44 protein-coding genes and 2 pseudogenes (1 of these 46 running past the window's edge) are annotated in these 57,671 nt (G+C 54.6%); 30 read left to right on the top strand and 16 right to left on the bottom strand.

Annotation, left to right across the window (positions count from 1 at the left end; translation table 11 throughout):
- Positions 1-1,345, top strand: partial view of an AMP-binding protein gene (locus ACR0J4_RS11060; protein WP_170642546.1) — the 3' portion only. Its footprint begins 77 nt before the window's first position; 1,345 of the gene's 1,422 nt are visible here — the last part of the coding sequence; its start codon lies beyond the left edge, outside the window; the stop codon is at positions 1,343-1,345.
- A gap of 666 nt (positions 1,346-2,011) precedes the next feature.
- On the opposite strand, the gene ACR0J4_RS11055 is transcribed toward ACR0J4_RS11060, so the two are convergent.
- Positions 2,012-5,155, bottom strand: coding sequence for an efflux RND transporter permease subunit (locus ACR0J4_RS11055; RefSeq protein ID WP_170642545.1), 3,144 nt, complete (start codon positions 5,153-5,155; stop codon positions 2,012-2,014).
- A 12-nt stretch (positions 5,156-5,167) separates the two neighbouring features.
- Complete coding sequence (locus ACR0J4_RS11050; RefSeq protein WP_170552008.1) at positions 5,168-6,244, bottom strand: efflux RND transporter periplasmic adaptor subunit; 1,077 nt, start codon at positions 6,242-6,244, stop codon at positions 5,168-5,170.
- Positions 6,245-6,415: 171 nt separating this feature from the next.
- Here ACR0J4_RS11050 and ACR0J4_RS11045 point away from each other — a divergent pair, with 171 nt between their 5' ends.
- Complete coding sequence (locus tag ACR0J4_RS11045) at positions 6,416-7,057, top strand: TetR/AcrR family transcriptional regulator (RefSeq protein WP_170552005.1); 642 nt, start codon at positions 6,416-6,418, stop codon at positions 7,055-7,057.
- A gap of 495 nt (positions 7,058-7,552) precedes the next feature.
- Here ACR0J4_RS11045 and ACR0J4_RS11040 read toward each other — a convergent pair whose 3' ends face one another.
- Positions 7,553-8,332: an MOSC domain-containing protein gene (locus tag ACR0J4_RS11040; RefSeq protein ID WP_170747266.1), complete on the bottom strand. Its 780-nt coding sequence runs from the start codon at positions 8,330-8,332 to the stop codon at positions 7,553-7,555.
- 397 nt (positions 8,333-8,729) lie between these two features.
- On the opposite strand from ACR0J4_RS11040, the gene ACR0J4_RS11035 reads away from it, so the two are divergent.
- The 10 genes from ACR0J4_RS11035 to ACR0J4_RS10990 all read left to right on the top strand — a co-directional run bounded on the left by ACR0J4_RS11035 (position 8,730) and on the right by ACR0J4_RS10990 (position 19,218).
- Positions 8,730-10,049 (top strand): ABC transporter substrate-binding protein, encoded by a 1,320-nt coding sequence (locus ACR0J4_RS11035; protein ID WP_170375848.1) that lies wholly within the window; start codon positions 8,730-8,732, stop codon positions 10,047-10,049.
- A 79-nt stretch (positions 10,050-10,128) separates the two neighbouring features.
- Entirely contained in the window at positions 10,129-11,076 is a 948-nt protein-coding gene (locus ACR0J4_RS11030; RefSeq protein WP_170332156.1) for a carbohydrate ABC transporter permease, read from the top strand.
- Positions 11,073-12,011 (top strand): carbohydrate ABC transporter permease, encoded by a 939-nt coding sequence (locus tag ACR0J4_RS11025; RefSeq protein ID WP_010442361.1) that lies wholly within the window; start codon positions 11,073-11,075, stop codon positions 12,009-12,011. The genes ACR0J4_RS11030 and ACR0J4_RS11025 overlap by 4 nt, the downstream gene beginning before the upstream one ends.
- The gene (locus ACR0J4_RS11020) at positions 12,008-12,196 is read left to right on the top strand and encodes a hypothetical protein (protein WP_170642543.1); all 189 of its coding nucleotides are present in this window, start codon (positions 12,008-12,010) and stop codon (positions 12,194-12,196) included. Before ACR0J4_RS11025 ends, ACR0J4_RS11020 begins: the two co-directional genes overlap by 4 nt.
- Positions 12,197-12,198: 2 nt before the next feature.
- On the top strand, positions 12,199-13,296 hold the full coding sequence (locus ACR0J4_RS11015; RefSeq protein ID WP_170642542.1) for an ABC transporter ATP-binding protein: 1,098 nt from the start codon (positions 12,199-12,201) through the stop codon (positions 13,294-13,296).
- Complete coding sequence (locus ACR0J4_RS11010; RefSeq protein ID WP_170642541.1) at positions 13,289-14,281, top strand: ABC transporter ATP-binding protein; 993 nt, start codon at positions 13,289-13,291, stop codon at positions 14,279-14,281. Before ACR0J4_RS11015 ends, ACR0J4_RS11010 begins: the two co-directional genes overlap by 8 nt.
- A gap of 11 nt (positions 14,282-14,292) precedes the next feature.
- Positions 14,293-15,915 (top strand): dihydroxyacetone kinase subunit DhaK, encoded by a 1,623-nt coding sequence (locus ACR0J4_RS11005; protein ID WP_170642540.1) that lies wholly within the window; start codon positions 14,293-14,295, stop codon positions 15,913-15,915.
- Positions 15,842-16,981 (top strand): LacI family DNA-binding transcriptional regulator, encoded by a 1,140-nt coding sequence (locus ACR0J4_RS11000; protein ID WP_480668547.1) that lies wholly within the window; start codon positions 15,842-15,844, stop codon positions 16,979-16,981. The genes ACR0J4_RS11005 and ACR0J4_RS11000 overlap by 74 nt, the downstream gene beginning before the upstream one ends.
- A gap of 27 nt (positions 16,982-17,008) precedes the next feature.
- The gene (locus ACR0J4_RS10995) at positions 17,009-18,064 is read left to right on the top strand and encodes a sugar phosphate isomerase/epimerase family protein (protein ID WP_170642539.1); all 1,056 of its coding nucleotides are present in this window, start codon (positions 17,009-17,011) and stop codon (positions 18,062-18,064) included.
- Positions 18,064-19,218 (top strand): Gfo/Idh/MocA family protein, encoded by a 1,155-nt coding sequence (locus ACR0J4_RS10990; RefSeq protein ID WP_170551987.1) that lies wholly within the window; start codon positions 18,064-18,066, stop codon positions 19,216-19,218. Before ACR0J4_RS10995 ends, ACR0J4_RS10990 begins: the two co-directional genes overlap by 1 nt.
- Before the next feature lie 1,077 nt (positions 19,219-20,295).
- Here the strand turns inward: ACR0J4_RS10990 and ACR0J4_RS10985 are convergent.
- From ACR0J4_RS10985 to ACR0J4_RS10970, 4 genes are all read right to left on the bottom strand, one after another.
- Positions 20,296-21,405, bottom strand: a complete 1,110-nt coding sequence (locus tag ACR0J4_RS10985; RefSeq protein WP_170642538.1) for an HlyD family secretion protein — start codon at positions 21,403-21,405, stop codon at positions 20,296-20,298.
- Between the two features lie 90 nt (positions 21,406-21,495).
- Positions 21,496-22,476: a CobW family GTP-binding protein gene (locus ACR0J4_RS10980; protein ID WP_170642537.1), complete on the bottom strand. Its 981-nt coding sequence runs from the start codon at positions 22,474-22,476 to the stop codon at positions 21,496-21,498.
- Between the two features lie 4 nt (positions 22,477-22,480).
- Positions 22,481-23,953, bottom strand: a complete 1,473-nt coding sequence (gene gntH / locus ACR0J4_RS10975; RefSeq protein WP_170642536.1) for a guanitoxin biosynthesis MBL fold metallo-hydrolase GntH — start codon at positions 23,951-23,953, stop codon at positions 22,481-22,483.
- Positions 23,954-23,963: 10 nt separating this feature from the next.
- Positions 23,964-24,191, bottom strand: coding sequence for a hypothetical protein (locus tag ACR0J4_RS10970; RefSeq protein ID WP_480668543.1), 228 nt, complete (start codon positions 24,189-24,191; stop codon positions 23,964-23,966).
- A gap of 105 nt (positions 24,192-24,296) precedes the next feature.
- Here ACR0J4_RS10970 and ACR0J4_RS10965 point away from each other — a divergent pair, with 105 nt between their 5' ends.
- Positions 24,297-25,631, top strand: a complete 1,335-nt coding sequence (locus tag ACR0J4_RS10965; protein WP_170642534.1) for a tetratricopeptide repeat protein — start codon at positions 24,297-24,299, stop codon at positions 25,629-25,631.
- A gap of 417 nt (positions 25,632-26,048) precedes the next feature.
- Here the strand turns inward: ACR0J4_RS10965 and ACR0J4_RS10960 are convergent, their stop codons facing one another.
- Together ACR0J4_RS10960 and ACR0J4_RS10955 are read right to left on the bottom strand one after the other, a co-directional pair.
- Positions 26,049-26,726, bottom strand: a complete 678-nt coding sequence (locus ACR0J4_RS10960) for a LysR substrate-binding domain-containing protein (RefSeq protein ID WP_480668630.1) — start codon at positions 26,724-26,726, stop codon at positions 26,049-26,051.
- A gap of 42 nt (positions 26,727-26,768) precedes the next feature.
- Positions 26,769-26,975 (bottom strand): annotated as a pseudogene (locus ACR0J4_RS10955) (helix-turn-helix domain-containing protein); the annotation flags it as partial.
- A gap of 334 nt (positions 26,976-27,309) precedes the next feature.
- Here ACR0J4_RS10955 and ACR0J4_RS10950 point away from each other — a divergent pair.
- Positions 27,310-28,989 (top strand): BCCT family transporter, encoded by a 1,680-nt coding sequence (locus ACR0J4_RS10950; protein ID WP_170642532.1) that lies wholly within the window; start codon positions 27,310-27,312, stop codon positions 28,987-28,989.
- Between the two features lie 403 nt (positions 28,990-29,392).
- On the opposite strand, the gene ACR0J4_RS10945 is transcribed toward ACR0J4_RS10950, so the two are convergent.
- From ACR0J4_RS10945 to ACR0J4_RS10935, 3 genes are all read right to left on the bottom strand, one after another.
- On the bottom strand, positions 29,393-30,409 hold the full coding sequence (locus tag ACR0J4_RS10945; protein ID WP_170551963.1) for a GlxA family transcriptional regulator: 1,017 nt from the start codon (positions 30,407-30,409) through the stop codon (positions 29,393-29,395).
- Between the two features lie 72 nt (positions 30,410-30,481).
- Positions 30,482-31,954, bottom strand: a complete 1,473-nt coding sequence (gene nhaC / locus ACR0J4_RS10940) for a Na+/H+ antiporter NhaC (protein WP_170642531.1) — start codon at positions 31,952-31,954, stop codon at positions 30,482-30,484.
- A gap of 503 nt (positions 31,955-32,457) precedes the next feature.
- Positions 32,458-33,105, bottom strand: a complete 648-nt coding sequence (locus ACR0J4_RS10935) for a class I SAM-dependent methyltransferase (RefSeq protein WP_170551957.1) — start codon at positions 33,103-33,105, stop codon at positions 32,458-32,460.
- A gap of 96 nt (positions 33,106-33,201) precedes the next feature.
- Here ACR0J4_RS10935 and ACR0J4_RS10930 point away from each other — a divergent pair, with 96 nt between their 5' ends.
- The 4 genes from ACR0J4_RS10930 to ACR0J4_RS10915 all read left to right on the top strand — a co-directional run bounded on the left by ACR0J4_RS10930 (position 33,202) and on the right by ACR0J4_RS10915 (position 36,075).
- On the top strand, positions 33,202-34,101 hold the full coding sequence (locus ACR0J4_RS10930) for a LysR family transcriptional regulator (RefSeq protein WP_170642530.1): 900 nt from the start codon (positions 33,202-33,204) through the stop codon (positions 34,099-34,101).
- 154 nt (positions 34,102-34,255) lie between these two features.
- A complete protein-coding gene (locus tag ACR0J4_RS10925) occupies positions 34,256-34,708 on the top strand; it encodes a hypothetical protein (protein WP_170642529.1) in 453 nt (150 codons plus the stop codon).
- A 301-nt stretch (positions 34,709-35,009) separates the two neighbouring features.
- A complete protein-coding gene (locus ACR0J4_RS10920; RefSeq protein WP_170551948.1) occupies positions 35,010-35,429 on the top strand; it encodes a hypothetical protein in 420 nt (139 codons plus the stop codon).
- A 199-nt stretch (positions 35,430-35,628) separates the two neighbouring features.
- Positions 35,629-36,075, top strand: a complete 447-nt coding sequence (locus ACR0J4_RS10915) for a hypothetical protein (RefSeq protein ID WP_170551945.1) — start codon at positions 35,629-35,631, stop codon at positions 36,073-36,075.
- 145 nt (positions 36,076-36,220) lie between these two features.
- Here ACR0J4_RS10915 and ACR0J4_RS10910 read toward each other — a convergent pair whose 3' ends face one another.
- Positions 36,221-36,406 carry a hypothetical protein gene (locus ACR0J4_RS10910; RefSeq protein WP_170642528.1) on the bottom strand — a complete coding sequence of 62 codons (186 nt, stop codon included), beginning with the start codon at positions 36,404-36,406 and terminating at the stop codon, positions 36,221-36,223.
- A 662-nt stretch (positions 36,407-37,068) separates the two neighbouring features.
- Between ACR0J4_RS10910 and ACR0J4_RS10905 the strand changes: the two genes are divergently transcribed.
- On the top strand, positions 37,069-37,995 hold the full coding sequence (locus ACR0J4_RS10905) for a DMT family transporter (RefSeq protein ID WP_170551939.1): 927 nt from the start codon (positions 37,069-37,071) through the stop codon (positions 37,993-37,995).
- Positions 37,996-38,133: 138 nt separating this feature from the next.
- Here the strand turns inward: ACR0J4_RS10905 and ACR0J4_RS10900 are convergent, their stop codons facing one another.
- A complete protein-coding gene (locus tag ACR0J4_RS10900) occupies positions 38,134-40,266 on the bottom strand; it encodes an adenylate/guanylate cyclase domain-containing protein (protein WP_170642527.1) in 2,133 nt (710 codons plus the stop codon).
- A gap of 105 nt (positions 40,267-40,371) precedes the next feature.
- Here ACR0J4_RS10900 and ACR0J4_RS10895 point away from each other — a divergent pair, with 105 nt between their 5' ends.
- Both ACR0J4_RS10895 and ACR0J4_RS10890 read left to right on the top strand, forming a co-directional pair.
- On the top strand, positions 40,372-40,869 hold the full coding sequence (locus tag ACR0J4_RS10895) for a hypothetical protein (protein ID WP_170551932.1): 498 nt from the start codon (positions 40,372-40,374) through the stop codon (positions 40,867-40,869).
- A 1,062-nt stretch (positions 40,870-41,931) separates the two neighbouring features.
- Positions 41,932-42,543: an SOS response-associated peptidase gene (locus ACR0J4_RS10890; RefSeq protein WP_480668537.1), complete on the top strand. Its 612-nt coding sequence runs from the start codon at positions 41,932-41,934 to the stop codon at positions 42,541-42,543.
- A 202-nt stretch (positions 42,544-42,745) separates the two neighbouring features.
- On the opposite strand, the gene ACR0J4_RS10885 is transcribed toward ACR0J4_RS10890, so the two are convergent.
- Positions 42,746-43,594, bottom strand: a complete 849-nt coding sequence (locus ACR0J4_RS10885; RefSeq protein WP_170644431.1) for a TauD/TfdA family dioxygenase — start codon at positions 43,592-43,594, stop codon at positions 42,746-42,748.
- Positions 43,595-43,738: 144 nt separating this feature from the next.
- Here ACR0J4_RS10885 and ACR0J4_RS10880 point away from each other — a divergent pair, with 144 nt between their 5' ends.
- Both ACR0J4_RS10880 and ACR0J4_RS10875 read left to right on the top strand, forming a co-directional pair.
- On the top strand, positions 43,739-44,626 hold the full coding sequence (locus ACR0J4_RS10880; RefSeq protein WP_170644434.1) for a LysR family transcriptional regulator: 888 nt from the start codon (positions 43,739-43,741) through the stop codon (positions 44,624-44,626).
- Between the two features lie 720 nt (positions 44,627-45,346).
- A pseudogene (locus ACR0J4_RS10875) lies at positions 45,347-45,808 on the top strand (GFA family protein); the annotation flags it as partial.
- Positions 45,809-46,378: 570 nt separating this feature from the next.
- Here the strand turns inward: ACR0J4_RS10875 and ACR0J4_RS10870 are convergent.
- Positions 46,379-47,245: a LysR substrate-binding domain-containing protein gene (locus ACR0J4_RS10870; protein WP_170644436.1), complete on the bottom strand. Its 867-nt coding sequence runs from the start codon at positions 47,243-47,245 to the stop codon at positions 46,379-46,381.
- Positions 47,246-47,352: 107 nt separating this feature from the next.
- On the opposite strand from ACR0J4_RS10870, the gene ACR0J4_RS10865 reads away from it, so the two are divergent.
- The 7 genes from ACR0J4_RS10865 to ACR0J4_RS10835 all read left to right on the top strand — a co-directional run bounded on the left by ACR0J4_RS10865 (position 47,353) and on the right by ACR0J4_RS10835 (position 57,574).
- A complete protein-coding gene (locus tag ACR0J4_RS10865; protein ID WP_170644438.1) occupies positions 47,353-48,897 on the top strand; it encodes a trimethylamine methyltransferase family protein in 1,545 nt (514 codons plus the stop codon).
- Entirely contained in the window at positions 48,894-50,183 is a 1,290-nt protein-coding gene (locus ACR0J4_RS10860) for an aminotransferase class III-fold pyridoxal phosphate-dependent enzyme (RefSeq protein WP_170747300.1), read from the top strand. Before ACR0J4_RS10865 ends, ACR0J4_RS10860 begins: the two co-directional genes overlap by 4 nt.
- On the top strand, positions 50,180-52,576 hold the full coding sequence (locus tag ACR0J4_RS10855; protein ID WP_170556701.1) for a GcvT family protein: 2,397 nt from the start codon (positions 50,180-50,182) through the stop codon (positions 52,574-52,576). Before ACR0J4_RS10860 ends, ACR0J4_RS10855 begins: the two co-directional genes overlap by 4 nt.
- Positions 52,576-54,987: an FAD-dependent oxidoreductase gene (locus ACR0J4_RS10850; protein ID WP_170644440.1), complete on the top strand. Its 2,412-nt coding sequence runs from the start codon at positions 52,576-52,578 to the stop codon at positions 54,985-54,987. The genes ACR0J4_RS10855 and ACR0J4_RS10850 overlap by 1 nt, the downstream gene beginning before the upstream one ends.
- 40 nt (positions 54,988-55,027) lie before the next feature.
- Entirely contained in the window at positions 55,028-56,698 is a 1,671-nt protein-coding gene (locus ACR0J4_RS10845) for a thiamine pyrophosphate-binding protein (RefSeq protein ID WP_170556703.1), read from the top strand.
- 4 nt (positions 56,699-56,702) lie between these two features.
- Positions 56,703-56,906 carry an FAD-binding protein gene (locus tag ACR0J4_RS10840; RefSeq protein ID WP_480668533.1) on the top strand — a complete coding sequence of 68 codons (204 nt, stop codon included), beginning with the start codon at positions 56,703-56,705 and terminating at the stop codon, positions 56,904-56,906.
- Between the two features lie 62 nt (positions 56,907-56,968).
- Positions 56,969-57,574 (top strand): FAD-binding protein, encoded by a 606-nt coding sequence (locus ACR0J4_RS10835; RefSeq protein WP_480668531.1) that lies wholly within the window; start codon positions 56,969-56,971, stop codon positions 57,572-57,574.
- The last annotated feature ends 97 nt before the right edge of the window (positions 57,575-57,671 follow it).

Below are 57,671 nucleotides of genomic sequence, written 5' to 3'. Positions count from 1 at the left end.
GTGCCAGGTCAGTTTTCAGGACCTACACAAACGCGTTCAGCAATTGGCGGGTCGGTGGCAGGGTAAGGGCATCCAACCGGGGGATCGTGTGCTGTTGGCAATGCCGGTCAACGCGGACCTATATGCCAGTCTGGCCGCCCTGTGGTCCCTTGGTGCCACCGTTGTCTTGCCGGAACCAGCCATGGGGTTGGCCGGTCTGCGCCATGCCATTCGGACCACCAACCCAAAAGCATTCTGCGCGGCGGGCGGGTATTCTTTGCTGAAGTTTCTGGTTCCCAGCCTTTGGCCCCGTCCCCTCCTCACGCCCGGAGAAGGCCACATCACCCCGACAGTGCACAAGGTGCAACCTGATGATATCGCCCTGATCTCCTTTACCTCCGGCACGACCGGCCAGCCCAAAGCCATTCCCCGCTCGCACGCGTTTCTGATGGCACAGCACGATGCCATCGCACCCCTCCTCCACAGCAACAAGGCCGAGCGTGATCTGGTCGCCTTTCCGGTGTTCACCCTGATCAATCTGGCGGCCGGGCGCACGAGTGTTTTGCCAAACTGGAGGCTCAGCAAGCTGGACCGCCTGTCGCCCACGCAGTTGGAACGGTGGATTCAGGCGCAGAAAGTAACCCGGGCTCTGATCCCGCCATCGCTGTGCGAAAAGCTAGTTCGATCCGAGGACACGGGGCCGTTGCATACTGTGTTCACCGGCGGTGGCCCGGTGTTTCCAAACATGGTGGAGACATTGAGAAGCCGGCACAGGCTGTCGGTTGTGTGCGTCTACGGCTCGACAGAGGCTGAACCGATCGCGCATCTCGATGCCACCGACATCTCGGAGGAGGATCACCGCGACATGGCTTCTGGGATGGGGCTGCTCGTCGGCGACCCAGTGCCTGAAATCACGCTCCGCATTCGCGACAACGAGATTCAGGTCGCCGGCGCACTTGTGAATGAAGGGTATTTGGACCCGAGGCACTCACAACAAAACAAAATCAAGGAAGGTGACATTGTTTGGCACCGGACTGGTGACGCGGGCACACTGGATGATAACGGACGTTTGTGGCTTTGGGGGCGTATCGGATCCGAAATTGAAGTCGCTTCAGGTACGCTTTTCCCTTTTGCGATCGAAGTCGCTGTACAGCAATGGCCGGGCGTGGATCGGTGCGCTTTTGTCACAACGAAAGTAGGCCCCACACTCTGCGTCCAAGGAACACAAAAGTACCTCGAGGATTGGAAGCGTTCTGCGCTTGGGTTTGGCGTTCCCAATGTGGTTTCGATTGAGAGCATCCCTATGGACAAGCGCCATGCCTCCAAAGTCGATCGCGCGAAACTGGAAAGTAGCCAATTAATTTAGGCATAATACGGCTCAACAATCCCTGCGTGCTTCACCTTTCAACCCTTCCTGCGAATGGTTGAAATACCCATCAACCACATACAAAACAAACAGGCGACAAGCCGTCCGATGGGCAAAGAGCTACCATCGAACAAGCGCGAATTGAAGCGTCCACAAACATTTGCCAACCCTTGCAAATGAGCTGAACAAGCCAACTTGAGGCAGGTTGGTGTCGGCGACCGATCTGTTCTAGCAGTCCGAGCTTTTGTCGGGAAAAGTACACAAATTCCGCCAACCGAATAGCTTTATGCTCTACAAGGTCGCCAAGGTTGATATGCGACTCGAATTGCGAGATTTACAACCATTGGGTTTTTGTTGGCGTCATATCGAACCGTGAAGATCGCTTAGGCCGGTTATAGTTGACAGGATCTCTGGTTGAGTGGTCAAACGGCCTGTGTCTCCAACACAATTTCACTTGGTTCTGTCTTGCATCAGGCGTTCACCGTACTTGCAGAGAACGGCCGCCGTGAGCGCAAGACGGCTATTGCTGGGATAGCCAAGTACGGCAGCTTAGCGCAAAAGCAGATTTTGCAAAAGCCAACTAAGCGCCGATAGCAGCCCTTTTCCTACTTCACACAATAACGGCTTTGAAGCATGATAATTCTTCTTAAGAAGTGGTCTAGATCCTCATTCCGCCACAAGCGCGACGACGGCTTCGTGGGGCTGGGAATGAGGGTGATTGGCCAAACGTCGTTTGTTGAATGATCCACGATACATCAACGCGAACACGGGCGGCGTAAAATAGAAGGATACGACGGTCGACAAAAGTACCCCTCCGGCGATGGCCACGGCGAATGGTGGCCAAAATGCTCCACCGCCTATGATTAAGGGTAGGAACCCGCCAAAGGTTGTGACCGTTGTCGAGATGATGTGCCGACTTGAACCAGTCACAACGCGCGCCATGGCTGCTCGGTCGCCTTGGCTTGCGTCAACGTCTTGTTGCAACCCGGTCAGAATTATTATCGCCGCGTTGATCGAAACCCCGATCGAGCCGATGACTCCGATGATCGCAGTAATTCCGAACGGGAATTGCAAAACCGCCAGCGACAGCATTGAAAGGCCTGCAGACAACACGCACACGACCAAGGTCACGAGCGTCAGTCGGAACGAGTTAAAGGTCAGAACGATGGTCGCGATGGAGAGTGTGACAATCAAACCGACAGAGGCAAGCAGATTGCCCACGGTGTTGGATCGGGCATCACTGTCGCCGCCTAAGGACATCGAATAGCCTTGCGGTAACACAAATCCGGACGCTTCAAGCGCTTCTAAAACGTCCTGCAACGCCTCTTCGGGTAAAACACCGGGGACGATAAACGCCTGTATGGTGTTTTCGCGCACGCCGTCCGTTCGGGTTATTACGCTCTCCGCAGGTTCGATCACCGGTCTGGCGAGTTCCGACAACGGCACAGCAGGGAAAACACTAGTGGCGGATATGGCGGAAGCATTGGGCAGCAGGATGGGCATACTGACAATGGCGCTTAGGTCTGATCGCACCTCGTTACCCAGACGAACACGCACCGGCAACTGTTCAGTCCCTTCGATCAGTGATCCACCAGTGACGCCAACAAGCGCCGTGTCCAGCTGACCAGCTATATCCGCCACGTCCAGTCCCAGCAGACGGGCTTTGACCTCATCAATCTCGAACCGGATTTGAGGATTGCCGCCGTTCACGCTGGCGCGCGCCTGCGTCACCAGATCGAGATTGGCCATAACTGAACGCACCTCGTCGCCAAGATCGCGCAAAACCGTGATGTCCTGCCCTTGAATCTTGACTTCAACTGGTGCGTCGACCGGAGGGCCCTGCACGAGACCACGAACGATGATCTGCGCGTCAGGAAAGTCGGTATCCAAACGACCCTGCAGGGCTCCGACAAGGCGGACTGCGTCGTCGGCCGTGTCGGTCGTGATCATGGCCTGTGCAAAACCGGGCTCGCGTGAACGGTTGCCAACGATGTTGTAGTAGAATGCAGGGCCGGATTCTCCGACTGTCCAGTAGACACTTTTGACCCCATCATCTGCCAGCAGCATCTCATCGATCTGGCGGGCGGTTGCTTCGGTGGTGGCAATTGATGTTCCACCCGGCATGTCGACCTCGATATAGAATTGGTTGCGGTCGACGCCCGGGAAGAATTGCGCGGTCAGCGTTGGAAAGGCCGCAAAGCCAAGCACGGGCAAGACCAGTGCCAACGCGATGGATCGCACCGGATTAGTGACTGACAATCGAATTGAGGCCTCGAACATTCGGGCAAGCGGCGGGATGCTGATACCGCGGCTCAGCATTCCTGCGTCGGGGCGGTCGGACAGTACCCAGCCCGCAATCGCCGGGGTCACCGTCAAAGCGACAACCAGTGACCAGACAAGCATAAGCACCACGGCGATAGCGATAGCACCAACAAAGTCGCCGGCGGGGCCAGGCAGCAAGATCATCGGCGTGAAGGCGAGCGCTGTTGTGACAGTCGACGCCAGCAAAGGTGCGGCCAAACGGCGAACAGCATCTCGCACGGCTGCAAGTCGCTCCATCCCATCCTGCAGACGGCGTCGAATTTCATCGGTCATCACAATGGCTGCGTCAACGAGCAGACCGAGGGCGACAATCAGGCCAGTCACGGACATCTGATGAATTGGCAAGCCCATCATGTTCATCGTCGCCAGAGTTGCCAATGAGACAACCGGCAATACCAAGGCAACAATCGCAGCTGCACGAACGCCCAACGTAACAAACAAGACTGCCACGACCAGAGCCACGCCAATGGCCATGTTGATCCCAACCTCTGACAAACGATCCGTCGTGTACTGGCTTTGATCAAACAGCAGTATTTCCTGCATGCCCAAAGGCACTGATGCGGCGCCGGCCTCAAGCTCATCCCGTAGAAAGCCTGTCCAGCGGTCGATCTGCACGCCGTCCTGCGCCAGAATCCCCACCAAGACGGAGGGCTTTCCGTTGGCAAATGCGATTGAGGACTGCGGTTCGCGTGCGCCCCGGTCTACGCTGGCAATATCTCCGAGCTGCACCACGGCACCGTCTGCGTTTTCACGCAGGACGATGCTCCGAATGCGATCCAAACTCTCAATTTCTCCACTGACGCCTATGGTCAGGTCGACATCAGATTGCAGCCGCCCAGACTGAACCTTTCCATCTGCTTCGGCGATCCGCTGAGAAATCTCGGCAGCGCCAAGCCCAAGCGCAGCGGCCTTGTCCATATCGACACTTACGAGCACCTCTTCTTCGGGCTGACCGAAATAGTCGACGGCTCGAGTCGCAGGTATCGCGCGCAATCTGTCACCTAAGGCTTCGGCATGACGAGACAGCAAAGTTAACGGGAAGTCAGGGTCCTCGGCCGCGACTGCAATGACAGCGGAATAGGCAGCAATACCCTCGGCATCAAACTCTGGCGGCAAAACTCCTGCCGGGAAGTTCTGGCGCGCATCCTCAACGGCGTCCCGAGCCTCGGCCCAAACCTGCTCAATGGTGGCTTCGTCTAGTGTTTCCAGCAATTCAACAGAAACGACCGACACGCCCGAGCGGGAGACTGAACTGATCTCATCCACCTCGGCGATCTTTCGCAGCTCTTCTTCGATTTCTGCGGTCACCAATGCTTCGACCCGTTCGGGGTCTGCGCCCGGAAACTGCGTGGTTACAGTTGCGAAGAGATTGGTGATCGTGGGGTCTTCCTGTCGCCCAAGCGATAGGAACGAAGACAGGCCTGCTGATACAAGCACCAAAATGATCAGGGCAACCAGCCGGGGATGGCGAAAGGTAAGGGTTTCCATCAGATCGCTCCGTTACTCGCCAGTGTTGAAGGCGACGCGCTGACCAACGCTGACCCGCTGCGGCCCCTGATCGATCAGGACGGTGCCTTCCGGAAACGCGCCGCGCACAAAGACGCGATCGTCTTCGGCATGCAGCACTTCGACCGTCGCCAGGCGCACAGTCTTTTGCGCGTCGGCGACGAGCAATGTCCATTGCCCGCGCGTTCCTTCTTTTAGTGATGTTGTGGGCACCCAGGTTCCCGCACTTTGGACAGGATCGAGCACATGAACACGTGCGGTTTGTCCGAAAGCAACGTCCAGCGCGTTCTTTAGATTGAACAGCGCGGTGCGGGTTCGGGTTACCGCGTCAATGTCGGGCCGTAAGGTTGCAAGATCAGCCCGATAGCTTTGACCTGCTATTTCGATCTCAACATCGGATAGCAGCGCCGGATCAACATCGAGAGGAATGCCGATCCGAACCTGCGGCGACACGACCTCGACCATTCCCAGAACCAGCTCACCCGATCGCAGAGTTTCACCTCCGTCCACATGTCGCGCGGTTATTTGACCGGCAAATGGGGCCTCGATGCTAGATTTTTCGATCCGAACGGTCACATCGCGCAATGCCGCATCCAGTTCGCCAATTCTGGATAACAATTCATCTTGCTGAGAGACGGCCTCGTCCAAACGGGCTTGACTGGTAAAGCCTTGTTCAATGAGTTTCGCGTTTCGCTCGACCGTCTTTCTTGCAAATGCAAGCTGGGCTGCAATGGCGTCACGCGATGCTGTCAGACGGTCGCGTTCGACCTCCAGCAGTGCGATGTCCAGTGTCGCAAGAAGTTGACCCTTGGCAACCTCGTCACCTTCATCCACCAGAATTTGATCGAGCGTCCCGTTGAGTTCGAAAGAGATATCTGCCGAACGCTGAGGTTCGACCTGCCCGATGAACACGCGATCGACTGTGTAGGCGCTCTCGGAGGTGATCGGCGTCACGGATACCGGGGTCACAGCGGCGGCATCCGGTGCGGGCACCGCCTCCGCTCTACGGGTGAGCTCGGATGCTCCGAAGTGAACAGCAGCCGCTGCGAAGGCGATAAAACTGACGGTCACTCCCAAACGCACAGTGCCGCGTAACACACGTACAAATAGGCTCGGTTTGTTCGCTTCAGTAGATGAATTTGCAGGATTCGGCATTTGGGGACCTCATCAAGTTAGTGTCTCTAACATATGTTAGAAGTTCTCACTTTGACAAGAGATACGTGATCTGGCACATGTTGGATCATGAGCAGCATCGAAAAAAATCATCCGACAAACAGACAAACGGCGGGTCTTTCCGTCAGCAAGAAGGCCTATCATCACGGTGATCTCCGCGCTGCACTGATCGAAGCAACCCGACAATTGGTTGAAGAAAAAGGTCCGGACAGTTTTTCCGTATCCGAGGCGTGCAGGCGCGCGGGCGTTTCAACTGCGGCACCTTACAAGCACTTCAAAGACAAGACAGAAATGCTGGTTGCCACTGTCCTTGAGGGAATGGATCGGCATCGAGACAAAATGCTTGCTGCGCTGGAAGGCGTTCCTGAAGGATCTCCCGAGCGCATTACTGCCATAGGGATGGAGTATATTGCCTTCGCGTTAAATGAGCCCGGGATTTTCAGGCTGAAGTTTGGCGGCTTCACAGACCGCATCGCGGATCCGCGGCTGGAGGAAGGCGGCCAGCAAAGTTTCGGGATTCTCTTGACGGAAGTAGCAAAATGTCTCGGTGAACCGGGAATCACAAACGAAGTTCGCCGCCGTGGTTTTTTGTTGTGGAGTTTCGTGCACGGGCTGTCCTTCATTCTGCATGACAAAGGGCTTGCCGAGAAAGGCGAAGAGTTCGATCTTCATACCCTCCTTGAGGACGTTTCGGAAAGAATGCTGAGTTAAGCGTTCTCAAGCCAAAGCGAACGCAACTGACAATTGATGGCGGACAAACAAAATCAGTACATCGCCTACGCCTATACTACTGCTTGGGTTCAAGAAAATGACACTTATAGAAAGCGCATGTCAGTTCTACCGCCAAGGTACTTTTGCAGCTGATGCCAAGCTCACAGAGTCGCTGTTCAGGACGACAACGCCAATTACAAAAATGTCCGTACGCCGGAGATTCGCATCAGATATTAACTGTCACCTTCCTGCAAATTTACGCACCACTTGAAACGCAATGCAATTGGCGGCTTACGTTGTAGATCAGTTCTAAGGTCGGCTATGCTTTGTTGCATTGCCTGAGTTTCTCTCTACCCACATCATGGGATTTTACGCTTATTACAGAACCTCCCATAGGCGAGCAAGAAAACGGCTGGCGAAAGAGTAGACACAAATCATTCGAAAGTACGCGGGACAAATCGCCTGGGACTGCCACTTTGGCGGGGGAAGTAGTGTTTAATTTAACACTTGCCCTGTTTGGCCCACGCTCAGCTTTCCGCCTTTAACCACCTCAACATAGACACCCATGTCCATATGACCCATCAACTTCCGAATTAGATAGGGTATCTTCAAGTCCCGCTCGGCCGTATCCGGGTTCACTTCAGTGGCTGCACACCTTTTCGTACGCGAGAGTATCTTCAGCTCGACGTCGCCAAATCTAAGAACTGATCCAACTGCGTTAAGCTCAGAAAACGGGCGTAGGCCGTCTATCTCAATATTCGCCCGGAAGCGTGCCGGGTGGATTTCCGCGTTCAGTTGCTCACCCAATTTCTCCACCGACGCCAGATTTAAAACGGATATCGCATTCATCATTTTAGGTGACACGACAGACACATCTGTAAACCGATGAGGAGCAGACGAAACGAAATTTGGCGGTTCGGGATCTTTTAAATCGATCTCTGAAGACAGGAAACTTGCCGCATTCATTCGATCTTCTGGTGCTTGCATATTAGAGCTGTGTGTTTTGCCGCTTGCTTTGATCTTTAGAGTTTGGGTCTCAATATCAAAATTCGTCTTAACGCCTGCTAGTGCAGCCTCATTCAACAGAACAACAAAGCGATCTTTCGGCAGTGGCTGAGGGTTCTGCGCATCGAAACCGGAGTTGTAGCGCGCAAATCCGAACAGGCGATCACCAGGAATCCCCTCTCCTGCTCGCAGCGTCACGGTTTGCATGGGTTCGGCACTCAAACCCTTAATTGGGTACCGGTTCAATCTGACGATAGAGAGCGTGTTCATACGTCTGCACCTGACCAAACGAGTTATACACGATCCTACGCGGTCCGTGCCGTTTGACGCTATCTCCAATTCTCCAAGGTATCGACCAAATAATCGGTGAGTGCTTCAAAAGCGTGTTCGCTAAACCTGCTGGACGCATCATTGCCGCGATTGTGGGATGTGCCAATTTTAGTCGATATGGCCTTATTAATCCTAACTGTCAAAAATACATGCGCATCGATGAAGGTAATTAAGTACAATAAAATCAATAACTAAAAAGCAGCGTTAACAAATTTCCCTGGCTATTTGAGGTACGAACCTCAAAAAATTCTGGACTTGAGGTGCGTACCTCAAATAGCCTTGGAAGTATGCCGCGATTCGCACATCCTCGATTGACGGCGCAAAAAGGGAGGAATGGATGACTTACACAAAACTGGCCTCGGCCAGCGCAATAGTCCTTGCCGCTACTACTCTTTCTACCAAGGCAAATGCTGAAGATCTGACGCTTTGTTGGGCTGCATGGGACCCGGCCAACGCGCTTGTTGAGCTATCGAAAGAATTCGAAGCAGAATCCGGCCACACGATGAACTTCGAGTTTGTTCCCTGGCCAAATTTCGCGGACCGGATGCTGAACGAGCTGAACTCGGGGGGGAAGCTCTGCGACCTGCTGATTGGTGACAGCCAATGGATCGGCGGTGGCGCTGAGAATGGTCATTATGTCCAGCTGAACGAGTTCTTCGATGCTGAAGGCATCAGCATGGACGATTTCGCGCCGGCCACTGTTTACGCTTACTCGACCTGGCCCAAGGGCACACCAAACTACTACGCGCTGCCTGCGATGGGCGATGCAAACGGCTGGTTCTATCGAAAGGACTGGTTCGAGAACCCCGACATCCAAGCCGCATACAAAGAAGCGACTGGTCAGGACCTGCGTGAGCCACAGTCTCAGAAAGAGCTGCTGCAGATCGCTCAGTTCTTCCAAGGTCGTGAGATCGACGGCAAGACCGTCTATGGGGCAGCAATCTTTACCGAGCGCGGCTCGGAAGGGATCACCATGGGTGTCACCGGAGCGCTGTATCCTTGGGGCTTCAAATACGAAAACACCCCGGGCTCATATGACATGGAAGGTGCGGTAAACTCACCCGAAGCGGTTGAAGCTCTGGAGTTCTACAAGGAGTTCTACGAAACGGCGACTCCTCCGGGATATACCAACTCCTACATGGGTGAGAGCTTGGACGCCTTTAAGTCCGGTCAGGTCGCCATGGCCATGAACTGGTTTGCGTTCTTCCCAGGTCTCTATGCCGACCCCAATACCGGCGGTGACAAGATCGACTTCTTCGTGAACCCACCCCAAAATCAGGCAGGTTCGACACTGGGTGGACAAGGTATCTCGGTTGTCAGTTACTCTGACAAACAGGATGCCGCACTTGAGTACATCAAGTGGTTCGCGCAACCAGAAGTGCAGGCCAAATGGTGGGAGCTAGGCGGCTACTCCGCACATAACTCCGTGCTGGAAGATCCTGGTTTCGTAGACAGCCAACCGTTTGCTGGTGACTTCCTGGAAGCAATGGGCGGTGTGCAGGATTTCTGGCAAGAGCCTGCTTACGCGGAACTTCTGCTGGCAATGCAGAAACGCATCCACGACTACGTGGTTGCTGACCAAGGTACAGCTCAGGAAGCGTTGGATCTTCTGATCGAAGATTGGACGGAAGTCTTCGAAGACGAAGGCAAGCTGTAATCCGGACACAGGCCGGAGCGGGTGCAATCCCGCTCCACCTTCACCCGTGAGTCCTAAACCAACAAGAACTGGCAAAGAGATGTCTGACAGGACCGTAGATCGCGTTGCGCAGGCAACGCCCGAGCGAGTTGCGCGAAAAATCCGGGGATTATCCGACCGCGCGATCGCCTGGATATTCATCTCCCCAACGATTTTTCTATTGCTGGCGATCAACATCTTTCCGTTGATCTGGACCATCCAACTAAGCTTTACCAACTACAAAGCCAACCGGATCGGGCGTGAAGTCAAAGATGTCGGGCTCAGGAATTACGAACGTATCCTGACGGACTCGGACACCTGGCTGAACATGCAGGCGACGGCGCATTTCCTGTTCTGGACGATCTTTTTCCAGGTCCTGATCGGGTTCACACTAGCGTGGTTGATCAACAAGAAATTCAAGGGCAACGATCTTTGGACCACGATTATCGTGTTGCCGATGATGCTGTCTCCGGCGGTTGTCGGTAACTTCTGGAAGTTCCTGTATCAACCTCAGATCGGCCTTTTTAACTACATCGTATCCTGGTTTACCGGCAAGGACCCATCGAGCTTTGAAATGCTGGGATCCGTGACGTTGGCCCCTTGGGCGATCGTGATTGTCGACACGTGGATGTGGACCCCCTTCGTGATGCTGATCTGTCTGGCCGGGCTGCGCAGTATTCCCGACTACATTTACGAGGCGGCTGAGATCGACAGGGCCAGCAAGCTGCGACAGTTTTTTACGATTACCATCCCGATGGTTCTGCCGTTCCTCATGCTCGCTGTGCTGTTTAGAGGCATCGAGAACTTCAAGATGTTCGACCTGGTGGTTCAGTTAACCGGCGGGGGGCCGGGGTCTGTTACTGAACTCACTTCGATCAACCTGAAACGCGAAGCCTTTGAGAAATGGCGTACGGGCTATGCGTCAGCCTATGCGATCATCCTTTTCGTCACCGTGTTCGGCCTTGCGTCGATCTACGTCAAAGCCCTGAACAAGGTGAAACAGAGATGAGCAGTTTTTCCGTCACAGAACCTTCGAACCGGTCCAAATGGATCGCAGGGTTCCTAGTCATTACTTATGCGCTGATCACGATGATCCCGCTGGTGTGGATCTTGCTGACCGGCTTCAAGTCCCCGGCCGACGCGATAAGCTATCCGCCCAAAGTTGTCTTTGATCCTACACTTGAAGGCTACGTCAACCTCTTCACCACGCGCACACGGCAGACGCAGGAGTTTCTGGAAGCGAACCCACCACAGAACTGGGCTGATGAGATTGTCCGCCAGTACGACATGGTGATTGTCGGGCCGTCCAAGTTCGGCGAGCGCTTTATGAATTCGGTTATCATCGGATTTGGCTCAACCTTCCTGAGTATCTTCCTTGGTACGCTGGCCGCCTATGCCTTCAGCAGGTTCAAGGTCCCGCTTAAGGATGACCTTCTATTCTTCATCCTGAGTACGAGGATGATGCCCCCGGTCGCGGTTGCTATCCCTATCTTCCTGATGTTCAGAAACCTCGGTTTAAGCGACACGCATCTCGGGATGATCCTGCTCTACACGGGCGTGAATATCTCCCTGGCGGTTTGGTTGCTGAAAGGGTTCATCGACGAAATCCCAAGAGAGTACGAAGAAGCCGCCCTCATAGATGGCTACACGAGGTTTCAGGCCTTCTACAAAGTGGTGCTGCCTCAAGCCGCGACCGGCATCGCGTCAACTGCGATCTTCTGCCTGATCTTCGCCTGGAATGAATACGCGTTTGCCGTGCTGCTGACATCCGCGAATGCGCAGACTGCACCTCCGTTCATTCCGACCATTATCGGTATTGGCGGCTTGGACTGGCCTGCTGTGGCGGCAGGTGCCACGATCTTCCTGATCCCCGTCATGATTTTCACCATCCTGATGCGCAAACACTTGCTGCGTGGGATCACATTCGGAGCCGTACGCAAATGAGCGAGTTTCTTAACGGATTACTACGGCTCCGCCGCGGCCCATGGGAGATGGTGGCAACCATCCTAATTGCACTGGGTGTCTTCATGCTGATGCAACCCTTTGTCCTTTGGGCCTTTACCTACTCTTTCATCGTCACGCTGATCGGAACCGTCATGTTCATCATCGTCAGCCATTTCCCGGAGTAGAAATGGCCCAGATCGTAGTCAAAAACGTTAAAAAGATGTTCGGCGATTTCACGGCTGTCCGCGAAAGCTCGTTCACGATTGAGGACGGTGAGTTTTTCATGCTGCTCGGGCCATCTGGCTGCGGAAAGACGACGACGCTGCGGATGATCGCAGGGTTGGAGCTTCCAACGTCGGGCGAAATCTATCTGGACGGCGAAGAGATCAGCCAGCGGCCGCCATCAGAGCGGGACATTGCCTTCGTGTTCCAGATGTTCGCGCTGTATCCCCACATGAACGTGCGCAAAAATATCAGCTATCCCCTGATATCGCAGGGCATGCCGCGTGCTGCTGTCAAAGCCAAAGTAGAGGAAGTCGCGGGAATTCTGGGGATCAACGACATACTCGATAGCCCGGTAGGTGGGTTGTCAGGCGGCGACAGACAGCGCGTGGCGCTGGGCCGCGCGATTGTTCGTGAACCCAAGGCGTTCATGATGGACGAACCTCTTGGCGCCCTGGATGCCGAGTTTCGTGAGCACATGGCCGAAGAACTACGCGCGCTTCATGATCGCATGGGCGCAACTACTGTGTACGTCACACATGATCAACTGGAGGCCATGCAAATGGGCGACAAGATCGTGGTGATGAATAATGCTGTGATTGAGCAATTCGGCACACCTCAGGAAATCTACGACAAACCAGCGACAATGTTCGTTGCGGATTTTATCGGGTCTCCCTCTATGAACTTCCTGCCTTTTCAAGGAAAGGTCGAGCCTGGCTCAGAAATGGTTCGACTGAATGGCCATGACGAAGCCGTGCCCAAACTGATGGAAGGGGCGGAAGGTGACTTGGTTTTCGGCGTACGCCCCGAGCATGTTTTTCTGTCAGACGACAGCGCTTACCGGGCCAAGGTCCTGGCGGCAGAATATCTGGGAACTACCCAGATCGTGACGCTGCAAAGCCCGAACGGAGAGCTGAAAGCTCGAATTGATGCACGCGAAACCGTTAATCCCGGCGAGACGGTGGGATTGGAGTTCCGCTCTCCCGCAGTAACGCTATTTGAAGAGTCTACCGGGCGTGCTTTGAGATCCGCTCTGAACGACGAGGTACTAAGCAATGGCTGAAGTCGTGTTGGAGAATATCTCGAAATCATTCGGCAACGTCAAAGCGGTAGATGATATCTCAATGACGATCCCCAACGGGGCCTTTGTGGTTTTGTTGGGCCCGACTGGTGCGGGGAAAACAACGACGCTGAGATTGATATCCGGGCTTGAGAAACTGGATTCAGGAACGGTGCGCATTGCCGGGCGTGACGTTGGAATTGATACACCTGCCCAGCGCGATGTGGCGATGGTCTTCCAGCAATACTCGCTGTACCCGCATATGACGGTGCGCGAGAACCTGTCTTTCCCTCTGCGGTCGCCGATCCTGAAGACGCCAGAGGATGAGATCGCGAGGAAGGTCAACGAAGTCTCAGAAATCCTCCAGATCCCGCACAAGCTGGACAACAAAGCCACCGAACTGTCAGGCGGCGAAATGCAGCGTGTGTCGATCGGACGGGCGCTGGTGCGCGATCCGCAGATCTTCCTAATGGACGAACCGCTCAGCTCTTTGGACGCCAAGCTACGGGCGGATCTGCGGGTCGAGTTGAAGAGGATTCAGGCCGATCTGGGGTCAACCTTGCTCTACGTGACCCACGATCAGGTCGAAGCCATGACAATGGCGACGCATATCGGCGTTTTGGAAAACGGCCGATTGGTTCAGTACGGAACACCCCGGGATATCTATGAAAACCCGGGCAGTGTTTACGTTGCCAGCAGGTTGGGTTTGCCACGGATCAACATCCTGCCGTCTGAGTTGTTCGGAGGCGATCACAAAGGCCCGCAGATTGGTCTTCGCCCGGAAAACATCATTGAAGGCGAAGGTAGTGAAGCGCGTGTGATACGCGCCGAGCATCTGGGCGATCAAACACGGCTGCACCTGGACCTGAATGGTCACCCGGTTGTGACCTTGATTGATGTCCATCAGGACTACCCATCTGGAAAGATTATAAAAATCCGTCCTAACAACCCGTTGTATTTTGACGCGTCCGGCGCGCGCGTGAATTAAGGAGCAAAAGCATGGCCCAGTTCCTCAACACAAAAGAAACCCTGGTGACAGAGGCCATAGACGGCCTTCTGGCCTCTTCTGGCGGTCGGCTTACTCGGCTGGACGGCTATCCGCATATCAAGGTTGTTTACCGGTCGGATTGGGACAAGTCGAAGGTCGCCCTGGTATCCGGAGGAGGGTCTGGTCATGAGCCCGCCCATGCCGGTTTCGTTGGCGCTGGTCTGTTGACGGCAGCGGTTTGCGGTGAAGTGTTCGCCTCACCCTCGGTGGAGGCGGTTTTGGCCGGCATTCTTGCGGTCACGGGTGAGGCTGGGTGCTTGCTAATTGTCAAGAATTACACGGGTGACCGGTTGAATTTTGGACTGGCGGCGGAACGCGCCCGCGCTTTGGGTCGCAAGGTCGAGATGGTCGTTGTCGACGATGACATCGCCCTGCCCGACCTTCCGCAACCACGTGGCGTTGCGGGAACGTTGTTCGTTCACAAAATCGCCGGAGCGCTTGCCGAAAGCGGTGCCGATTTGGACACCGTCACCGCCGCAGCGAGACGCATCATAGCAAAGGTTGTCAGCATCGGTATGAGCCTGGACACCTGTACCGTTCCGGGATCTCCGAAAGAAGACAGGATCGCGCCGGGGAAGGCAGAGCTTGGCTTGGGTATCCATGGTGAGCCCGGCGTACAGCAAGTCGAGTTCTCAAACGCGGTATCGGCCATGTCCACAGTGGTGGAGAAGCTGCAGCAAAGAGTGGGCGATGGGGACTGCGTGGCGTTGGTCAACAACCTCGGTTCAACTACTCCGCTCGAAATGGCTGTCCTCACCCACGCCTTGTCCGAAACCGGGATTGCCCAGCATATCATTGGCCCGGCCCCCATGATGACATCGCTAGATATGCACGGGTTTTCGGTTTCCATTCTGCCCGTGGATCAGGACGATTTGTCAGCCCTTGAAGCTCCCGTTGATCTGGCCGCGTGGCCCGGGGTCAATTCCATCGACCCGATCAAAGTAGCACCATTGCCTGATGGCCTGACCCCAATCGATCCAATTCCTTCGAACAATCCCGCAACAAAGGAAACGATCACCCGGTTGTCTAAGCTGCTGATCAACGCCGAGAAAACCCTAAACGAGCTGGATGCGAAGTCCGGAGATGGCGATACAGGAAGCACACTGGCCACTGCCGCAAGAGCATTGCAAGGTAGCCTTGACCGCATGCCGCTGGCCGATCTGACGCAGCTGTTTCCGGCGTTGGGCAACGAACTGAGCCAGACAATGGGTGGGTCATCAGGTGTGATCCTTGCGATCTTCTTCAATGCAGCCGGGGATGCCTGTGCAAGCGGAGCCTCCGTGCCGAAATCCCTGGTCGAGGGCCTGAACCGTGTCAGCCAGGTCGGAGGTGCCAAAGTCGGTGACCGGACAATGATTGACGCCTTGGCGCCGGCACTTGCCGCGCTACCATCTGGTCTGACACATGCGGCCGAGGCTGCCCGCGAAGGCGCGAACAACACCGCAAATATTCGTCGTGCGAAGGCGGGCCGGGCAGCCTATGTTCCCGAAGAAAACCTAGTTGGACATAACGATCCCGGCGCCGAGGCTGTTGCTTTGTTGTTTGAAGGCTTGGCGCGGGAGATTGAGGGCTGAAGAACACGTGGAAGACCAAAAACAAAAACTAGAATTGGTGAAAAAGCCAACCGTCAACGACCTCGCGCGCGTCGCTGGTGTCAGTCTCGCGACTGTTGACCGCGTCTTGAACAGACGCCCCGGCGTGCGGGCCGTAACCGTACAGAAAGTACAAAAGGCAATTGATGAGCTGGGCTATGTGCGCGATACGGCCGCGGCCAACCTTGCGCGAAACCGAGTTTACAACTTCCTCTTTGTTCTGCCGGACACTGACAACGAGTTTGTGGAGGCAATCAGCAGTCAGATCGCAGAACAATCCCGTGACCAATTTATCGAGCGGACCCGCATTGCGATAAAGAAGGTCGCCCCGTTCGAGCCGCAAGATATCGTCAACATTCTGGATGCTGTCGACAGTTTGGATGTAGACGGAGTCGCCGTTTTTGGGCCAGAAACGCCTTCTGTCCGCGATGCTGTCAAAAGGCTCAGGGACAAAGGCGTTCCGGTGGTTGCCTTGGTATCTGACTTGCCCAGTTCCGAGCGAGACCACTTTGTGGGAATCGATAACGTTTCGGCAGGACGAACCGCCGCTCAGCTGATGGGGCGGTTTGTCCATCGCGACGGCAAGGTCTTGGTTCTTACAGGATCCCGTTTGGCGCGTGACCACCTGGAGCGTCGCCAAGGCTTTGACATTGTCGTGGCCGAGGAATTTCCGCACCTCCAAGTCGTAGCGTCGGTTGAGGGCCGGGATGACCCTGATCTGATTTACAAGATGATGCCCGAGATCTTTGAAACCTATCCGGATCTGGTCGGAATATACTCGTCAGCAGCGGGCAATGCCGGCCTGATACAATTTCTTTCGGAGAACAGGTTCAGCAAAGATCTGGTGATCATAGCGCATGAGCTTACTCCGCTCAGTCGTGAGGCGCTTAGGCTTGGCACATTTGACGCCTTAATCTCGCAAGACACCGGGCATATTGTTCGTTCTGCCGTCCGTCTATTGCGCGCTACTAAGGACAAGGTTCCATTCAACAAAGCGCAGGAACGTATCCGTATCGACATCTATCTGAAGGATAATTTACCGCCGTAGAGGCTTAGGTTTTGGGGAGGAAATTTTATGAAGACGATCAAAGGTCCAGCTTTGTTTCTTGCGCAATTTGCGGGGGACGAAGCACCGTTCAATTCGTGGGACGCGATCACCAAATGGGCGGCTGATTGTGGATACAAAGGCGTTCAGGTCCCCAGTTGGGACGGCCGGTTGTTCGACCTTGAACAGGCCGCGTCCAGCACCGGCTATTGCGATGACTTCAAAGGCAAAGCCATGGAGAATGGCGTCGAAGTCACCGAACTCTCAACGCATCTTCAGGGCCAGCTTGTGGCCGTTCACCCAGCTTATGACAGCGCGTTTGATGGGTTTGCTGCCGAAAGCGTTCGGGGGAACCCGAAAGCCCGGCAAGAATGGGCGGTAGACCAGGTCAAAAAAGCACTGTCAGCGTCAAAAAACCTGGGTATTTCCGCACATGCAACATTCTCTGGCGCGCTGGCATGGCCCTATGTCTATCCTTGGCCGCAACGCCCTGCCGGCTTGATCGAAACGGCGTTTGATGAGCTTGCGCGTCGTTGGGTGCCAATCCTTGATCACGCCGAAGACTGCGGCGTTGATGTTTGCTATGAAATCCACCCCGGAGAGGACCTCCACGATGGTGTGACGTACGAGATGTTTCTGGAACGGACGGGAAATCACCCACGGGCCTGCATGCTATACGACCCGTCACACTACGTGCTGCAATGTCTCGACTATCTGGACAATATCGACATCTACAAAGATCGGATCAGGATGTTCCATGTTAAAGATGCCGAGTTCAACCCGACCGGGCGGCAGGGTGTTTATTCCGGATATCAAAGCTGGGTTGATCGGGCCGGGCGGTTCCGGTCGCTTGGTGATGGCCAAGTGGACTTCGGTGCGGTCTTCTCAAAAATGGCCGCGAATGACTTTGATGGCTGGGCTGTGGTCGAATGGGAATGCTGTCTCAAGCACCCCGAGGATGGCGCGCGCGAGGGCGCGCAGTTCGTGTCCGACCACATCATTCGCGTGACCGAGAAAGCCTTTGATGATTTCGCCGATAGTGGCGCTGACGAAGCCGCCAATCGCAAAATGCTGGGGATTGAGTGATGGTCACAGGACGCAATGAAGAAACGTCAGGACGTATTCGCCTTGGCATGGTTGGCGGCGGAAATGACGCCTTTATAGGGGGCGTTCATCGCATCGCCGCGCGACTGGACGACAAGTTCGAGCTGGTTGCCGGTGCTTTGTCTTCGACGCCAGAGAAATCCATTGAAAGTGGTCAAGCGCTGGGCCTCGAACGGGTCTATGAAGACTTCAAGCAAATGGCGATCCGCGAAGCCCGGCTGAAATCCGGGATCGAGGCGGTCTCAATCGTCACGCCAAATCACGTCCATTATGCAGCCGCGCGTGAGTTCCTGAAACGCGGTATTCATGTCATTTGTGACAAGCCACTCACCTCGACCCTTGCCGATGCAAAAAAGCTGGTCAAAGCAGCAAAAAGCGCGAATGCCCTATTCATTTTGACCCACAACTACACGGGCTATCCGATGGTTCGGCAGGCGCGCGAAATGGTTGCCAACGGCGAAATTGGCAAGATTCGCGTGGTTCAGGTTGAGTACCCGCAGGACTGGCTGACCGAGCAGCAGGATTTCAAACAGGCTGAGTGGCGAACTGATCCCGAACGCTCGGGCGCGGGCGGATCGACCGGTGACATCGGAACCCATGCCTACAACCTTGCCTGCTTTGTAACCGGGCTAACGGCGGAAAGCCTAGCGGCGGACTTGCAGGCCTTTGTGCCGGGGCGCAAAGTCGATGACAACGCCCACGTCTTGCTTCGCTTCGAAGGCGGAGCGCGAGGTATGCTGTGGTCGTCTCAGGTGGCTCCCGGAAATGAAAACGCACTTCGTTTGCGGGTCTACGGCGAAAAAGCTGGGCTGGAGTGGGCCCAGGAAGATCCCAATTACCTTTGGTTCACGCCATACAACGAACCCAAGCGACTGATCACTCGAAATGGAGCTGGAGCTGGTGATGCTGCCAATCGGTTGAGCAGAGTCCCTCCGGGCCATCCCGAGGGATATCTTGAAGGTTTCGCCAATATCTATGGAGAGGCTGCTGAGGCAATCCAAGCTTTCCGGAATGGTATTTCACCTGATGCGTCGGTTGTTTATCCAACGGTTCATGATGGACTCAATGGTGTTAAGTTTGTAGCCGCATGTGTGCAGAGTTCTTCAAGGAATGCGGCTTGGGTCAGCTTAACTTAAATCCTGGTTGCGGGCGTAGGGCATGTATCTTGGAAGGCATCGTGGGTATCTACCAAAAACCGAAGCGCACAACCTATTAATGAACACTCCGGAACAACGAACCGCGAGCGTCGCTGAACCGGTGTCATGTGAAGCGATCTTCGGTTGCGTGATGACCGTTCATTGGAACGAGTACAAAAGGCTACTTAGCGTGCAAAGCCGTCCTTCAATTTTCGGGCCTCGCTAACTCAGTATCCTAACGCAGATGCGGCAACCAGCCTGTTCTTATTGAAAACAACGTGTTCTCGCGCAAAGAGTAGCAGCGCGGCCTGCACCGCCGCACTTGTTTTGGATCAGCGGGATTTGGACAAGCCAAACACCCCTAGCCATCAGCGGCAAGACGCTGCCTTCCCCCTCGGGCAACCCTACTAGACAACATCGTTTCCTCGGCTGCACATGCGAGCCGTACCTTTATTGTCGAATAGCATTGCCTCGCCTCCATCCGCGTTCGCCATACGGCTCATCAGCAGGAACAGGCACCTTCGGCGTATGATCGGCAAATCAACCCTGATTTTCCAAAAGAAAGTCAGGATCAATGAAATCGGTCTAGGTGCAGGTTGAAGGAACTGACACAAGCATGGCAAGGTACTCTCGCTGGTGGTGGAACTAAGTGTCGCCTTGCAAAGAGGGAATTGGCGGACTGAGGAGCAACTGTTTTCTGCAACTATATGTTAAGCAGTGATAAAAAGTTGGACTAAAAAATACTCTACTGAATATTCCACACTAGGAATGGAAACTGGCATTTCTAAGCCAAAGTCTGGGGTTTAATGAAAGGCCCGGTAAGATATATAAAACCGTCACTTCTACAGAGTGTAACGAACACATTCTTCGAAGCGTTTCGAACTTGCTGATGACGACAATGCGGAACAAATTGCCATCGGACGCTGAGCAATCAAGGACCGTACAGATCCCAAATCGAACTTCCAAAGTTGAGCCCCGCAAGTCCCGAGGTGCGAACGGCTCAGTTAGTGAAGCTCAAAGCAAAAGTATGATTTTGCAGGTAACGACATAGGTCGTTCCTTGCGCAATTCAGTTAAATCAAAGGTAATTCAGCTTCTTGGTCACCCAGAATAGAATTTCTGCCAACACCGAAATCGCGCCTGCTTCCTCGGTGATAACCAAGCCCGTACCTGATGCACCCAGCTTGGTCACCCTTGCACTTTGATCTTCCGGAATTTCTGCAACAACGATGAAGTCCGCCGCGCCAATCAACTCACGCAGCGACGGAAGCCCACTTCTGGCATCCAACGCCCCTTCGCTGGTAGCGGGTGGTATGTCCGAAATCGTGGTATCAAACTCCGCTCCAGGCATACTACGCAGTGCAACTCGAATAGTGTCGCCAACGGATATGTTTTGCAGGCTACTCAAAGGAAGTGTCGCAACCAGAACCCTGTCGCCTGGTACAATAAAATTGATTGCCCCTTGCAGAGTCGAAACCCGGTTTCCAGGGCGCAGGGTCAAGCCTGTCACCATGCCATCTGCAGGTGCGCGCACGACTGTTTGTTCCAATGCCCAACGCGCTTGGATCAGCAAATTCTCTATCTCAGCAACGCCAACATCGACCCCATCCACTTGCGCGGCAATACGCCGTTCAAGACCCGCCTTCCGCGCGTTTGCGGCGCGCAAGCCCGCATCAAGTTGCTCAATCGTTGAAACGGCTTCCTGAAGCTGGAACTCAGTGGACGCTCCCCGTTCGGTGAGACGGATAATATCATCGCGACGCGCCACACCAAAATCCAGTTGCGCGGACAATGAGGCGATGTCAGCCTCAGCCGCCTCAAGGTCGTGACCCAGCTGATCTGCCTCAGATTGGGCGGAGGCCAACGACGCTTCAAGTCGAGCGACCTCAGCGGCGAATTCCGTATCATCTATCCGGAAAAGAACATCCCCCTTTGATACCAACTCATTGGGCTCTGCTGCGACTTCTGTCACTGGTCCAGCAACATTTGGGGCAATGCTGATCACTGCACCTTGGACCGAAACCGTCCCGCTTGGTGTCGTGTGGTTCAGCGCGCCGATAACCACCAATGCAATCACGACACCACCGCCATAGATGAAGGTCTTTGAAACCGCGTTCCAAGGCAGCAGGCGAAGTTTTGAAAACACCAGCCATGCCAGGCCAAAATACAGCGCCAGAACGATTAGCATACCAGATACTCCACTGGATTCATTGGACCAGAAACCGAAGCATCTGAGCTCACTAAAGACGCACAAGACCAGGTTCGGCCGATTTGGCTATTATACAGTCTCAAGTAGCGTATCTGAAAGAGTGTGCTCTGAAAGGGCTCCTGGCGCTCCAATTGCAACAAGCCTAGTTTCGGGTTTACGCTCACCCCACACTTCATCCCGCGCGATGTCCATGCGTTTGCCGACGACCTGGACAAGAATGCGATGATCCGGATCCTCCTCACTGAAGACAAAACCCTTGAGACGATAGACATCACCGGGAAGCGACCGAATAGCGCTTCGGAGAGAAGAGAGGCTTATCGGGCGTTCCGCTTTCATCATAGTTGTCGAAAAGCCTTCTGAATGATCAGCGTGGTGGCAGCCGCAGCCGGGGCCATGTTCATGATGGTCAGGTACTTCTGTTTCTAGTTGTTCTGAGGCAAAGCGGCCGACTGAAAGAAGTATGTCCAGAGGGACGTTCGCATTGACAGCTTCGACCAAACGATAGCGACGAAAGCGAGACCCGAGCCAATCATGCACCTTCTGAACCGTAGCCCTGTCGACAAGATCAACCTTGTTCAAAATAACCATGTCCGAGAACGCAATTTGACGAAGCTTCAGTTCCATTTGTTCAGGCGCAGAAAAGAGCTGTTCCGCATCGACGAGACACATCAGGCTGTCCAAGCGGATCATGTCCCGAAACTTCTGATCTGTGAATGTCATCGCAATTGATGACGGGTCCGACACTCCGCTTGCTTCAAGGACGATATATTCCGGTTTCTCAGGCCGGGCGAGAACGGCCTCTACCGTTTCGATCAGGTCGTCTCGGATCGAGCAGCACACGCAGCCATTCGCTAGACTCATCACATCATCTTCGAGGCCGACCACCAAGTCGGCATCGACGTTGATGGATCCAAAGTCATTCACCAGGACTGCCACTCGCAATCCGTGATTGCCGGTGAGGATGCGGTTTAGAAGCGTTGTCTTACCGGCTCCTAGAAAGCCGCTAAGGATCGTTACGGGGATTGCGGATGACGACCCAAATTCGATCATGTCGTTACTCCGCCTTCTTCTTTCGGTTCGGGATGACGTCATCGACCTTAATGACGAAATCGCTGGGCCATTCTGGATCAGGAGCCCGGAATACATCAGCTGGGTAGTATTCCTTGGGATCGATCTCCATGTCTCGGTACTTCTGATCTTGCTGTTCGGCACGTGATGACCGCGGTGCTGGCGGCTTGATTTCATCCGGCAGCGTGATCTTGCCTTCTGCTTCCATCTTGCCCAATTCGCGGAAGGGGGCGACAGATCCAGACTTTCCGGGAAGCGTCGCCTTCCGATACCAGATTGCATCCTTGGTTACGTTGACAACGGCGACATCCAAACCCCAGGCGAACAACCCATCATAGTGCGCTCGGATTCCCGCCAACATCTCAGCATCGATATCCTCGTCTTGCGTATAGTGGGTTACCATTGCAAGCCTTGGGCGCGCCTCAGCCATCATCTTACCGACCGCATAGTGCGAAGTATGGTGCGTATCGATCGTGTAGTTGAACAGCTCTTGCGGCAAACCGTATTTGTAGGTCATCAACTGACCGATATCCTGTCCGGACATTTCGGTCACAAACACATCCACGCCTTTTCCGTATTCAAGGCTCAGTTCATCAGGGCGGCCATCGCCGGTCCAAACAAAGCTCAGGCCATTCCAATCCAGCCGATACCCCACAGCTCCGTCCTTGGCGTGGCTACGAGGCCAGGACCGAACAGTCACGCCATCTTCGTCATAAACGATGCCACCTTCCTGGCGGAAATCGAATTCGTTGACCTCAATCTCATAGCCATCCCCAATCGGGAATACATCAAAGGCCTCCAGATGCCATTTGAGCATTTGCTGCATGCCTTTAACCATTCCGGCCGTGCCAAGCTCGGGTGTCCGACCTGATGGACCGTGAATGCGAAGCGGTGTGTATCCACCAGACCAAGCCCGGAACGGGTAGATGTAAGGGATGTCGGCATAATGATCGACATGCAGGTGCGTAATGAAGATGTCGTTGATCAACTGACCCGGAACCTGCATCCCGATAATATTGCGAACACAACCTGACCCGAAGTCGAAGAAGAACCTCTTTCCGTTACCCAACTCGACCATAATACAGGTGCCAGCCTGATCTTCGCGGGGCGGAAACGGGGTTGAACCACAGAACGATATCCGCATCTCGTCGGGTCCGAGATCCTCGGACAGCGGGAAGTAGTTCGCGTTCGAACCTGTCATGTATTTTGTGGGGCGGAAGTACTCCGGCAGCGTGATACCGCCCGCAGGTCTGCCGCCGTAAGGGTTCTTTAGGCTTTCGCCTAGTGGTCCATCTCCGGGGTGCGCCTGTGCAGCTCCTGTACCGTAGCTGACGGCACCGGTTGCGACCGCACCTGCTGCCAGCCCCTGCATAACGTGTCGCCGGGAAGGGTTTTCGATGCCGTCAGATTGTTGGTTCGGTTCGTTCTTAAGATCTTTGCCGTTGTCTTCTTTTGTCATGGCCATGCCCTCAATTGGAAATGCTGCGAGGATCGCGCTTCACCATCCGGCGAAGCTCGTTCACGAGTTCAGATTTTATGTGGGCCCACTCCGCGCGCTCTGAGGCTGTGATCGATACATCCTCCAGCAGCTCGGAAGCTTTCTTCAGGTCTTCGACGACCTCTTTGAGCAACGCATCCGTTTCGATACGCGCTGACACCGCATCGGACAGTTCTGGAATCTCTTCTGTCTGGTCCACTGCCACTGGATAAATCCCGGCTCCCACTATCTATTCTCACATCGAGATGAGTGCGGTTGACCGTGCAGGCCAAGTGAGTCACCGTGAGTTGGGGGTGAGTTTGCCTTGAACAAAGCTAGTGAATTGCCGATAGATCAACATGTTGAGCAGCCGTCGCCGGATCTTGTCCGGGAAGCGCTCGAGCGCGTTGTATCGAGCGATGAGTTTCAAGCTTCGCCCCGTCTGCAACAATTTCTTACATACGTAGTCGAGGAAGCTATCGCGGGTCGTGGTCCCCAGATCCGAGGCAAAGCTATTGCTGTAGAGGTCTATGGGCGACGCATTGATGGCAGTGGCGGCCAAAACCTCGTTCGCGTCGAAGCAAGGCGACTACGTCGGCTATTGCGCGAGTTTTACGAAGATCAATGGGACGGCGAAGGTGTTCGCATTTTTGTTGATCCTGGCGGATACAAGCCTCGTTTTTCATACAAGCCTACAATTGAAGACGGCGTATCAAATGCATGGAACGGTGATGAGCCCGGCGGGCGTCGGCGTTCGCTGCGGCTGCTACCAGTTGGATTGGGGGTCTTCGCAGTAGTCGTTGTGCTTGGCATCTGGACGAGCCAAAAAAACACAGAAGTACCGCCAACGGCTCAATCCATTGAACAAGCTGAACGTGCAGCACTTGGTGAGCAATCTTTGACAAGACTTCAGGCGGCCAACCTTGCAGATCAAGCCCGAGGCATGTTTTTTCCCGTTTTTGACGTCAAGCGCCAGCAAATCGCACTGGGAATGTTCCAGCATGCAGCCGAGCTCGACCCAGCACTCTCCGATGGCTATGCGGGATCGGCACAGGTTTTGGCGACTCTGGCCATGCTGTCCCCGGATGAAACGCAAAGAAACTATCTGTTAGGTCAAGCTTCCGAACTATCTGAAAAGGCCCTTGAATTGTCCCCTGCTGATGCGTGGGCAAATGGCGCAAATGGTTGGGTGTTGGCTGTCTATAACCAGCCAAACGAGGCTTTAAAATACGCCCGAATGTCCGTCGAATTGGGGCCGAAGGACGGCCATATTCTCGATCTTGTTGGTATCACTGCCATAGTTGCCAATGCCCCGGAACTTGCTGCCGAAGTCAGCAACCCGGAAAGAACCAGGTCTGGATCGGGTAGGTTTGGTGCGAGAAACATCTGGGGCGTGTCGCAACTTATGCTCGGGAATTACGAGAGTGTTGTCGAAGCCTTTCAGGGGGCGCCAGCTGCCGGAGCGCCGGTTAGTGCCCCTTCGCTCTTATTCCAAGCCGTCGCGCAAGATCAGTTGGGAAACACGGAAGACGCACAACGGCTCATTGCAGAAATGCGCAAAACGTGGCCCAAGTTTCCGTCTGAGTTTCTCGCTTACAGGATATTCAACAACGACAACGCTACGCGGAATTTGATACTGGAAACACTTAGCAAGTTTTGACAAACGGCCGATTAAAACGACAATGATGTGCGTCTAAAAGCTGACGTTTAAACTAATCATGGAGGTTGCCTAGCAATAAACCTTAGTCCTCACTTTGATTGACCGATGTCGGCCCAAAAGAGACTTTCGCGGTAGTTGTTTGTTGCGGTGTTTGCAAACCCACACAGCCGCCTTTCGTCGCACCTGCTCGTATTCGATAGTGGCGACGGCCTTAAGTGCGGCCAAAGCAGCCGTCTAAAGCATGACACCTAAGAACAAATCGCAACCCGCAACTGGCGTTCGCGACCAGATTTTGCAAGTTCGCAAAACGCGAGAACAAGAGTTTTCAATGTCGCTTCGAACCTTTGCTGTACTAAGTTTTCGAATTGACCTGACTTGACGGCAAGGTTGCCTGAACGATCAGGCGACGCACTATTTTCAAGATGTTGCGAGAACTTGATCCGCGATCCAGTCGAACACAAGCCTGGGACCTCGGCCCGAGTTGGTGTAGTTCCGAGACATCACATAACCGGCATCGCTGAAAACGAGATCGTCCGTAACGGTCACAAGAGAACCCTTGCTGAGCAGATCATCAATCAATCCAATCCAGCCTAATGCAACGCCTTCACCTGACAAAGCGGCCTGGGTGACCATGTCGTAGTTGTTGAAGCTAATGTAATTTTTCTTTCTTTCGCCCGTTACGCCTAAGCTATCAAACCATCCTTGCCAGGTTTGCCACGCCGCGGTTGCGGGTTTTGACAGACTCAAAAGTTGAACATTGAGCAAGTCTGCAGGATTTTGGATTGGCCCGATCTTCTCTAACAGCTGAGGACTGCAAACAGCGGCGACAACCTCTTCCAAGACCAGTATTTCATCAGGTTTGATCTGGTCTTTGGGCGCAACATGAATGCGAATGTCGCAATCGGTATCATCTAGACTGGGCGGCACATTTGAAGCCAGAATCTGAAACTCAATTTCATCCCCGATTTCCTCTCGGAGATAACCAAGACGAGGCAGCAACCAGAATGTTGAGAACGCAAAATCGGCTGAGATTCGAACACTGGGTTTAGTTTTGCGTTCCAGCAAAGAGTTTACCGCATAGTTCATCTGCGTCATTGCTGGTCTGACCACATTCAAAAGCCTCAAACCCTCGTATGTCAGTGAGACGCCCCGGTGTTCCCTTTTGAAGAGGACGACACCCAGATCAACCTCCAAACCCCTTATCCGTTGAGAGATAGAGGATTGCGTCAACCCGAGAGCATCTCCCGCACTCGTAAAGTTTCCATGTTTTGCGACCATTTCGAACGCATAAAGCGCAACGAGGTTCCGGCTTAGATTGGTATTAACTCTGCTAATGTCATCCATAATTACTCAGCTACTGCAAAAGAAAGAAAAATTATACCAAAAACTATGCCAATGGGCGCGAGTGCAGCCCTGTGAAAGAAACACGGGAGCCAATGATAACAAAACAAAGTCGCGGCCAAAAGCTCGGATAGCCATCCGACTAACGACATTCACATGCGTACGCTGGCTCAAAGAAGCTTATAATTTCAGAGAGCTCTAACTCTCCGGACCCATTGAGGTTGACGACGCAATTTGCGTGCATCGTTGGGCTCATTGGTTTCTCGGCAATATCGGCTGTCGGACTAAGACTAGCAGACAGTCTCACTACAATATCCAAAACAGGGAGAAGTTGACTATGGCAATAAAGCCACCTCTTTCCGAACTTCCGATTAAGACCGCTGATAACGGTTTTTATCGGGGGTTCAGTGTAAACGTCACGGTTATCAGTAAGATCATCATCAGTTTGTTGGTCGTCTGGTGCATCGTTTGGCCAACCCAGGCCGGCAGGATCCTTGGCGACTGGAACGCAGCTATTCTGGCTCAGTTTGCTGCTTGGTACATCTGGGTCGTAACCGGATTTGTTATCGTCTGTATTGGTTTGGCCATCTGGCCAGCTGCGGGACGTTTGAACCTTGGTGTCGAAGGTGAAAAGCCGGAGTTCTCAAATTTCTCCTGGTTCTCGATGATGTTCGGTGCAGGGATCGGTGTTGGGATGTTGACCTGGGCGGTTGCAGAACCCGTAGCCCACTTCAAGAACAACCCTTCAGTTATTCAGGGGGTCACTACAGCTCTAGATGCCGACAATGTACGCACCGCTTACGTGTGGTCCTACCTACATTGGGGATTGGGCGCTTGGGCGTGCTACGCGATTGCTGGTCTTGCACTGGCATTCTTCAGCTATCGCCGCGGGCTTCCGCTAACGATCCGCTCATCCTTGACACCACTTTTTGGCAAAGCACTGTCGGGCAACCTTGGACACCTGATTGATATCGTTGCCGTTGTTGCGACAATCCTCGGTGTGGCACAGACCTTGGGATTTGGTGTCGAGCAATTTGTGGCAGGTCTGACCCGTATCGGCATTGGTGGATTGGCTAACGCAGACGGGTCAGCCACAACGTTGGGTATCATCGTCGCCTTGCTGGTCATTATGGGTGCCTCAACGCTGTCGGCTCTGTCCGGTGTGGGTAAAGGTATTAAGTGGCTGTCAAACATCAACATGGCTTTGTCGATCTTCCTTCTGGGATTCTTCATCCTGTTCGGAGCGACATTCTTTGGCGCCAAGGCCTTCTTTGTCGGCATCTGGGACTACTTGATCGCTTTGCCGTGGCTCAGCTTCAATGTTTACGCCTCAGATGGCGTTGAGGGCTCCGAGGCTTTCCTATTAGCACAGTGGCAAGGCTGGTGGCCGGTGTTCTACTGGGCTTGGTGGATCGCGTTCGCACCCTTCGTCGGGTTGTTCTTGGCTCGCATCTCGCGCGGTCGGTCCATCCGTGAATTTGTGCTGGGCGCAATGATCGTACCCTCGCTTATGTGCTTTGTCTGGTTTGCGTGGGCCGGTGGTACGGCCATCGATCTGGAACTGAATGGCGGTGCGAATGGCGTGATTCTGGACGCAGCCAATGGTGACAAGATCTTTGCCATGACTACGTACATGCTCGCACCAATAGCGGAGTTCCTTGCTTGGGCAATGGCAGTAGTGATCGTAGTCCTTTTGATGACGTTTCTAGTAACTTCCGCTGACTCGGCAGTCCTGATCGTGAACACAATCAACGCCGCTGGTGACGAAGGGCCCAAGGCTCGCCCGCACATCATGTTCTGGGGCGCAGCGCTGGCATTGGTTGTTGGCGGTTTGCTAATCTCTGGTGGAACAGGGGCAATCCAGACAGCCATGGTAATCGGCGCACTACCTTTCTCTATCGTCATGGCGCTGATGTGCATCGCGTTGATCAAAGCGATCTGGAACGACGGGCGCCGCGAAGCTGCCGGCATCGCATCAACGATTGATCCAGAATCATCGACGATGCCAGCCGAATAAAATTCGCTTAGCCAACAGTGACCCTGGGACGTTCCTAGGGTCACAAATTTGAAGGCAGCCCATACAGAAATCCATCAGAAGTTGAGGTTTTTGCACTGTGCGTTGACTGGTTGATCAAAATCAAAAATACGATTTTGAATAAACTTGGCTACGTCAGCTTTCGAGCACTACCAGCATTGATTCACTGTGTAGCATTTCGCACTTTGAGCTCTTTCCAGACCTCGGAGGCAGCGCAACTTCGAACCATACAACGCTACGTCGACCGGAACTCATCGCCACTTTCAGACATTTTTCAATACAGAAGGTCCTGCGTTGCAGCGTTCCCAAAACGGACCTTGGCTGGCTGCAGAGAAAGTACTGGTCTTCGTTCAGATATCTTTAATTATGACTGTTAAGACGCAAGTTACTCACGTCTTTCAGACCACCCCCTTCTGAATGAAGTCGGCGCTTCGCCGTAGCGTTTCTTGAATCGTGCTGTAAGTTGCGTCGCGCTGCTAAAGCCGGTAGCTGCCGCGATTTCCGCGACCGCCATCTCGGTTTCGCTGAGCAAAGCGTAGGCCCTGGAAACACGCAGTTCAATGTAGAACTGGACAGGCGAAGTTTCGACATACTTTTGGAAGAGACGCTCTAACTGGCGACGAGATATCTGCACGGCTTCTGCTATTTCAGAGATATCTAACGGCTCTTCCAGGTTTTCTTGCATGATCTGCATCGCGTTGATCAGGTACTGATTGCGACTACCCAAAGCGACCGAAAAGGCTGATTTCTGGAGCGTTTTACTATTATTGGACCGAAAGTGGATGCACATGTCCGAAACGATGACCGCCAAGTCATTTCCGAAATCGGATTCGATCATGTCCAACATCATGTCGGTTGCAGCATTTCCTCCGCCGCACGTCATGAGGTCATTGTCGATCTCATACAGGTTTGACGATGGCTCTAAGTCATCAAAATGTTCGATGAAAGCAGGGTGGTTTTCCCAATGCAATGTGAACCTTTTGCCTGACAGAACTCCGGCCTTGGCAAGGGCGAAAGCCCCTGTGCAAATACCACCCAGATTACACCCAAAGGTTCTTTGGCGGCGGATCCACGACAGGACCTTAGGGTTCGTACTTTCTGCCGGTTCAATACCCGAGCAAACAAACAGCCGCGATGATCGCGGTAGGTTGTGCAACGCAAAATCCGGTTTAATTTCAACCCCATTCGAACAAGAGACCGGATTTCCATCTTCAGTGATCAGAAACCATCTATACAGTTCTTTGTTTGTGACCTGATTAGCGATCCTCAGAGGTTCCAATGCGGCGCTAAAAGCCAGCATGGTCAGCTTTGGCAGCAGCAGAAAATAGATTTCCTTGGCCGGCCCATCATAGTCAATGCGATAGCTGGCCGCGCCCTTTGGGACAAAGTTTCTCGGGTCCATACGCTCTCCTCCAAGTATCGACCAAGGCGGATGAAGGGCACCAACACCTCATTTGGTGTTGGTGCAGAAGGATTAGGCACTCATCTGTGCAACAGGTTCTCCGCTTTCCTCCCAGGAGCGGACTTCTTCTTCGCTTGCTTTAGGCGAAAAGAGCCCTGTCATGGCATAGAAGATACCGATGACTGGTGACAGCCAGCAAGCGAATGCAAGCGGAATATACAGCAGGTTTTCGAAGTTGCCGTCTGCGATACCCAAACCAAGCGCCGTGATGACAAACGCGCCACCTGCATTCCACGGGATCAGAGGGGACACCAGCGTTCCGCCTTCCTCGACCGCCCGGGACAGGTTCAGTGGGGAATAGCCCATCGCTCGATAGACCGGTGCATACATCCGCCCTGGCAGTGCAATTGACAGATAGGGGTCACCTGCAACAGTGTTGGTCGCGACAGAGGTCAAGATGGCCGAGGTTTGAATTCCAGCAAACGTTTTCACCTTCGAGATGACAACTTTGATGATCGCCTGAAGGCAACCGACACGTTCAAGCGCTCCGCCAAACCCCAAAGCCAGCAGCACCAGTGAAATCGTCCACATCATCGACTGAATACCCCCGCGGTTCAGCAGGGGATCGATCTCCGGAACCCCAGTATCGATCGAATAGCCGCTATTGGCGAAGGTGAACGTCTCATGCAGTCCAGCCCCCTGACAGAAGATAGCCATGATGCCGCCCGAAACGGCGCCTGCAAACAGTGACGGGATCGGAGGTTGTTTCATGACTGCCAGCACGATGACCAGAACGGCTGGAAACAGCATGATCGGCGAAATCCAGAACGCGTCATCCAGTGCCGTCGTGATTGCATGAATGCGGTCAAACGATACCTGTGACGTGTCAATCAGAGTGAAGCCAACGACAAAGTAGATCACGAGTGCAATCAGCATCGAAGGAACGGTGGTTGGAAGCATATTCCGAATGTGATCGAACAGATTGGTTCCTGTCACGGCTGGTGCCAAGTTCGTCGTGTCCGATAGAGGTGAGATCTTGTCTCCAAAGAATGCTCCGGAGACGACCGCCCCCGCTGTCCAATACATTGGAATACCGAACCCCGCACCGATCCCCATCAGCGCTAAACCGACAGTGCCTGTCGTTCCCCACGAAGTGCCCAATGAAACGGAGACAATGGAGCAAAGGACCATTCCAGCGGCGAGGAAAAGTTCAGGCGACAAAATCTTGAGACCGTAGTAGATCAGCGTTGGCACAGTTCCGCTCGCGATCCACACACCGATTATCATTCCCACTGTGATCAGAATCGAAACTGAAGGCAGTGAGATATTGATAACGTGGAAAACGCCCTCTTCGATATTGGGCCATTTGTGACCCAACATGAGGCCAACGATGCTGGTGATCGCGATCCCGAATGCCAACGGGATATGCGGGGTAAAGTCACCGAAATAGAATAATTGCAGCCCAAGCACACACAGAGTCAGCACTATTGGCGCAAGCGCCAGCAGCAAGCCGGGCTGCCGCATGTTGTCTTCACTCCCAGACATATGGGTCTCCTCCTTTAGATTGGTCCAGAACCTTGATGATCTGCGGAAGAAACCAAGTTTGGCGGTGTGAGACTGTCGGTCAGAGCGTACATCTTGTTAAAATTTGCGACATTCAAGCGGCGGATTTCGGCGTCTTCGAATGAACTGAAGACCGGCAATTGCGATCACGCCAAATAATTTTGCTGCGTTTGGGCCGTCTCACCGCCTTCATTGGGGCAAATAGCAAACTTTGCTCGAGTTGGAGTGGTTCTGTTAGTCATGGTCCTTTCCGTACCTTCACCCCATAGTCCCCGTGCCGCAGCACGGCGCATCGAACTTGTCGTTCGCAACGAGCGCAAAATCAAAGCCTGCCTGAACTCGCTAAATGCGGAAAAAACGGCCCGCCGTAATGGCTTTCTTGAGGTAGAGGCAGACCGAAGTAACTCCGTTCATTCCAGTATGAAAACAACGCGCAATGTGACGCAAAGATCGTTTCAACGGATGCCACTGAACGAACTAAAACTTCAAGATTTTTGCGCAACAATATAGCGGCTTTGGAGCATTGAGGCTTGATCAGACGTATAGAGGATATCGAAGCCTGCGGACGCAATCTTCCTCTCAAGCACTGATCCAGACACAAAATGCACAAATGGGGCTTTACCAAGAGCCTGCATGATTGGGATCGCGACCCGACTGATCATCGTATACTTGAAACCACCGCTCTCAGGGGCGCAAACGGTTTTGGATATGAAAAACCCACCGGGTTTTGTAAGTGCGGAAATGTGCTCAAGCGCTTGGTCCAAATCGGGCAGGAGATGAAGCAAATTGTGCGCCAGGACCGCATCGTAGGACCCTTCGTCAAGACCGTGCTCAAGAACTTCAGCCACCTTGAAAGTGACATTCTCCAATCCTTCTTTCGCACGCTTCTCTTCGGCAATCTCGATCATGCCCGGAGCGAGATCCGTCGCGGTGATATTGGCAACATGCGGTGCAAGCAGCAGCGCCGTTGAACCCGTCCCGCACCCGATTTCCAGTACGTTGTCGTCCGCTTTCAGGTACGATTTCGTAATCTCGAGCGTTTTCAGATACCCTTCCATGTTGCGGATTGGGTCTGCCGCGTACTTTTGCGAGATTTTGCTCCAGAACGCGGCATCTTTGGACAAAGCAGCCATTTCATTGCTCTCTTACAAGGTTGTTACCGCATCCCTTACTTCCAAACAATCATTTATGGAATTGCCACAATCTGCAGAACTGTTATGCATAAATGCATGAACTGGAACGCCATCAATTTCGACTGGAACCAAGCACGGTCCTTTCTTGCGACAGCCGAAGAAGGCTCATTTTCCACAGCGGCGCGCGTTCTTGAGCAAACTCAACCCACTGTCGGCCGTCAAGTTGCTGCACTGGAAACGGCGCTTGGCATCACCCTGTTTGAAAGAGTCGGCAAGTCGCTAAAGTTGACGACAGCTGGCGCCGAGCTTTTGTTGCATGTCAGAGAAATGGCGGATGTGGCAAACAGGATTTCTCTTACTGCGACAAGCCAGTCGCAAGCTGTTGAAGGGCAAGTCAGGATTACTGCATCCGATGTGATGTCTGCCTACCAGCTGCCACCGATACTGAAAAAGATTCGACTTGCAGCACCTCGACTGGAGATAGACATCGTTGCTGCAAATGACATACGAGACATACAGCGACGTGAGGCTGATATCGCGATCCGACATGTACGCCCAACTCAGCCGGATCTGACAGCAAAGCTTGTCGCCGAGGCCAGCGCCCATTTTTACGCGGCACCTTCGTATCTTGATCAGGTCGGACGGCCTAAAAATGAAAATGAACTTGCGAAATTGGACTTTGTCGGGTTCGGGGACATCGACACGATGATCGGCTTTCTCGATCCGGCGGGCATTCAGGTCACCCGAAAAAGCTTCAGGATTGGCTCACAAAGCGGGATAGTATCCTGGGAATTGGTGCGCCAAGGGTTTGGCATAAGTGTAATGTCGGATGATGTGGCTGCCTTAACGCCGGGTGTGGAGCGCGTGCTTCCCGACCGCGAGCCGTTTAAGTTCCCGATTTGGCTGGCGACGCATTCGGAGTTACATACTGCACGAAGGATCAGGTTGGTGTTTGATCAACTGGCGGACCAACTAAGCGCAGGGACCATCAGGTAATCTGGGAGTTCGCTTTATGTCACAGGCTATTCCAACGCTTCACTTGCTATGCGGCAAAGTTGCTTCGGCGAGATACTCAGGAACCGCCCCACGTACAACGGCGTGAGCCCGTCCGACCCGCTGGAACCGGGCTAAGGCGGCGGGCGTCGAGGACGTGCTAGCCCCGGAGGCCATCGAACTGGCCGTCGCCGTCGAGGACGAACTGGAAACGGTTGAAAAGAAGGTGCGAGAGCAAAGGGTTAAGACCCGGTGGGATCGGGTGCGCAACAGTGCTCACAGCGTGTTCGTCACCGAGGAGCGGCAGGAGCCTGACGACAAGGTGGTGGTAAACACCAGCGACCCGAATGCTCTTATGGACATGATTCCAGAACTTGAAACCTTGCTGGGTGAAGCGCACTTGGGTCTCTCCTACGGCGGCATCGGTATCGCCATTCGCAAGGCGCGCTCGGCCTACCTCGCCGTCAAACGGCGCAACAAACAGGGCAACGACATTAAGGCGAGGACGGCAAACCGACTAAGGACCCGACCCCCATCGTCAGCACCGGGGGCATCACGGCGAGCCATATGTTGGGTCCGCTCCACAAGGTCGCGTATTTCCAGAGCGTAAGGCGCACGAATAGCGGCATAGCCCAGACGCCGGTGTTCACCCCCACCGGCCTCGCAAGCAAAATGGCCAAAACCGCAGGGGCGGCACTGCCAATCCTGAAGGGTGTGGTGGTGTTCCCGGCCATGCACGACGGCCAATTTCTGTTCGGCTCCGGATACCACGAACCCTCGGGGCTGTGGCTGGAGACTGGCGAGCTTGACATCGAGGTGTGTGACGACCCCCACAAGGCCGTCACGTTCCTAGCCACGAGTAGCTGTGCGACTTCCCATTCGAAACGGGGGCGGACTTCGCCGCCGCCCTGATGCTGGCCATCTCCCTGTTGCATACCAAAACCGACCTCTACGGGTCGACAATTTCGCTCTTTGCTATGACAGCGCCCAGCGCTGGTATTGGCAAGTCCATCCTGCTTGATCGCGTCAACTGCACCGTCACAGACCAAATCGCCGCAATGACGTCGTTGCCCGAAGACCGGGAGGAACGTGAAAAGCTCATCACCAGTGTGACAATGGAAAGCGCGCCGCTGCTGGCCTTCGACAACGTCACCACCGGCTCGACCATCGGCAACAGCTACCGCGACCCACACCAACTGGTCACGCCCCGCATCTGGAATGCGCGGGTGTCGCAGCTTTCCAAGACCCACTCCGGGCCGACAGGTATAGTCGGTTGCCCTGACCGGAAACAACATCCTCTTGGCGGGCGACACGGCGTCCCGCGCCGTTAAAATCCGCCTCGTACCACGCAGATTTTAGAATATGACCCTTCGCGACTTTAAGCATCCGGACATTCTGAAGTGGACTCGCGACAACCGGGGGCGAATCCTCGGCGCATTCGCCTGCATCGCCACCGCCAAAGTGCCCTCCGTAAAACCCATTAGCCGATTCCCTTATTGAGAAAGTGCAGTCGCCGGACCGGTGCTGAACGTGGGCGAAGCGCCGGACTTCTTCGTGCCGTGGGTCGAAGCCGGTGAGGCGGACGTCATGGGGAACGCACCAACCGGCCTGGACGACCTCCTGATGTCCGTTACCCTGATCGATGTCAACGGGATGATGCAGCCGCCCGAAGGTGACTGGGTCAAGGCAACTGCAATCATTGAACATGTCGATCCAAGAATTTTTGATAGGGCGTTTGCAGGGAACAAGAGGCCGTCCGCACAGGAATTGACCGGATGCCTGCGCCGCAACCGCGACCCCAAGGTCGACGACGCCTACACACTCCGCGCCAACCGCATGAACCTCGGGAATCGCGCAAAGCGACAGACCAGATGTCCGTTTCGAATGGAACGGACGAAAGATGCACCGGAAATCAGCGAAACCACCCGCGTTTTCTACGTGAATCCGCTTCGGGGCGAAAATGAGGGGAAAAGTTAAGTTGTTAGTGTGAAGGGAATATCCAACGTGCCAACAAGTACGTCAAAGTCGTGTGTAGGATTTAAGTGAGATAATCTTAAAAAGCACATTGAATATATAGTAGTAAACTAGAGGATGCAGGGTCAGAACACTTTGATACCCTTGGTCACACCCGCGCCAGCGGAAACCGCTTATGAACCGCCACGAACGGTGCAAACATGCCGCTTAAACGCGCCGCAGCGATGTAGTCACGATAGAGGCGATGCCCCTCATAGTTGAGTTTTTGCGTGGTCAGCACGCGGCAGCGCAGATTGTCACTATGGTTTTGCGCAATCTGGACAAATACGGGCATTCCTGTGCGGTCTACGAAAACCGACGGGCACTACAACCTGCGCCATATACTCTCGCTCCGCATTCGTGAGAAAGCGCCGTGACCGGATACATTTCGGGGCAAACTGAAACGAGTGTATCCAGCAATAGGGCGTACAGTGCGACAGCAACGCTGACGTAAAGAGCGTGCGCGAGATGTGGCCTGCGTCATTCGACACGCGAAACCCAAAACCAATGGCGAGCAAGATACACAAAGAGAGCGACCTGGTACCAGCATGCAGTGAGGCTTCGTCGATCGAGAGGCAGGCGTCGGAGTGAGTTTTGTCAGGCCAAGCAAAATCCCGAAAATACAACCCAACCCCGACAAAATCACAGTGGCCAGTGGAGCGCGGCCTCGGCACGCCACGTCACCCCTCTCAAAAATTTCTCGATTTTTTCGTATTGCGTCTTGCGCAATTTTTTTTCGGAACACAGAACTTCAGACAACGGAAGGCTGACCGCGCATAGCAGTATGGCAGTAAGGTTTACGGTGTTTCCTAGCGCCCTCGGCGGTCAGGTAGCCAAAAGCGGTGACGTCGAACGGCTGCTTCCATTGCTGGAGAAGACTGAACTTGTGCCTGCTACATAGCTTTCGTTCGTAGAATCTCTAAGGACGAAGATACAAATGCGTGATAGTTCCTGATCATGGCAACGAAATCTGCGCGAAATCAAACGCCCATCCCTTACGCATTCGCCGCTATCGGTGTTCTTTTTGCTTCAATCTGTTTCGGGCTGGTTCCCTACTTTAGCCGCAGCCTGACCGAACAGGGCGTCGCACCCTATGCGGTCGCATTCTACCGCTACATTGTTGCGGCGCTTCTTCTGCTTCCTGTTCTCATCGTGCACCGAAAAGAATGGCGAGAGATCACTTGGGGTCTTTCCGCTGGCGCCGTAATGGGACTTGGTTGGATCGGGTATGTAATGGCGCTGGAGAAGTTGCCCGCATCGACAGTGGGTGTGCTTTACATGACCTATCCGGTGTTCACCTTAGTTATTGCTTGGGCTGTGTTTGGCGATGCACCCACGCGACGCGCCATGTTGGCCGCTGGTCTGATTGTGGTGGCAGCTGTCATTGCTGGCTCGCCTGCGTCAGTGGCTACAAAACACCTACCAACGCTGCTGCTATCCCTTGCCGCTCCATTTGGGTTTGGCTTCGGAATCTGCGTCCTGGTACACAGGTTGTCACGGATTGCGCCGTTGGCACGTATCGCGTCAGTTTCTCTGGGGTCTGTACTGGGCCTCGCGCCGCTTATACTTGGTGCTGAGGTTGGAGAGCTTCTCCCAAGGGAACAATCCGATTGGCTTTTCATTGTTGGTATTGGTCTGGTTACAGCTTTCGTGCCCCAGCTTATTTACACGATATGCTCACCTGTTATTGGAGCTTCCCAAACTGCGGTCGTAGGAAGCATCGAATTGCCCACGATGTTTGCCGTGGGATATCTTGCTTTTGGCGAAGCCATCACTTTTCCTCAAGCTTTTGCATGTGCCTTAGTGCTGGGCGCAATCGCGATCACAAGAAGTAGAAAGACGCGCACCGTATCTACCGTGCTCGCAAAATCGCCGAGGCGGTAGTATTGGGTTCGAAGGCGACATACGCCGGCATTAGTACAATGCCCATTTTCGGTTGGCCTGATTTGACTGGTCCAGTTTGATTGTGAGTGCATGACTGGTCTCAGGTCCATCGGGGCGAGAGTTTGCCATGCTTCTCATTTATTTCTTCTCGAAACGGTAAACGCCATCCCAATCGGCCGGAGCTTCAAACGCCAAACTGCTGCAACGTTCGACAAAGACATCTACAAGAAGCTTGTTGGCTGCGATTTCTCGATGCCTCTGTAAGGCATGTAATGCTTCAGTCCATTTTCCAGACTGATACAGGTCATAGCATGCACGCCATTCTTCGAGTTCGCGTTTTTTGGCTGCGCTCACCAAAATACCACTCTCATCATCTTTTTCCGCTACCAGTTCAAAGATGCGACTAGGAAAACTAGTCCCGGCAGGCACGACAAAGTCAATTTCGCGCAGCACAAACTTGCTCTCGACATGAACGGCCACATCCGACGATACGAGAATTCTTGTGCCGTATACTTTATTCAACCCTTCCAGTCTGGAAGCAAAGTTAACGGCAGCGCCGAGCGCAGTGTATTGCAATCTTGAGAGAGACCCGACGTTACCGACCACTACGCGACCGGAGTGTAGGCCGAAACGTGTGTGCAACGGACGTAATGGTAACGCTTCGTCACCAGAATTGAGTTTCGCCTCAGCCTGCAAACAAGCCAAAGCTGCTCGGCAAGCATGAACAGGGTGATCGATATCATCGATCGGAGCATTCCACAGAGCCATAATGGCATCGCCAATATACTTATCCACGGTACCCTGATTACTGGATATCTCTTTTTCCATCGCTTCGAAATACTCGGACAAAGCAGGCATCAGAACTTTGGGTTCAAGCCCCTCGGTTTGGCGCGTAAAGCCTTTGAGGTCAGCGAACATAAGTGTCACGTCGCGCGACTCTCCGCCAACGCTAATTCTCTCTGCTTTTGAAAGGATAGAGCGAACCAGCTCCTTCGGTACGAACGCACCGAAACTCGACAATCCAGCTTTCATACTCGCAACGGCAGCCCCGAGTTCGGCGACTTCCTGAATATTTGATTTCAGGTTCAAGTTTTCACTCAATTCAAAGTTACTGACTTTTCTCGCTTCCGTTGCCACGCGCACAAGATTTTTGCTCAACAGACGGGCGACAACAAAGGTAAATGAGACAGCCAGAACCAAAGCAAGTACGCCGATTTGCATGGCGCGAGTGGTGTTTCTTTTTATTTCTCCGATAAACTCATCTTCCGGCACTATGAGCCCGAGCGTAGGTTGGGCACCGAAGACTTCAGGGATTGGCATCACAGATGCGATATAGTTTCTTTCATCGGATGCTGGAGCTATGCGGAAAAAATCCTGCTGACTGGTTCGCCATTTATCAATGACACTGTCAATAATTTGGCTACGACCTTCAATTGACTCGTTCGTATTGGAATTCACGAAGCGCGGCTCTCCACCTTCGGACCGCGTGCTGGTGTACGAAAGTAGGCGACCTTCGCGATCTAGCATGAAAACCAAACCATGATCGCCAATCCTGATATCATCTAGAATTTGCGAAAGAGCCGATATTGTGATGTCGAGCGCAACGACGCCAAGCAATTTACCTTCGTCGTCAACAACGGTTTTTGAAAACGTTGCACCTAGACGCCCTGTGCTCTCAAACTGATAAAGCGGCGAAACGTAAACGCCGCTTTGCTCCAACGCCCCGCGATACCAAGGGCGTGTTCGAGGATCGTAGACAGTGGTTCCACTAAGAAATGGTGTGGCCAACGAACGGCCATCCGACCAAAAGTAAGTCTCGACCCGCTCGCCAAATTGTTCGGAAATTATCCGTTGAACGCGATCTACTCCTTCCGGCACAGGCAAGGCGCTCGTTCCAAAAGTTTTCCAGTGTGGTGGGAGGTTTATATTCTGAAAAAAATCTCCGGATTCTTCCTCGCCAAAATACAAGCCATAGTAGTGCTCATTGCCTTGCATCTGCGAATAGAGCACGTCCAAACCTGCACTTGAGCCAGCATAGTCCGTAAATTTGGAAAGAAAGACGGATGCAGAAGATACGACACTTCCCGCTCCGCGTATCACGGTTAGCATCTCATCGACTGATTGACTTCTGGCCTCGGCCATCCGCTCTTTCGCTGTACGAATGGCGAGCTCTTTGTTGCCAAAATAAAGAATGGCAACAAGCATGGTTGTTACGGCTAACGTGAGGAACGTGAATAACGTCGCAACGCCGATATGGAGACGTACTTTCATACCCTTAATTAGTCAAAATGTAACAATAGAAGTCCAGTCGCTCATTGCCTCACAAATGAGTATCTTGAGCACTTTGTTACCTGACGACACAAAGTTCTGGCACTATTGTTCTTTCTTGGCTTCTTCGGCGCTTTTGGCTCGCCCAAACCGAACGCCACTCAAACCGAATTATTTAAAAAACAGATAGTTATTGCTTGGTGCATTCACTTTCTGAGAACAGAGCGGGACATTTTGCCAACACCGCTCTTCAAGCCTAGTCATTCCGGAAATCCGGGTGGCCGACCCGAGCTGAACCCCGAGATGAGAAAGTTGCCTCAGTCGAAAGGCGAAACCGCTGTTAAACGGTTGAACGATCCATTGTCGATGGATGAACTCTTCAATCGCATTGATGGGAACGGCGAATTTGTATCGAGAAAACTCTCTGGCACGGAACAATTCGCCTTGTTGGCTTTAGCTCAGGACCGAGCCTTCGGACGAGCAGATGGTGTCAGCATTACACATACCCACAGCGGAACTGTCAGCATAAGCGTCAATCCACCACAGCAGCTAAAAAGACATCAGAGTCCGCCTTCCAGAGAGATTGGCTCAAGAGAAGGTGATTGAGGCAATTCTTGATGACGACGAGTAGTCTCTGACCATCACGTAGCTGCTGTCAGGTTTGGAGGCTTGGGTTTGTGCCTACGGGCCATGCGCCCGCGCACGTAAGGCCCCTCGATTTGACGAAGCTGCATATCATTTTTTAGCCAATGCGACCCTTTCCAAAAAATTTGGGGGACCTGCATATATGGGTAGCATTTTCGACGCCCGAGGGTTCAGGCTTTTTCTCGGCGTTGCCAAGTATGAGGACAGCAACACCAGCGGGCCGCACATGGGGTCTCGCGTTTGTTGGCGTAGCATCTTACGCCTGCCCGGATCGGTCAAAATTGTTCAGTTCGGAGTTTCTAAAAACCATAGGGCGCTCATTCAGTTGTCGTTGAGCCTACGCACCAGTATCAGAGACTCGTCGTTGACTGAAAGTAGCTATATTGGCGGAAGGTACGACGCGCCGAACTCGTACCCCCTCATTTACAATCGCAAACCCCATTCAAGACGCGCCGCACTTACCCGCTATCGAATCTGAATGTTTGAATTATGACAGTTTGGTGAAAGAGGCGTGGGAAGTTTGCTTACGTTACGGAAGGCACGTCAATGCTATCGTGGTTGCTTGAGGGCTTCGTTGGGTGACACGCCGAACCAATTAACCCCCTCACATCCAGTCGGAAAAACCAGAACGTTCTTAAATACAAGCATGTCACCCACGGTCAAAGGATCGCATTGTGGCGAAATTGTGTCCACGATTCATTGTGGAACTTTCCGTTTCGGACCCAGAAACAAATCGTTTCGCCGTAAAACTGGGCGATACGGGGTTTCCCCAATTTCAACCAAACAGCTTTGGTGTCACAGTAAGCCAGACTACACACACCTCCACTCACTCACGGGTGAGAAAAAGGGGCTGGTCCTTACCCCCTCGACCAGCCCCTCACATCACCAAGACCCTTAAGATTTCAAGATAAAGACAGCTTTAGTGGAAATTCGTATTTTGCTGCGATCCACTCGCAGGGCGATCGAAGACGCCAAAACGCACAACCTTGTCCAACTCTGGTCTTGTGCGTAGCCTTTGGGGCCATGTGCAACCTCTACTCCAACACCATCCCAGCCACAGCAATGCGCCAACTGTTTGACGTGACCGTTGAACTCGACACGCTGGGGAATGCAGAACCATTAGCAGCCATCTACCCAAAGCACTTAGCCCCTGTGGTCAGGAAAGGCGACGAAGGTAAGCGTGAGCTGGTCTCGCTGAATTGGGGATTTCGTACGACAAAGAAGTCAAAGAAAACCGGTGCTATTATCCAACTGGGTGCCTGGAATAACGCACGTGGTGACAAGGTGCGCTCAAACGGCTTGTGGAAACAGAGCTTTGAGGAGCGGCGTTGCCTCGTTCCGGTTAGTTCGTTCTGTGAGGCCCAAGGAAGAAACCCTGCCACCTACCACTGGTTCGCCCTGAAGGGCGATGAAGACCGCCCGCCACTCGCATTTGCGGGTATGTGGCAAACCTCGCGATACCAGGGCAAGGACGGGCCCGAGGAGGTTGAAACCTACACCGTCATCACCACGACGGCCAATGAACTGGTAAAGCCCATACACCCGCAGAGAATGCCCGCTATCCTCAAGCCGGAGGACTATGAGCAATGGATGGATGGCAACGCGGATGATGTATTTGAACTGGTGAAGCTCTAAAATTCAGATGAAATGCGTATTGTTCGAGCTGGTGAGCGCGAGAAATCGGATCCCGCTGGAAAATAGCCGTGAAAATCGTGTCCCATAGGCAAACTGGCGTAGATGTCTGCAAAGAGCCCGAAGTGGAAGTTCAACTAACCTTTGGTCGCTGACATGTTTCCCGTATAGCGAACTCGGCTAGAGCAATTCCGTTCGGTCGATACTAAACTGGTCTATCGCCTTTCACGGTCACACGTCGACCTTTACGCTCTGCGGGCCAATAGTCCCAGATAGCACGATGCATACAGCACCGGTTGTCCCAAAAGGCCATGTCGTTGAGCGACCACCTGAACCGGATTTGATAGTTGATTTGCTCTGCATGCTCGAAAAGCATGTTGAGGATCGCATCGCTTTCCTTGTCTGACATGCCCAAAATCTTTGTTGTAAATGTTCGGTTCACAAAAAGCGATTTACGGCCCGTTTCCGGATGAGTCCTAACGATCGGATGCACTGCTTCGGGGCAATCAATATCGCTGTCTTTTTGTCCCCGGTCGCTATAGCGGCCTTTGTAGATATGCTCTGAACTATGAAGCGCGGATAGTCCGTTGATCATATTTTTTATCGGCTCAGAAAGATCGTCGTAGGCCGCATACATATCACTGAACATGGTGTCCCCGCCGCAGGGAGGGGCGATATGGATTTGTAGCATAGTTCCAAGGGGCGGCGTCTCGTCGCAAGAGACGTCAGAGTGCCAGAACTCACCGTTGGCTACTTTGGAATTCTTCGTTGCATGGATTTCGAATATCTCTGGATATCCTTCCATTGTCGGGGCCGCAGGGTGCGCATGAAGCGGTCCAAAACGTTTTCCAAATTCGATGTGCTGCGTAGGCGGTATTTCCTTCTGCTCTTTGAAGAACAGCACCTGGTAGGTGTGAAAGGCGTCGCAGATCTCAGCAAACTGATCGTCAGGCACAGGCTGGCTCAAATCGACTCCGTAGATCTCGACGCCAAGGTTTGGAGCGAAGGGTTTGGCAACGATGGAAGTATAGGCGTTGGATTTGGGAGCAACCATAAGCACCTCTGGGTTTGATTTCTTTGGGCATGCTATGCGCAAGGTACACACCAATAAAAATGAACAAAAACGAAATTTCTTTGACTAATTGATGAAAAACTTTCACATATCGATCACGGATTAGGCGGTAGAGAGGTTATCGGAATGAGCATTCGGTCACTGCGAACTCTAATAGCAGTTCATCGACATGGTAGCTTCCGTGCCGCGTCAGAGGCTGAGCATCTAACCCCCTCGGCGGTCAGTCACCAGATGCGGAATCTGGAGGTCACGTTGGGGCTCGAATTATTTGACCGATCATCCAAATCGCCCAAACTTACTCATACCGGGCTAACGTGCGTGGGAGAGGCTGTTGCGGTGGTGGCCGCATATGATGGTTTGGCGGAAAGGGTGAAGTCGAACAACGAACTCTTTGGTGAAATAACTTTGGGTGCCGTTCCAACGACCCTGACTGGACTAGTGCCGATTGCGCTAGCGAGACTAAAATCCGTGCATCCGGATATCCATGTACGGATTGTTCCAGGTTTGACTAATCAGCTTTTGCTACAGTTAGACCGCGGGCAGATTCAAGCGGCGATCATTTCCCGACCAGATGTTCTGCCAAACACGTTGGAATTCTCTGAAATTGTATCCGAAAAATTGGTACTGCTTGTCTCGGGAAACACCCAAGATGTACCTCCGAAAGAACTGCTTGGTGCGTCACCGTTTATTCGTTTTACGCGTGATGCGGTTGTAGGAAGGCAAATCGAGACTTGGCTGCAAAGAGAAGGCATTGAAGTCAAAGACGCTATGGAACTAGAGAGCCTTGAAGCAATCTCAAGTATGGTGGCCGCTGAACTTGGCGTTTCAATCATACCAGACAGCCGCTTAGCTGCATATGACCACTTGCGTCTTAAAAGGATCCCCCTTGAACAGAACGGACCTAGGCGCATTGTTGGTTTGGCAAGTATGACCCCATCGCCTCACACTAAAATGGTCGACGCAGTTACGGTGGCGCTATTGGAAGCAGCAGATAGCCAACGGGTTTATTCGTGAGTTGGCACTCCATTTGGTATCCACAAGATGTTTTCGAACACTTGAACTAAGAAAACTGGAAGTCAAAATTGGGCTTGGGCCAGTCACTGGCATGCAATTTGGAGAAAAACAGCTTCGAGCCTACAGAGAGCACTCATCCGATGTCGTTGTGCTGTTCTCCAAAGTATCTTTGACACTAGCCGCACGTTAAATTCAGGGATGTAGAGGCAACGTACGACCGGAAGAACAGCATTGACGCTCTTAGTTTGCATTCTAGTTCGCTGGTATCCCTTGCAAAAAGCGGACTGCCTTTGTCATCTAACATTTTAACTTTACAGTCACTTGCGGTCCAAGAGTAAGGTACCCAAGTTGCTGGTTCGTCGGTAGTGAGTGACGTTGAACCAGTTTAGTCTGTACGGCTTTAAACGCTGTCTGAGTGGGGCCTCGCGTGCGCTAAACTATCCCCACCTCGGCCTCGCGAGGTTTCAGACGCCGCTTGAGGGGTTCCCGATGAACATAGTACCAGCCATCCAACCATCGCTGTCGGACGTCTTTTTCGAGCCCGAATTGACCATGAACTTCGACGTTTTCTGCTGATGAAACGTCCAAAAAGTCCACCTAAAGAATACCAGATTCTTATGCTTCGGGAGGTTAGGAGAAAAACGAATGGCGACTCGTGGTTATTGTCTGTGTAGTTAAACAAGCTGGGTCTACCACGGTGATCAAACATGGGCATGCTTTTGCCACTGCGATGACTGCAGTAGAAATTGCGCCGCGCCGGTGGTTTCTTGGTTCGGTGTGCCGATAGAAAACTTTGAATGGACTGGTGATAAACCACGCACTTTTGAAAGCTCCAAAGTCGTTTTTAGGCACTTCTGTGGAACTTGCGGGTCACCAATTGGGTTCGAAGCCGATCACTATCCAGGTGGTATGCACCTCTATGCTGCGTCGCTCGAAAGCTCGGAAAATTTCAAACCGTCTTTTCACGTCAACAACCAAAGCAAGTTGCCTTGGTTGCGAATGACTGATGATCTCGACGCGTTTGAAGGCACATTATTACAGACCCCAAACGACCCAGACGGATACGCCTGCGGGCCGCACCACTATTGTCGAATAGCATTGTCTCGCCCCCATCCGCGTTCGCCACGTGGCAGATCAGCAGGAACAGGCGCCTTCGGCGTCTGGTCTGCAAATCAGCCCTGATTTTCCCAAAAGGAAGTCAGGATCAATGAAATCGGTTTAGGTGCTAGATGAAGGAAGTGAGGCGAAAATGGCAAGGTTCTGTCGCTGGTGGCAGAACTATGTGTCGCCTTACAGTAAAACTGTCGGGCGACTCATAGTTTTGCCATTGGCACGCGGCCAAGTCATTGATTTTGAATCAACTGGATTTTCCTCGATGCACTAGTTTTGCCTTTTGCGACTCAAAGGTTTTCCATCGCGTTGGAGCAGAGTGATATCAGCCATTGGTCTCAGGTGCAGAGAAAGCCCAGAAAGAGCCCACAGCGGAAGTCTCTGATTTTGCGCTACGTGCGCACGCAGCATGAAAATCGTTGCATCTGCTAACCTCACAATATTACGTGGCGGTGGAGAAACTGGCTATCCTGGGCAATTGGAGCATATTTGTTTCTAAGTCGCAGCGAGAAATGACGCACCTAGACGCGGATTGATGCGATGTCCGCGAAGCGGAGGTAGCTTCCTGCGGTTTCGTCGCTACGACTGGCGACATGACGGGGGTTCTTCTGCTTGACGACAGTGCCAATACAAGCCTGCCTTTCACGCCCCGCCCGTCAGCCATTCAACGACCCGACGCACCTCTGCTCGGTACGCATGGCCGTCGCGCGTTTCGACAAAATATCCATGGGTTGGGGAGATATCCTCGTCAAATAGGCGGACCACACGACCTTCAGCAAGATCCTGGTCAATAAGCGGCGGCCAGCCGATCACCACGCCCTGTCCATCAGCAGCACCCCTTAGCAAAGTATTGGCGTCCTGAAAAATTGGTCCCCGCAGAGGCGAGTCGACCGCGACATTCATCGCCGCAAACCAATCTAGCCACCCCCAGTGATTTCTTTGATGCAGCAGCGGCAAGCGCTTCAAATCGTCAGGATGGCAAATGCCGGGATGCGCCTCGATGAAGGCCTTGGATGCAATGGCTGCAGGGCTCAACTCTAGCAGTTTGGTTGCCTTAGGGTCCGATCCTTCGATGCGGTCCCATCGGATGACGATATCGACGGTCTCGTTGGCAAAGGCACCTGGTTCGATGGATGGCAGAAATTCGAGTTCTATATTTGGGTGAGCTTGCCAGAATTCGCTCATCCTTGGCATCAGCCAACGTGCCGTGAAAATTGGCCCCACAGCCAGACGCACGACCTTGCGCGTACCACGGTGGAGCGTTCGAACGGCATCATCAAGTATCCCGAATGCCTGGCCTGTGGCCTTTGCCAATCTTGCGCCATCCTCGGTCAGAGCGACATCCCGTCCGTTGCGCACAAAAAGTTTGGTGCCCAACTGATCTTCAAGACCGCGGACGTGGTGGCTGATTGCGGTCGCAGTCACCGACAAATGCTCAGCCGCCGCTCGAAAACTGCCGTGCTGAGCAGCAGCGTCAAAGGCACGGAGGGCTGGTAACGAAGGTTTCATGACAATCATTCATTAGTTTTACTCATCCTTTGATGAGAAAGGCGCCTTTGTAAACTATACTTCTAGCTGCGAATGTTCAGTCGAGGAAACACAATACTCATGAGTTCATGGTTGAAGCCCGCCGCCGCCGAGGTCGCAAAGACCGCTTAAAGCAACCCACCGAGGACGAGGTGATTCACCCCGTGTGGCCCGGTGTCCTTGGTGGACGCCTAAAACCGTTGTTGCCGGATGAAGTGAAGCTGGTTGAAGAAGCGGCGTTTTCGCTATTGGCGACGCTAGGCCTGAGCCAAGCCATTCCGTCGATGATCGAAAAAGTCACCGAAGCCGGGGGGGGCTACACCAAGGAAGGGAGGTTGCTCTTTCCTGAAAAGCTCGTCCGATGGGCGATTGATGGGGCGCAGCATGGATTTACACTCTGTGGGCAAACGCCCGAACGCGATCTGAAAATCGAAGGGACTCGGGTCCATATGTCCACGGGCGGTGCGGCCCCCGGTGTGTTTGATCTGGACACGCATGCTTACCGCGACAGCACCTTGCAAGACCTTTACGATGCCGCCCGCATCGTGGACCGGATGGACAATATCCATCATTTCAGCCGGTCCGTTGTCGCACGCGACATTGAAGATAACGCGGCGATGGATCTCAACACGGCTTACGCCTGTTTGGCTGGGACGACCAAACATGTCTCGATCTCGATCACCGAGCCGCAGAATGTGCAGGCTATCGCAGACCTCTGCTATGCCATCGCCGGAAGCGAACAAGCCTTCCGCGAACGCCCCTTTATGACGGTCATGGTCTGTCATGTAGTGCCACCGATGCGCTTTGCCGAAGAAGCCTGCGAGGTGCTGGAACGTGCGGTACTGGCGGGCTTTCCCGTTCAGCTTATCAGCGCGGGTCAGGCTGGCGCGACCAGCCCTGCCACTGTCGCCGGTTCTCTTGTGCAGGCCGTGGCCGAGACCTTGGCGGGACTGGTCTTCGCGCGGTTGGTGGCTTCGGATGTCAAAGCGATCTTTGCACCCAAGCCACTCGTCGCGGATTTACGCACGGGCTCCATGAGCGGTGGCGGCGGTGAACAAGCCATTCTGATGGCAGGCGCGGCACAGATGGGACGGCATTGGAATTTGCCAACCAGTTCGATTGCCGGGATCACCGATGCCAAATGCCTCGATGCGCAATACGGAGCCGAGAAATCCCTTGCGGTGGCGATGGCAGCCCATGCCGGGTCCAATATTGTCACTCAGGCGGCGGGTATGATGTCGAGCCTGCTGGGCGTTAGCCACGCTGCCTATGTCAGTGACAACGATCTTCTGGGAAATCTCCTGCGTACAATTCGAGGGATTGAGGCGACTCCGGAAAACATCGCAGCAGATGTCATCAAGGCCGTTTGCGAAGGGCCGGGGCATTACCTGGGTGAGCATCACACCTTCGGACGGATGAAATCGGACTATTTCTACCCCGAGATCGGTGACCGCCGGACGCCCCGCGAATGGGAGGAGGATGGCGCCAAGCCCATCGGGGATGTTGCGCGCGAGAAAACCCGCGAGATTCTGCGCAGCCACTTTCCGAAGCATATCTCTGATACATTGGACAATAAATTGCGTGCGAGCTTTGACATCCGCCTAACGCGGGCCGGATCTGGGCGGTCAGAATGAGTAATCTCCGCCTTAGCGAACAGGCCCGCGCGGCCCTCCCCTGTGGGGTCAGCCACGAACTGCGCTATCGTGTCCCGCATCCGATTTACATCGACAAGGCGCTGGGTGCTGAAAAGTGGGATATCGAAGGGCGCCGCTATATTGACTTCAAGATGGGTTCGGCCGCCCAATTGCTGGGCCACAGCCACCCTGCTGTGGTCGATGCACTGCAAAAGCAAGCCGAACGGGCGATCTTTGCCGCCGATTGCCATGCGTTCGAGATCGAGTGGGCCGACTGGATCAACCGGCTTTACCCCTCGGCCGAACGCACCCGCTTTACCGCCTCGGGAAGCGAGGCCACGATGTTGGCATTGCGATTGGGGCGAGCCTATTCGGGCAAAGATCATGTGCTGCGGATTGATGGCCATTACCACGGCTGGCATGACCACGCGCTAAAGGGAACCAAACCGGGCAGCAACGCGCCGCCGTCACTGGGTGTGCCGGTACCCGTCACCGAACTGGTGCAGGTCTGCGCTGCCGATCCCGATGCGATGGCCAAAGCGCTGGAAGATGACCGGATTGGCACTGTGATATTCGAGGCCTCCGGTGCCAACTACGGCTCTGTGCCACTCGCCACCGAAACCCTGAAGGCGCTGCACGATGTGGCCCGTGCTGCAGGCGTGGTGCTGATCTTTGACGAGATTATCACCGGCTTCCGCTGGTCCCCCGGTGGGCGGCAGGCGCGGGACGGGGTCGTGCCCGATCTGACCACGCTAGCCAAGATTGCTACGGGCGGTCTGCCCGGTGGCGCGGTCTGTGGTCGTACGGACATCATGGAGTTGATGAACAACGCCACCGAACGCGACGGGATCGCCCCGGCGGTCAGCCACAAGGGCACGTTCAACGCCTCCCCCCTAATCGCAGCGGCTGCGTGTGCAGCCATGCCTTACCTCGCCGATGGAGCGGCGCAGGACCACGCGGACGCGATGGCCAGACGCATGCGCGACGGGATGAACGCCCGGATGGCGGAACAGGGCGTCAAGGGGCTAGCCTATGGCGATAGCTCGATCATCCATGTCTATTTCGGGCAGGACACGCTTGACGGGCTCAGCCCCATGCAAATCCGAGGCCTGTCCAAAGCGGTGGTCAGCGGCTATCGGGACGGCATGCTTTCGCATGGGGTGGACATCATGTCCTATACCTCGGGTCTGACATCAGCCGCACATACCCCGGACCTGATTGACGAAGCGCTTGAGGCCTTTGCCAAGACCCTCACGGACATGACACGCGAGGGAATACTGACATGAACCTCCCCTCTCAGGCCCGCACCGTGATCATAGGTGGTGGTGTAATTGGTTGTTCGATTGCCTATCATCTGGCCCGCGAGGGTCGGAAAGACATCGTGCTGCTGGAACGCTCCAAGCTGACCTCGGGTACCACCTGGCATGCGGCTGGTCTGGTGCGGCGACTGCGGCCTTCAGCGACGCTGACGAAACTGATCAACTATTCCATCGACCTTTATGGCGAGTTGGAAGTCGAGACTGGACAGGCCACAGGCTGGACGCAGACCGGATCGCTGACGCTGGCCACTAATCCCGACCGTCTGACAAACATCAAACGTCAGGTCTCGCTAGGTCGGGCTTTTGGACTTGAGGCCGAAGTGGTCGATGCTGCGCGCGCGAAAGAGCTTTGGCCGCTGATTGAAACCGACGATGTGATCGGAGCGGTCTGGTCGCCTGCTGATGGGCGGGTGAATCCGTCGGATGTGGCGCTGGCCCTGTCCAAGGGCGCCCGGGCGCGGGGTGTGCAGATATGCGAGGATACGCGCGTCACGGGCCTTCAAAAGAAAGGCGGGCGCATTTCGGGTGTTGAGATCGGCGCGGATTTGATCGAAGCCGACGAGGTGGTGATTGCCTCTGGCCTATGGTCGCGCGAGGTGGCAGCGATGGCGGGTGCGCACATGCCGCTTTATGCCTGCGAACATTTCTACATCCTGACCAAACCGCTGGCCGAAGTGCAGGCCCTGGGCAAAGGCTCGCATCTGCCCACACTGAACGATCAGGATGCCTACCTTTATGCCCGCGATGACGTTGAAGGGCTGCTGGTCGGCTCATTTGAGCCACACGCCAAGGGCATCTCGACTAAAGACCTGCCCGCCGACTTTTCATTTGATCTGCTCGACGAGGATTGGGACCATTTCATGCCTATGATGGAAAACGCCCTGCGGCGCATCCCGGCGCTTGAGAAAGCCGAAGTGCGTATGCTGCTGAACGGGCCGGAAAGCTTCACGCTCGACAGCCAGTTCATGTTGGGAGAAAGCCCCGACGTGCCCGGGCTGTTCCTGATGGGCGGCATGAACTCCACCGGGATCGCGCTTGCGGGCGGCGCGGGCAAGGCGATGGCCGAATGGATCATCGCCGGCGAACCGACAATGGAACTGAACGAGGCCGATATCCGTCGGTTCAGTCCAGAGATGAACGTGCTGGGCGCTTTAGAGGCGCGTATTCCAGAAGTGCTGGGCCGCCATTATGACAATCCTTATCCGGGGCGTTCGATGGGCACCGCACGAGGCCAGCGTCGGTCGCCGATCCATACCGGTCTGGTGGCCGCTGGCGCGCAGTTTGAAGGGCGCGGCGGCTGGGAGCGGGCGGTGCACTTTGGTGGCGCGGACGCACATCTGCCGCTGACCTTCGGTGCACCGCAATGGCGCGACACGGTGGGACACGAGGTTGCGGCCTGCCGGAGAGGGGCGGCCATTCTGGATCAATCGGCCTTTGGCAAGATCATGGTGCAGGGGCCGGATGCTTGCGTCTTCCTCAACCACCTTTGCACCGCGCAAATGGACATCGCCGAGGGGCGCATTGCCTACACTCAAATCCTGAATTCGCGCGGTGGCGTCGAAAGCGACCTGACCGTTCAGCGCCATGGGCCTGAGACCTATCTGATGATCGTCGGCGCAGGCGAGGTTGTGCGCGACATGAAACGGATGCGCGACACTAAGGGCGAATTCCGGGTCGAATTCACAGATGTCACCAGCGGCTATGCCATCATCGGCCTGGCCGGGGCAAAGGCTCGGGAGGTCTTGCAAGCCACCAGCAGCAGCCCTCTGCCCGCCATCAAACGCTTTGGCTTTGCGCCGGTTGAGATTGGCCTCGCCTGCGGCTGGGCTGGCTGGCTGAGCTTTACCGGTGAGGAAGGCTACGAACTCTACATCCCCTCCGACATGGCCATGGCCGCGCATGAGGCATTGGTTAATGCCGGAGCCACACATGCCGGGCTTTACGCCAGCGGCAGCTTACGTATCGAAAGCGGCTTTCGCGCCCTTGGCCACGAATTGACCCCCGGCACCACACCGCATGAAGCCGGGCTGGGCGCGTTCTACGCCACAGGCACCGGGTTTGTCGGGGAAGACGCGTTGAAAGATCATGTGCCCAAACGGCGCATCGTTTCTCTGCTCTTTGATGATCCAAATGCGATCCCGATACATGACGAACCGATCTACTTTGACGGGCAGGTTGTCGGGCAGATCACTTCGGCCGCGTGGAGCTACCGCTTTGACCGCTCGGTTGCACTCGCGATGATCAACGCACCACTGGACCGGCTCTCCGCCGAAGACACCGTGCCGGGGTTTGAGGTTGAAATCGCCTGCGACCGTTTCACAGCTCAAGTTTCCTTCAAACCCGCGAAGGAGGTGTTCTGATGTCAGACACGCTCCGCACCACCCGCGTTGCCATCATCGGTGGCGGGATCATGGGTGTTGCGGCCCAATACCAGCTTGCCGAAGCGGGTTGGACCGATACCATCCTGTTCGAAAAAGCCGAATTGACCAGTGGCTCGACCTGGCATGCAGCCGGGCAGATTGCCCATGCGGTGGGCAGCCGGGTCATGGGTTGGATCAACAAGACTTCGATTGACACCTACAAGAAGGTCGAACAGGAAACCGGCCAAAGCATAGGTTGGCACGAGGTTGGCGGTTTCCGCATCGCCACCACCGATGATGAGGTCGACTGGATGAAGTCGATCATGGGCGTGGGCAAATTGCTTGACCTGCCGATGGAGCTTGTCGGGCCAGAAGCTGTGGCCAAGGGCAACCCATTCTACAAGGTTGATGACGTTAAGGCAGCGATTCAGACCTTTGAAGACGGGCATATCGATCCCTCCAGCGTGGCCATGGCACTGGCCACCGCAACGCGCGCGCGAGGGGCCAAGATCGAACGACACAATCAGGTACTGGGAGCCAGTCGCAAGGGTGACATGTGGCTGCTGCGGACAGAAAAGGGGGACGTGCTGGCTGAACATGTGATTATCGCTGCGGGGTCCTATGCCAATCAGGTGGGGGAATGGTTCGGGCTGACAATCCCCTCGGTCAGTTGCTTGCACCACTATCTTGTCACCGACACGGTGCCGGAATTTCTCGACCGCCCCGAACTGCCAGTGATGCGGGACAACGCCTTTGGCGGCTACATCCGGCAGGAACAGAAATCCGGCCTGATTGGCATCTACGAAGGCCATGTCTGCCCCACTGTTTGGGAAATGCCGCAAGGCGCGCCCTGGGCGGCAGAGAATGAGCTCTTTGAGGCTGATTACGATTCCATCGGAGACTTCCTGATGGTCGCCTTAGAAAAGATGCCCATTCTCGCAGACCTCGGCATCAAGCGCGTTGTGCGCGGTGCGATCACGCATACGCCGGATGGTGGAATGCTCGTCGGCCCCTCTGGCGCGCCGAATGTCTGGCTCTCATGCGGTTCATCCATCGGGCTCGCATGGGGTGGCGGCGCGGGCAAGGTGCTGGCCGACTGGATGGTGCATGGAGAAAGCGAGATCAACACACGCGGCTTTGACCCGCGCCGGTACGGCAAATTCGCCGACGATAGTTTCATCGTGGAACGCACCAAGGACGAATTCATGCGTCGCCACGATACACCCTGCCCAGGCAAGCAATTCCACAGTCTGCGTCCCCTGAATCGGCATCCTCTTTATGATCGGCTGGCCGCCAAGGGCGCAGTCTTTGGTGAGATCGCGGGCTGGGAACGCCCGCGCTATTTCGGTGAGGTGGGTGAGGTCGAACAGATCGGCTGGGGTCACCAAAACTGGCACGAGAATGCCATCCGCGAAGCCAAGGCCACGCGAGAAGCGGCGGGTGTGATTGACCTCTGCGCCTTTGCCCAGTTCGAGATTACTGGCAAGCACGCGGGCGCGTTGCTCGACCGCCTGTCGGCCAATAAAATCCCGGCGCGCGATGGGCGGATGAGCCTGAACCACCTGCTGACAGAAGAGGGCCGGTTCGAGACCGAGATCACGATCTGGCGCATCGCCGAAGACCGCTTTTTCACCGGTTCACCCATCGCCCGGTCGAACCCGGATTTCGATTGGATCAAGAGCCATATCCGCCAGTGCGAAGACGTTCAGATGATCAACCGCTCGCAGGATTGGGGCATGCTCGCGCTATCTGGTCCAGCCTCGCGCAAGATCATGGCAGAGCTGACGGATGTGGATCTGTCAAACGCTAGTTTCCCGTGGCTCTCGGGCAAAGAAGTCGCGATAGCAGGCTTGCCCTGCTACATGCTGCGGGTGTCCTTTGTTGGTGAACTTGGTTGGGAACTGCACGCGCCGCTGGATCAAATCGGGGCGATGTACGATGCCCTGTTCGAAGCGGGCGAAAAGCATGGGCTGGTCGATCTGGGCAGCTACGCATTCAACGGCCTGCGCATGGAAAAAGCCTATCGCGCAAGCGGTGAGTTAACGACGGATATCGGCCCGTTCGATGTCGGGCTGGAACGTTTCGTCGTGACCGAGAACCGCGACTTTGTGGGCCGTACAGCGTTGATGGAGCGCGGTCCGACGTGGGAATTGCTTTATGCGGAACTGCATTCCGATGACATCGACATCCACGGCGGCGAACCCGTCCTACTAGAGGGTAAGCTCGTGGGCCTGACGACATCGGGTGGGTACGGCTATAGCATCGGCAAGTCACTTGGTTGGCTCTTTGTCCGCAAGGGCACGCCGCATGACGGGCTCAAGGTGCAGATCCTGAACCGCGAGATTGCGACGACCGTGTATCCCGATGCGCTGTTCGACCCACAGAACCTGCACCCGAGATCGGAGGCCTAGTGACCGCCATGCGCAGACATCCGCTTTCAGGAGAACAGACATGACCACGATCAATGGCGGCGAAGCCGTCTATCGCGTTTTGAAAGCCAATGGCATCGATACGGTGTTCGGCCTCTTGGGCGGCTCAATGCTCGAACTTTACGATGCGATGTACGAAGGCGGTGAGATTGCCTATGTCGGCGCCCGCGACGAACGCGCGGCAGGCCATATGGCCGATGCCTGGGCACGTACTACTGGCAAGCCGGGGGTCGTGCTGGGTGCGCAAGCCGGACCCGGTGTGGTCAATATCGTGACAGCGGTGGCCGAGGCGCAGTTGGCCTATTCGCCGCTTGTGGTGATCGCAGGGGCCATCACCCGCGCCGATCAGGCCAAGGATACGTTCCAGGAGGTCGATCAGGTCGCCCTGTTCGCCCCGATCTCCAAACGCTCCGTCATGGTCACTGATCCGGCCCGGTTGGCGCCCATGCTGGAAGACGCGATCCGGCTGGCCAACACGGGTCGACGCGGCCCTGTTGTTCTGCACGTGCCCCGCGATCTGTTTTCCGCAGATGTCCCGGCCATTGACCCCAAGCCATTGCAAATTGCCCGACCAGGCCCCGCCGCGGCGGATGATGTGGTTGCGATTGCCGAATTGGTGTCGAATGCCGAACGTCCCGTGATTTTCGCAGGCGGTGGTTTCAAATGGGGCGCTGGACGCGACGCGTTGACGACCTTGGCTGAAACGCTGGAAGTCCCCGTCGTCGCCTCGACCGGCCATGCGGATGTGATGCGCCACCGCCATGCGTGGTTCGCAGGTCAAGCCGGTCCGCGTGGCAACCGCGTCGCCTCGCGCCTGACGAAAGAGGCGGATGTGATGGTCGTGCTGGGCGCGCGCCTTGGCTTTAACTCCACCTTCCACAGCAACGATTATGTGGGGGCAGAGACCCGCATCGCCCATGTCGATATCGAAGGTTCTGCCGTGGGTCGCTATTTCCCGGCTGAGATCGCCGCGCAAGGTGATGCCCGGCTGACCGCCGAGGCGCTGACCGCTGCCGCGTCAAAGCCCAATTGCGACGCATGGCGCGACAGCTTCCGGGCAGATATGGACAGCCTTTGGGCTGAGAGGGCCGAGGAAGCCGCGATTGAGACGCTGCCGATGCACCCCCGCCGCGCGTTGGCCGAGATCCGCGATGCCCTGCCCGATAATGCCATTGTCACTCTCGACACCGGCAATACCTGTCTGCAAGCCGCCGACCGTCTGGCGCATTACGCGCCGATGTCGCTGATCACGCCGCTTGATTTCGGGCTGGTGGGCTTTGGCATGTCCGCTGCCATCGGTGCCAAGGCCGCCGCGCCCGACCGCCCGGTTGTCGCGTTGATGGGCGACGGTGCGGTTGGCTACACGATGATCGAAATCCAGACGGCCATATCGCACAAACTGCCTTTCATTCTGATCGTCCTCGACAACGAGGCATGGGGCGCGGAAAAAGCCTATCAACAGGAATTCTACGGCGGTCGCCTGCTGGGCGCTGAAATCCAATCTCCGCGCTATGACAAATTCGCCGAACTCTGCGGCGGCAAAGGTATCTGGGTCGATGGCCCAGGCGGTATGGGGCCTGCCCTGAAAGAGGCCCTAGCAAACGGTGAGACCACCGTCATTCAGGCAAAAACTGACCCCGGCGCACTGATGACCCTGCGCAAGGATCTGTTCAAAGCTCCAAAGGAGGATTGATCATATGACGACTTGGGACACTGTGATCATCGGTGCTGGAAATGCGGCCTTTTGCGCCGCACATGCGGCTCGGGAAAAAGGCGCAAGCGTTTTGATGCTGGAATGCGCCCCAGAGGCGGAGAATGGTGGCAACTCTCGATACACCGCTGGTGCGATCCGCTTTGCCTATACGGGGTCGAAGACATCCGCGCCCTTTGCCCTGACCTGAGCGAAGACCAGATCGCCATCACCGATTTTGGCACCTATACCGAAGAACAATTTTTCGACGACATGTTTCGCGTCACGCGTTTCCGCACCGACCCTGCCCTGTGCGAGCGATTGGTGCGGTCATCGAGGGAGACCATGCACTGGATGCGCGGCAAGGGCATCCGGTTTCTACCCATCTATGGGCGTCAGGCTTTTAAGGTGGATGGACGGTTCAAGTTTTGGGGCGGGCTGACACTGGAAAGCTGGGGCGGTGGTCCGGGCCTAGTTGATGCCCATACCGCGATCGCCAAAGCCTCTGGCATTGAAATCCGCTATGACACCCGCGCTGTGGAAATCCTGACAGACGGCCATGCGGTGACGGGCGTCAAGGTCCGCCACAAGGGGCAACTTGAGGACGTCAGCGCCAAATCCGTTGTCGTGGCAGCGGGTGGCTTTCAAGCCAGCCCCGAGATGCGCACCCGCTATCTGGGTCCCGGATGGGAGATGGCGCGCGTGCGAGGTTCCCGCTTTAACACCGGCGAAGGCATCAAAATGGCGATAGATATCGGTGCTTCGACCTATGGGAACTGGTCTGGCTGCCATGCTGTTGGCTGGGACTACAACGCACCCGAATTTGGAGATCTTGATGTCGGCGACGGCTTTCAGAAACACTCCTACTTGCTTGAATGACCGCTCTGCAGTCAAAGTCACCATTCAATCAAAGGTCGGGTCTATGAATTCCGGAAGCGATGCGCGTGCGCTCGTAAAGACGTGAAAGAAGTGCTCC

The organism is Ruegeria sp. B10 (genome assembly GCF_056539825.1).
Note: the sequence above shows the minus strand (reverse complement) of the source record. Positions and strands in the feature narration are given on the sequence as shown.

What these genes read in the sequence shown, in the direction of transcription:
- ACR0J4_RS11055 (WP_170642545.1), bottom strand. Translation starts at nt 5,155, where the DNA reads ATGGAAACCCTTACCTTTCGCCATCCCCGGCTGGTTGCCCTGATCATT.
- ACR0J4_RS11045 (WP_170552005.1), top strand. Translation starts at nt 6,416, where the DNA reads ATGAGCAGCATCGAAAAAAATCATCCGACAAACAGACAAACGGCGGGT.
- ACR0J4_RS11040 (WP_170747266.1), bottom strand. Translation starts at nt 8,332, where the DNA reads ATGAACACGCTCTCTATCGTCAGATTGAACCGGTACCCAATTAAGGGT.
- ACR0J4_RS11035 (WP_170375848.1), top strand. Translation starts at nt 8,730, where the DNA reads ATGACTTACACAAAACTGGCCTCGGCCAGCGCAATAGTCCTTGCCGCT.
- ACR0J4_RS11030 (WP_170332156.1), top strand. Translation starts at nt 10,129, where the DNA reads ATGTCTGACAGGACCGTAGATCGCGTTGCGCAGGCAACGCCCGAGCGA.
- ACR0J4_RS11025 (WP_010442361.1), top strand. Translation starts at nt 11,073, where the DNA reads ATGAGCAGTTTTTCCGTCACAGAACCTTCGAACCGGTCCAAATGGATC.
- ACR0J4_RS11020 (WP_170642543.1), top strand. Translation starts at nt 12,008, where the DNA reads ATGAGCGAGTTTCTTAACGGATTACTACGGCTCCGCCGCGGCCCATGG.
- ACR0J4_RS11015 (WP_170642542.1), top strand. Translation starts at nt 12,199, where the DNA reads ATGGCCCAGATCGTAGTCAAAAACGTTAAAAAGATGTTCGGCGATTTC.
- ACR0J4_RS11010 (WP_170642541.1), top strand. Translation starts at nt 13,289, where the DNA reads ATGGCTGAAGTCGTGTTGGAGAATATCTCGAAATCATTCGGCAACGTC.
- ACR0J4_RS11005 (WP_170642540.1), top strand. Translation starts at nt 14,293, where the DNA reads ATGGCCCAGTTCCTCAACACAAAAGAAACCCTGGTGACAGAGGCCATA.
- ACR0J4_RS10995 (WP_170642539.1), top strand. Translation starts at nt 17,009, where the DNA reads ATGAAGACGATCAAAGGTCCAGCTTTGTTTCTTGCGCAATTTGCGGGG.
- ACR0J4_RS10990 (WP_170551987.1), top strand. Translation starts at nt 18,064, where the DNA reads ATGGTCACAGGACGCAATGAAGAAACGTCAGGACGTATTCGCCTTGGC.
- ACR0J4_RS10985 (WP_170642538.1), bottom strand. Translation starts at nt 21,405, where the DNA reads ATGCTAATCGTTCTGGCGCTGTATTTTGGCCTGGCATGGCTGGTGTTT.
- ACR0J4_RS10980 (WP_170642537.1), bottom strand. Translation starts at nt 22,476, where the DNA reads ATGATCGAATTTGGGTCGTCATCCGCAATCCCCGTAACGATCCTTAGC.
- gntH (WP_170642536.1), bottom strand. Translation starts at nt 23,953, where the DNA reads ATGACAAAAGAAGACAACGGCAAAGATCTTAAGAACGAACCGAACCAA.
- ACR0J4_RS10960 (WP_480668630.1), bottom strand. Translation starts at nt 26,726, where the DNA reads ATGACGCAGATGAACTATGCGGTAAACTCTTTGCTGGAACGCAAAACT.
- ACR0J4_RS10950 (WP_170642532.1), top strand. Translation starts at nt 27,310, where the DNA reads ATGGCAATAAAGCCACCTCTTTCCGAACTTCCGATTAAGACCGCTGAT.
- ACR0J4_RS10945 (WP_170551963.1), bottom strand. Translation starts at nt 30,409, where the DNA reads ATGGACCCGAGAAACTTTGTCCCAAAGGGCGCGGCCAGCTATCGCATT.
- nhaC (WP_170642531.1), bottom strand. Translation starts at nt 31,954, where the DNA reads ATGTCTGGGAGTGAAGACAACATGCGGCAGCCCGGCTTGCTGCTGGCG.
- ACR0J4_RS10935 (WP_170551957.1), bottom strand. Translation starts at nt 33,105, where the DNA reads ATGGCTGCTTTGTCCAAAGATGCCGCGTTCTGGAGCAAAATCTCGCAA.
- ACR0J4_RS10930 (WP_170642530.1), top strand. Translation starts at nt 33,202, where the DNA reads ATGAACTGGAACGCCATCAATTTCGACTGGAACCAAGCACGGTCCTTT.
- ACR0J4_RS10920 (WP_170551948.1), top strand. Translation starts at nt 35,010, where the DNA reads ATGCTGGCCATCTCCCTGTTGCATACCAAAACCGACCTCTACGGGTCG.
- ACR0J4_RS10910 (WP_170642528.1), bottom strand. Translation starts at nt 36,406, where the DNA reads ATGCCCGTATTTGTCCAGATTGCGCAAAACCATAGTGACAATCTGCGC.
- ACR0J4_RS10905 (WP_170551939.1), top strand. Translation starts at nt 37,069, where the DNA reads ATGGCAACGAAATCTGCGCGAAATCAAACGCCCATCCCTTACGCATTC.
- ACR0J4_RS10900 (WP_170642527.1), bottom strand. Translation starts at nt 40,266, where the DNA reads ATGAAAGTACGTCTCCATATCGGCGTTGCGACGTTATTCACGTTCCTC.
- ACR0J4_RS10890 (WP_480668537.1), top strand. Translation starts at nt 41,932, where the DNA reads ATGTGCAACCTCTACTCCAACACCATCCCAGCCACAGCAATGCGCCAA.
- ACR0J4_RS10885 (WP_170644431.1), bottom strand. Translation starts at nt 43,594, where the DNA reads ATGGTTGCTCCCAAATCCAACGCCTATACTTCCATCGTTGCCAAACCC.
- ACR0J4_RS10880 (WP_170644434.1), top strand. Translation starts at nt 43,739, where the DNA reads ATGAGCATTCGGTCACTGCGAACTCTAATAGCAGTTCATCGACATGGT.
- ACR0J4_RS10870 (WP_170644436.1), bottom strand. Translation starts at nt 47,245, where the DNA reads ATGAAACCTTCGTTACCAGCCCTCCGTGCCTTTGACGCTGCTGCTCAG.
- ACR0J4_RS10865 (WP_170644438.1), top strand. Translation starts at nt 47,353, where the DNA reads ATGGTTGAAGCCCGCCGCCGCCGAGGTCGCAAAGACCGCTTAAAGCAA.
- ACR0J4_RS10860 (WP_170747300.1), top strand. Translation starts at nt 48,894, where the DNA reads ATGAGTAATCTCCGCCTTAGCGAACAGGCCCGCGCGGCCCTCCCCTGT.
- ACR0J4_RS10855 (WP_170556701.1), top strand. Translation starts at nt 50,180, where the DNA reads ATGAACCTCCCCTCTCAGGCCCGCACCGTGATCATAGGTGGTGGTGTA.
- ACR0J4_RS10850 (WP_170644440.1), top strand. Translation starts at nt 52,576, where the DNA reads ATGTCAGACACGCTCCGCACCACCCGCGTTGCCATCATCGGTGGCGGG.
- ACR0J4_RS10845 (WP_170556703.1), top strand. Translation starts at nt 55,028, where the DNA reads ATGACCACGATCAATGGCGGCGAAGCCGTCTATCGCGTTTTGAAAGCC.
- ACR0J4_RS10840 (WP_480668533.1), top strand. Translation starts at nt 56,703, where the DNA reads ATGACGACTTGGGACACTGTGATCATCGGTGCTGGAAATGCGGCCTTT.
- ACR0J4_RS10835 (WP_480668531.1), top strand. Translation starts at nt 56,969, where the DNA reads ATGTTTCGCGTCACGCGTTTCCGCACCGACCCTGCCCTGTGCGAGCGA.